Origin of the sequence: Streptomyces sp. NPDC088157 (assembly GCF_044741545.1) — a bacterium.
Taxonomy (GTDB): domain Bacteria; phylum Actinomycetota; class Actinomycetes; order Streptomycetales; family Streptomycetaceae; genus Streptomyces.
This window is the reverse complement of sequence record NZ_JBIUSU010000008.1, coordinates 265,983-323,653: the sequence shown is the minus strand read 5'-3', so window position 1 is coordinate 323,653 and position 57,671 is coordinate 265,983. Positions and strand designations below refer to the sequence as shown.

Annotated in this window: 49 protein-coding genes and 1 pseudogene (2 of these 50 cut by a window edge); 35 read left to right on the top strand and 15 right to left on the bottom strand. The window is 70.6% G+C overall.

Annotated elements, in window-relative coordinates; translation table 11 throughout:
- The 3 genes in view from ACIPFH_RS31145 to mtnK are tightly spaced (at most 37 nt apart) and all read left to right on the top strand, a layout consistent with a single transcriptional unit that may run on beyond the window.
- Nucleotides 1-845 carry the 3' portion of a sugar ABC transporter ATP-binding protein gene (locus tag ACIPFH_RS31145; protein ID WP_401831615.1) on the top strand. Its footprint begins 706 nt before the window's first position, so 845 of the gene's 1,551 nt are visible here — the last part of the coding sequence; its start codon lies off the left edge, out of view; the stop codon is at nucleotides 843-845.
- A gap of 37 nt (nucleotides 846-882) precedes the next feature.
- Entirely contained in the window at nucleotides 883-1,929 is a 1,047-nt protein-coding gene (locus ACIPFH_RS31140) for an ABC transporter permease (RefSeq protein WP_401831613.1), read from the top strand.
- A 15-nt stretch (nucleotides 1,930-1,944) separates the two neighbouring features.
- A complete protein-coding gene (mtnK, locus tag ACIPFH_RS31135; protein WP_401831611.1) occupies nucleotides 1,945-3,117 on the top strand; it encodes an S-methyl-5-thioribose kinase in 1,173 nt (390 codons plus the stop codon).
- Nucleotides 3,118-3,182: 65 nt separating this feature from the next.
- Here mtnK and ACIPFH_RS31130 read toward each other — a convergent pair.
- The 5 genes and pseudogenes from ACIPFH_RS31130 to ACIPFH_RS31110 all read right to left on the bottom strand — a co-directional run.
- A pseudogene (locus tag ACIPFH_RS31130) lies at nucleotides 3,183-3,422 on the bottom strand (hypothetical protein); the annotation flags it as partial.
- Nucleotides 3,423-3,546: 124 nt separating this feature from the next.
- Nucleotides 3,547-5,163: an FAD-dependent oxidoreductase gene (locus ACIPFH_RS31125; RefSeq protein ID WP_401831608.1), complete on the bottom strand. Its 1,617-nt coding sequence runs from the start codon at nucleotides 5,161-5,163 to the stop codon at nucleotides 3,547-3,549.
- 9 nt (nucleotides 5,164-5,172) lie between these two features.
- Nucleotides 5,173-6,711, bottom strand: a complete 1,539-nt coding sequence (glpK, locus tag ACIPFH_RS31120) for a glycerol kinase GlpK (RefSeq protein WP_356252822.1) — start codon at nucleotides 6,709-6,711, stop codon at nucleotides 5,173-5,175.
- Nucleotides 6,712-6,784: 73 nt separating this feature from the next.
- The gene (locus ACIPFH_RS31115) at nucleotides 6,785-7,579 is read right to left on the bottom strand and encodes an MIP/aquaporin family protein (protein ID WP_356252819.1); all 795 of its coding nucleotides are present in this window, start codon (nucleotides 7,577-7,579) and stop codon (nucleotides 6,785-6,787) included.
- Nucleotides 7,580-7,990: 411 nt separating this feature from the next.
- On the bottom strand, nucleotides 7,991-8,755 hold the full coding sequence (locus tag ACIPFH_RS31110) for an IclR family transcriptional regulator (RefSeq protein ID WP_356252816.1): 765 nt from the start codon (nucleotides 8,753-8,755) through the stop codon (nucleotides 7,991-7,993).
- Nucleotides 8,756-9,119: 364 nt separating this feature from the next.
- Between ACIPFH_RS31110 and metH the strand changes: the two genes are divergently transcribed.
- The 4 genes from metH to ACIPFH_RS31090 all read left to right on the top strand — a co-directional run bounded on the left by metH (nucleotide 9,120) and on the right by ACIPFH_RS31090 (nucleotide 17,188).
- On the top strand, nucleotides 9,120-12,638 hold the full coding sequence (metH, locus tag ACIPFH_RS31105) for a methionine synthase (RefSeq protein WP_401831605.1): 3,519 nt from the start codon (nucleotides 9,120-9,122) through the stop codon (nucleotides 12,636-12,638).
- Nucleotides 12,639-12,752: 114 nt separating this feature from the next.
- Nucleotides 12,753-13,451, top strand: a complete 699-nt coding sequence (locus ACIPFH_RS31100) for an HAD family hydrolase (RefSeq protein WP_401831603.1) — start codon at nucleotides 12,753-12,755, stop codon at nucleotides 13,449-13,451.
- A 479-nt stretch (nucleotides 13,452-13,930) separates the two neighbouring features.
- Nucleotides 13,931-15,538, top strand: a complete 1,608-nt coding sequence (locus tag ACIPFH_RS31095; RefSeq protein ID WP_401831602.1) for an ABC transporter substrate-binding protein — start codon at nucleotides 13,931-13,933, stop codon at nucleotides 15,536-15,538.
- A 66-nt stretch (nucleotides 15,539-15,604) separates the two neighbouring features.
- Nucleotides 15,605-17,188 (top strand): ABC transporter substrate-binding protein, encoded by a 1,584-nt coding sequence (locus ACIPFH_RS31090; protein ID WP_401831599.1) that lies wholly within the window; start codon nucleotides 15,605-15,607, stop codon nucleotides 17,186-17,188.
- A gap of 88 nt (nucleotides 17,189-17,276) precedes the next feature.
- Here ACIPFH_RS31090 and ACIPFH_RS31085 read toward each other — a convergent pair whose 3' ends face one another.
- Both ACIPFH_RS31085 and ACIPFH_RS31080 read right to left on the bottom strand, forming a co-directional pair.
- Nucleotides 17,277-17,948, bottom strand: coding sequence for a response regulator (locus ACIPFH_RS31085; RefSeq protein ID WP_401831596.1), 672 nt, complete (start codon nucleotides 17,946-17,948; stop codon nucleotides 17,277-17,279).
- 14 nt (nucleotides 17,949-17,962) lie between these two features.
- Nucleotides 17,963-18,979, bottom strand: coding sequence for a RecB family exonuclease (locus ACIPFH_RS31080; RefSeq protein ID WP_401831593.1), 1,017 nt, complete (start codon nucleotides 18,977-18,979; stop codon nucleotides 17,963-17,965).
- A gap of 187 nt (nucleotides 18,980-19,166) precedes the next feature.
- Between ACIPFH_RS31080 and ACIPFH_RS31075 the strand changes: the two genes are divergently transcribed.
- The 3 genes from ACIPFH_RS31075 to ACIPFH_RS31065 all read left to right on the top strand — a co-directional run bounded on the left by ACIPFH_RS31075 (nucleotide 19,167) and on the right by ACIPFH_RS31065 (nucleotide 22,679).
- A complete protein-coding gene (locus tag ACIPFH_RS31075; protein WP_401831591.1) occupies nucleotides 19,167-20,879 on the top strand; it encodes a site-2 protease family protein in 1,713 nt (570 codons plus the stop codon).
- A 52-nt stretch (nucleotides 20,880-20,931) separates the two neighbouring features.
- Nucleotides 20,932-21,834: a tRNA (adenine-N1)-methyltransferase gene (locus ACIPFH_RS31070; RefSeq protein WP_046261810.1), complete on the top strand. Its 903-nt coding sequence runs from the start codon at nucleotides 20,932-20,934 to the stop codon at nucleotides 21,832-21,834.
- A 272-nt stretch (nucleotides 21,835-22,106) separates the two neighbouring features.
- Nucleotides 22,107-22,679 carry a hypothetical protein gene (locus tag ACIPFH_RS31065; protein WP_401831589.1) on the top strand — a complete coding sequence of 191 codons (573 nt, stop codon included), beginning with the start codon at nucleotides 22,107-22,109 and terminating at the stop codon, nucleotides 22,677-22,679.
- 56 nt (nucleotides 22,680-22,735) lie between these two features.
- Here the strand turns inward: ACIPFH_RS31065 and ACIPFH_RS31060 are convergent, their stop codons facing one another.
- Nucleotides 22,736-23,041 (bottom strand): ferredoxin, encoded by a 306-nt coding sequence (locus ACIPFH_RS31060; RefSeq protein WP_401831587.1) that lies wholly within the window; start codon nucleotides 23,039-23,041, stop codon nucleotides 22,736-22,738.
- A 243-nt stretch (nucleotides 23,042-23,284) separates the two neighbouring features.
- On the opposite strand from ACIPFH_RS31060, the gene arc reads away from it, so the two are divergent.
- The 6 genes from arc to prcA all read left to right on the top strand — a co-directional run bounded on the left by arc (nucleotide 23,285) and on the right by prcA (nucleotide 29,423).
- On the top strand, nucleotides 23,285-25,051 hold the full coding sequence (arc, locus tag ACIPFH_RS31055) for a proteasome ATPase (RefSeq protein ID WP_062646946.1): 1,767 nt from the start codon (nucleotides 23,285-23,287) through the stop codon (nucleotides 25,049-25,051).
- Nucleotides 25,052-25,284: 233 nt separating this feature from the next.
- Entirely contained in the window at nucleotides 25,285-26,796 is a 1,512-nt protein-coding gene (gene dop, locus ACIPFH_RS31050; protein WP_356252787.1) for a depupylase/deamidase Dop, read from the top strand.
- 187 nt (nucleotides 26,797-26,983) lie between these two features.
- Nucleotides 26,984-27,202: a ubiquitin-like protein Pup gene (locus ACIPFH_RS31045; RefSeq protein WP_328482900.1), complete on the top strand. Its 219-nt coding sequence runs from the start codon at nucleotides 26,984-26,986 to the stop codon at nucleotides 27,200-27,202.
- Between the two features lie 24 nt (nucleotides 27,203-27,226).
- Entirely contained in the window at nucleotides 27,227-27,826 is a 600-nt protein-coding gene (locus tag ACIPFH_RS31040) for an endonuclease VII domain-containing protein (protein ID WP_401831583.1), read from the top strand.
- Nucleotides 27,778-28,623, top strand: a complete 846-nt coding sequence (prcB, locus tag ACIPFH_RS31035; RefSeq protein ID WP_401831580.1) for a proteasome subunit beta — start codon at nucleotides 27,778-27,780, stop codon at nucleotides 28,621-28,623. The genes ACIPFH_RS31040 and prcB overlap by 49 nt, the downstream gene beginning before the upstream one ends.
- Nucleotides 28,624-28,685: 62 nt before the next feature.
- Entirely contained in the window at nucleotides 28,686-29,423 is a 738-nt protein-coding gene (prcA, locus tag ACIPFH_RS31030) for a proteasome subunit alpha (protein ID WP_401831577.1), read from the top strand.
- Nucleotides 29,424-29,486: 63 nt separating this feature from the next.
- Here prcA and ACIPFH_RS31025 read toward each other — a convergent pair whose 3' ends face one another.
- Complete coding sequence (locus ACIPFH_RS31025; protein ID WP_401831574.1) at nucleotides 29,487-30,503, bottom strand: LacI family DNA-binding transcriptional regulator; 1,017 nt, start codon at nucleotides 30,501-30,503, stop codon at nucleotides 29,487-29,489.
- A gap of 120 nt (nucleotides 30,504-30,623) precedes the next feature.
- On the opposite strand from ACIPFH_RS31025, the gene ACIPFH_RS31020 reads away from it, so the two are divergent.
- From ACIPFH_RS31020 to ACIPFH_RS30965, 12 genes are all read left to right on the top strand, one after another.
- A complete protein-coding gene (locus ACIPFH_RS31020; RefSeq protein ID WP_401831572.1) occupies nucleotides 30,624-31,883 on the top strand; it encodes an MFS transporter in 1,260 nt (419 codons plus the stop codon).
- 9 nt (nucleotides 31,884-31,892) lie between these two features.
- Nucleotides 31,893-33,254, top strand: coding sequence for a Pup--protein ligase (pafA, locus tag ACIPFH_RS31015; protein WP_057607036.1), 1,362 nt, complete (start codon nucleotides 31,893-31,895; stop codon nucleotides 33,252-33,254).
- Between the two features lie 137 nt (nucleotides 33,255-33,391).
- Nucleotides 33,392-34,396, top strand: coding sequence for an FKBP-type peptidyl-prolyl cis-trans isomerase (locus ACIPFH_RS31010; protein WP_401831568.1), 1,005 nt, complete (start codon nucleotides 33,392-33,394; stop codon nucleotides 34,394-34,396).
- A gap of 65 nt (nucleotides 34,397-34,461) precedes the next feature.
- On the top strand, nucleotides 34,462-34,833 hold the full coding sequence (locus ACIPFH_RS31005; protein WP_356252764.1) for an FKBP-type peptidyl-prolyl cis-trans isomerase: 372 nt from the start codon (nucleotides 34,462-34,464) through the stop codon (nucleotides 34,831-34,833).
- Between the two features lie 130 nt (nucleotides 34,834-34,963).
- Nucleotides 34,964-35,941 (top strand): WYL domain-containing protein, encoded by a 978-nt coding sequence (locus ACIPFH_RS31000; protein WP_356252761.1) that lies wholly within the window; start codon nucleotides 34,964-34,966, stop codon nucleotides 35,939-35,941.
- An 18-nt stretch (nucleotides 35,942-35,959) separates the two neighbouring features.
- Nucleotides 35,960-37,033, top strand: coding sequence for a helix-turn-helix transcriptional regulator (locus ACIPFH_RS30995; RefSeq protein ID WP_401831566.1), 1,074 nt, complete (start codon nucleotides 35,960-35,962; stop codon nucleotides 37,031-37,033).
- Nucleotides 37,030-37,320, top strand: coding sequence for a hypothetical protein (locus tag ACIPFH_RS30990; RefSeq protein WP_401831563.1), 291 nt, complete (start codon nucleotides 37,030-37,032; stop codon nucleotides 37,318-37,320). Before ACIPFH_RS30995 ends, ACIPFH_RS30990 begins: the two co-directional genes overlap by 4 nt.
- Before the next feature lie 20 nt (nucleotides 37,321-37,340).
- Entirely contained in the window at nucleotides 37,341-37,535 is a 195-nt protein-coding gene (locus tag ACIPFH_RS30985; RefSeq protein WP_356252752.1) for a hypothetical protein, read from the top strand.
- Between the two features lie 283 nt (nucleotides 37,536-37,818).
- Nucleotides 37,819-38,106, top strand: coding sequence for a Sec-independent protein translocase subunit TatA (tatA, locus tag ACIPFH_RS30980; RefSeq protein ID WP_401831560.1), 288 nt, complete (start codon nucleotides 37,819-37,821; stop codon nucleotides 38,104-38,106).
- Nucleotides 38,107-38,153: 47 nt separating this feature from the next.
- Nucleotides 38,154-39,113, top strand: coding sequence for a twin-arginine translocase subunit TatC (gene tatC, locus ACIPFH_RS30975; protein WP_356252746.1), 960 nt, complete (start codon nucleotides 38,154-38,156; stop codon nucleotides 39,111-39,113).
- A gap of 31 nt (nucleotides 39,114-39,144) precedes the next feature.
- The gene (locus ACIPFH_RS30970; RefSeq protein ID WP_401831558.1) at nucleotides 39,145-40,035 is read left to right on the top strand and encodes a diacylglycerol kinase; all 891 of its coding nucleotides are present in this window, start codon (nucleotides 39,145-39,147) and stop codon (nucleotides 40,033-40,035) included.
- A gap of 63 nt (nucleotides 40,036-40,098) precedes the next feature.
- Nucleotides 40,099-42,957 carry a DEAD/DEAH box helicase gene (locus tag ACIPFH_RS30965; RefSeq protein ID WP_401831556.1) on the top strand — a complete coding sequence of 953 codons (2,859 nt, stop codon included), beginning with the start codon at nucleotides 40,099-40,101 and terminating at the stop codon, nucleotides 42,955-42,957.
- A 109-nt stretch (nucleotides 42,958-43,066) separates the two neighbouring features.
- Here the strand turns inward: ACIPFH_RS30965 and atzF are convergent, their stop codons facing one another.
- The 4 genes from atzF to ACIPFH_RS30945 are packed head-to-tail and all read right to left on the bottom strand — an operon-like array spanning nucleotide 43,067 to nucleotide 49,704.
- The gene (atzF, locus tag ACIPFH_RS30960) at nucleotides 43,067-44,722 is read right to left on the bottom strand and encodes an allophanate hydrolase (protein WP_401831553.1); all 1,656 of its coding nucleotides are present in this window, start codon (nucleotides 44,720-44,722) and stop codon (nucleotides 43,067-43,069) included.
- A 28-nt stretch (nucleotides 44,723-44,750) separates the two neighbouring features.
- The gene (locus tag ACIPFH_RS30955) at nucleotides 44,751-48,263 is read right to left on the bottom strand and encodes a 5-oxoprolinase/urea amidolyase family protein (RefSeq protein WP_401831552.1); all 3,513 of its coding nucleotides are present in this window, start codon (nucleotides 48,261-48,263) and stop codon (nucleotides 44,751-44,753) included.
- Nucleotides 48,260-48,880, bottom strand: coding sequence for an urea amidolyase associated protein UAAP2 (locus ACIPFH_RS30950; protein ID WP_356261427.1), 621 nt, complete (start codon nucleotides 48,878-48,880; stop codon nucleotides 48,260-48,262). Before ACIPFH_RS30950 ends, ACIPFH_RS30955 begins: the two co-directional genes overlap by 4 nt.
- Entirely contained in the window at nucleotides 48,877-49,704 is an 828-nt protein-coding gene (locus ACIPFH_RS30945; protein WP_401831550.1) for an urea amidolyase associated protein UAAP1, read from the bottom strand. Before ACIPFH_RS30945 ends, ACIPFH_RS30950 begins: the two co-directional genes overlap by 4 nt.
- 170 nt (nucleotides 49,705-49,874) lie before the next feature.
- On the opposite strand from ACIPFH_RS30945, the gene ACIPFH_RS30940 reads away from it, so the two are divergent.
- The 6 genes from ACIPFH_RS30940 to ACIPFH_RS30915 all read left to right on the top strand — a co-directional run bounded on the left by ACIPFH_RS30940 (nucleotide 49,875) and on the right by ACIPFH_RS30915 (nucleotide 55,404).
- Nucleotides 49,875-50,501 carry a TetR/AcrR family transcriptional regulator gene (locus ACIPFH_RS30940; protein WP_356261433.1) on the top strand — a complete coding sequence of 209 codons (627 nt, stop codon included), beginning with the start codon at nucleotides 49,875-49,877 and terminating at the stop codon, nucleotides 50,499-50,501.
- A 301-nt stretch (nucleotides 50,502-50,802) separates the two neighbouring features.
- Entirely contained in the window at nucleotides 50,803-52,431 is a 1,629-nt protein-coding gene (locus tag ACIPFH_RS30935; protein WP_401831547.1) for a sensor histidine kinase, read from the top strand.
- On the top strand, nucleotides 52,428-52,835 hold the full coding sequence (locus ACIPFH_RS30930) for a roadblock/LC7 domain-containing protein (protein ID WP_062646899.1): 408 nt from the start codon (nucleotides 52,428-52,430) through the stop codon (nucleotides 52,833-52,835). Before ACIPFH_RS30935 ends, ACIPFH_RS30930 begins: the two co-directional genes overlap by 4 nt.
- Nucleotides 52,832-53,254 carry a DUF742 domain-containing protein gene (locus ACIPFH_RS30925; protein ID WP_356261440.1) on the top strand — a complete coding sequence of 141 codons (423 nt, stop codon included), beginning with the start codon at nucleotides 52,832-52,834 and terminating at the stop codon, nucleotides 53,252-53,254. Before ACIPFH_RS30930 ends, ACIPFH_RS30925 begins: the two co-directional genes overlap by 4 nt.
- Nucleotides 53,235-53,855: an ATP/GTP-binding protein gene (locus ACIPFH_RS30920; protein ID WP_020128348.1), complete on the top strand. Its 621-nt coding sequence runs from the start codon at nucleotides 53,235-53,237 to the stop codon at nucleotides 53,853-53,855. The genes ACIPFH_RS30925 and ACIPFH_RS30920 overlap by 20 nt, the downstream gene beginning before the upstream one ends.
- Before the next feature lie 55 nt (nucleotides 53,856-53,910).
- On the top strand, nucleotides 53,911-55,404 hold the full coding sequence (locus ACIPFH_RS30915) for a cytochrome P450 (protein ID WP_401831544.1): 1,494 nt from the start codon (nucleotides 53,911-53,913) through the stop codon (nucleotides 55,402-55,404).
- A gap of 31 nt (nucleotides 55,405-55,435) precedes the next feature.
- Here ACIPFH_RS30915 and ACIPFH_RS30910 read toward each other — a convergent pair whose 3' ends face one another.
- On the bottom strand, nucleotides 55,436-56,410 hold the full coding sequence (locus tag ACIPFH_RS30910; RefSeq protein ID WP_401831541.1) for an RluA family pseudouridine synthase: 975 nt from the start codon (nucleotides 56,408-56,410) through the stop codon (nucleotides 55,436-55,438).
- 68 nt (nucleotides 56,411-56,478) lie between these two features.
- On the opposite strand from ACIPFH_RS30910, the gene ACIPFH_RS30905 reads away from it, so the two are divergent.
- Complete coding sequence (locus ACIPFH_RS30905; RefSeq protein WP_401831538.1) at nucleotides 56,479-57,060, top strand: GNAT family N-acetyltransferase; 582 nt, start codon at nucleotides 56,479-56,481, stop codon at nucleotides 57,058-57,060.
- Between the two features lie 204 nt (nucleotides 57,061-57,264).
- Here the strand turns inward: ACIPFH_RS30905 and ACIPFH_RS30900 are convergent, their stop codons facing one another.
- A protein-coding gene (locus ACIPFH_RS30900; RefSeq protein WP_356254811.1) for an amino acid permease crosses the window boundary here: on the bottom strand, nucleotides 57,265-57,671 show its 3' end. The gene runs 1,150 nt beyond the window's last position; the window shows 407 of its 1,557 coding nt (coding positions 1,151-1,557); its start codon lies off the right edge, out of view; it ends in the stop codon at nucleotides 57,265-57,267.

The window sequence follows — 57,671 nt, the reverse complement described above, 5'->3', positions numbered from 1 at the left end:
ACGGCCTCCTCACCGACGACCAGGCCAAACCCTTCGACTGGGACGCGGCCCTGCGCGCGATGCTCGCCCAGGCCCAGGAGACGACGACCGCCCGGCCCGTCAGGGAGGGCGCCGAAGGAGAGGTCGCCCTCTCGCTGCGCGGTGTCCGCCTCTTCGAAGGCCGCTCCCCCCTCGACCTCGACCTGCGCGCCGGCGAGGTCACCGGTGTCGTGGGCCTGCTGGGGGCGGGCAAGACCGAGCTGGCCCGCGGCCTGTTCGGCGCGGAGCCCTTCGCCGCCGGCTCCGTCGAACTGGACGGCAGGACCTACGCGCCCCGCCGCCCCTCAGACGCCATCCGCGCGGGCGTCCATCTCGTCCCCGAGGACCGGCACGCCGACGCCCTGGTGCCCGGCTGGTCGGTCGCGCGGAACATCTCGCTGCCGTTCCTGAAGTCCTTCTCGCGGGCCGGGCTCATGAACGGGCCGAAGGAGGACGCACTCGGCCGCGAGACGATCGACGCCCTCGGTGTCGTCACCCGCGACGAGCACAGCACCGTCGAGGAGCTGTCCGGCGGCAACCAGCAGAAGGTCGTCGTCGGCCGCTGGCTCGCCCACACCCCCCGCGTCCTCATCCTGGACGAGCCGTTCCGAGGTGTGGACATCGGCGCCCGGCGCGACATCGGCCGCCGGGCCCGCGCCCTCGCCTCCGAGGGCGCGGCCGTCCTCGTCCTGTCCGCCGACGTCGACGAGGTCCTGGAGGTCGCCGACCGGGTCGTCGTCCTCGCGGCCGGTGAGGTCCACCTCGACGCGTACGGCGAAGACGCGGAGCGCGACCGCGTGATCCAGACCATCTCGGCGTCCGTCTGACGCCGGCCCGCTCCCACGAAGGCCCAGGAAGCACCCCATGACCACCACCCAGAGCACCGAGGTTCCCACCAAGGCGGCGATCCTGCCGGCGACCTCCACCGCGGTGCGCGTCCAGAACGCCGTCATCAAGTACGGCTTCATCTTCGTGACGGTCGCGCTGTTCCTGTACTTCGCCCTGAGCGAGGGCTCCTTCCGGGAGTCGGCGACCCTGCTCGACACCCTGCGGTACGTCTCCGTCGCCGCGATCCTCGGCCTCGGCGTCACCCTCACCATGGCCGCCGGCGGCATGGACATGTCCGTCGGCGCCGTCGCCGGACTCGGCGTCTCCGTCGCCGCGCAGACCATGGTCGTCCTCAACCAGGTCGGCACGGTCGCGATCCTCGCGGTCCTGCTGGCGGGCGCGCTCGCGGGCCTGCTCAACGCCCTGCTGATCGTCGTACTGAAGATCCCCGACATGCTCGCCACCCTGGGCACGATGTTCGTCATCCAAGGCAGCAAACTGATCCTCGTCGACGGCCAGTCGATCACTCCGGGCATGACGATGTCCGACGGCAGCACCGCCCCGGGCAGGTTCACCGCCGGATTCCTGCGCATCGACCGCGGTACCGTCCTCGGCGTCCCGATCTCCGTGCTGATCTTCGGCGGTCTGACCATCGTCGCCTGGGTCTTCCTCGCCCGCACCCGCTGGGGCCGCGTCCTCCACGCCATCGGCGCCAACCCCGAGGCGGCCCGGCTGGCCGGCATCCGGGTCGGCGCACACCGCGCCCTGGCCTACGTCATCTCCGGCGTCCTCGCCTCGGTGGGCGGCCTCATCCTGGCGTCCAGGATCGGCCAGGGCGATGTGTCGGCCGGCACCTCCCAGCTGCTGGAGGCGGTGGCGGTGGCACTCGTCGGCACCTCCGTCCTGGGCCGCGGCCGCCCCAACGTCTGGGGCACGGCCCTCGGCGCGGTGCTCATCGGCATCATCACCACCGGCCTCACCATCAAGGGTCTGCCGTACTACACGCAGGACGTCGTCGAGGGCGCGGTGCTGATCCTCGCCCTGGTCTTCAGCTTCACCCTGTCCAAGCGCCGCACCGCATAAGGGAGTTCACCGACCATGGGCTACCGCATCCTGGAGACCGACGACATCCCCGCCTACCTGGCCGAGCGGGGCCACTGGCCGGACCCGGCCGACATCGAGGTCCGGGAGGTGTCGGACGGCAACATGAACCGGGTGTTCCTGGCCTCCTCCGCCGACGGCACCCGCAGCCTCGCCGTCAAGCAGGCCCTGCCCTGGGTCCGCGTCGCCGGCCCCTCCTGGCCGATGAACCCCGACCGCGCCGACGCCGAGGCCCGCGCCTACGAGCAGGTCGCCAAGGTCGCCCCGGACAAGATCCCGGTCGTCCACGGCTACGACCCCGAGAACTACGCCCTCGTCATGGAGGACATGTCCGACCTCGAGGTCCTGCGCACGCTGCTCAACGAGGGCACGGCGTACGGCCCGCACACGTCGGCGAGGATCGGCGAGTTCGTCGCCCAGTTCTCCTTCGCCACCAGCGACTTCGGCATGCCGTCCGCCGAGCGCAAGGCACTGATCGCGGCCTCCGTCAGCCCGGAGCTCTGCAAGATCACCGAGGACGTCGTGCTGTCCGAGCCCTACGTCGAGCACGAACACAACCACTGGCACCCCGGCCTCGACGACCTGGCCGCCGCCTTCCGTGCCGACACCCGCCTGCGCACCGAGGTCGCCGACCTGCGCCACACGTTCATGACCGGCGCGCAGGCCCTCCTGCACGGTGACCTGCACACCGGCAGTGTCATGGTCGGCGCCCGTGAAGGCGCGCCCGTGGTGCGGGTCTTCGACCCCGAGTTCTCCTTCGTCGGCCCCATCGGCTACGACCTCGGCCTCTACTGGGCCAACGCGCTGGTCTCGGAGGAGCGGGCCCGCGCCCTCGGCACCCTCTCCGACCACGCCGATCAGCTCCGCCTGTCCTGGGAGGCGTTCGAGACCGAGTTCCGCGGTCTGTGGCCGGCCCGCGTCGACACCTTCTTCGACGACGCCTATCTCGAGCGGTTCCTGCGCCGCGTGTGGACCGACTCCGTCGGCTACGCCGGCACGGAGATCGTCCGCCGCGTCATCGGCTTCGCCCACCTGACCGACCTGACGACCCTGCCGGACCCGGTTCCTGCCTCCCGGCGCGCACTGCTGCTGGGACGCGAACTGATCCTTCGCCGCGAGGAGTTGACGGACGTCGAGGCCGTGCGGGCGGTCGTGGAGCAGCACCGCTGAACGGCCCGCAGGGGCGGCCGCCCACTCGGCGTCGAACCACTCGTGGCCCTCGGACCGGTGCTTCACCCAGCCGACGAAACCCGGGAGATCTCCGCGACGAAGTGGCGGTACGGCTCCGGCGGCACCACCCCGTGCTCCGCCTCGAAGGCGCGCACCGCCTCCCAGCCGAGTGCCGGCTCCTCGCCGTCGTCCACGGCGAAGGCCTCCCGCGGGGCCGCCAGTTCGGCGGGGTCCGCGTGATCGATGCTCCCGCCCCATGGAAACACCCGGCACCGACAACCGGGCCCAGAGGGCGAAACGGGCATGCGGAAGGGGCGGCTCCATAGGGGTGGAGCCGCCCCCTCCCGGTTCCGGCCCCGGTACGGAGGGGCCGTTCCCCGACGCCGGCCCAGGTCAGGGGAGTGGACCGGCGGAGGGTCTGCTGTGGACCTACTTCTTGTCGAGGAGGTCCTGCACCTTGCTGCGGACCTCGTCGGTGGCGAGACCGCGGATCGTCAGCGTCGTACGGCGACGCAGCACGTCGTCCGCCGTCTCCGCCCACTCGTTGTCCCGAGCGTAGACGACCTGCGCCCAGATCTCGGGGGCGTCCGGGTGGACGCGCTCGCGCAGCTCGGGGTTGTCGTTGGCCAGCCGCGCGATGTCGAAGGCGAGCGAGCCGTAGTGGGTGGCCAGGTGCTTGGCGGTGTCGGCCGCGATGCGGGGGCCGGGCGCCGGGTTGTCGACCAGCAGGCGGTGGGCGACCGCGCGCGGGTTGGCGACGCCGGGCAGCGGCAGCTTCTTCGGCAGCGAGGAGATCGGCTCGAAGTCGTCGCCCAGCGGGTGGCCCGGCAGCGCCTCCAGCTTCTGCATGACCGTACGGCCGATGTGCCGGAAGGTCGTCCACTTGCCGCCGGCGACGGACAGCATGCCGCCCCTGCCCTCGGTCACCACGGTCTCGCGCTTGGCCTTCGCCGTGCTGCCGGGCCCGCCCGGCAGCACGCGCAGCCCCGCGAAGGCGTACGTGATCAGGTCACGGTCGAGCTGCTGGTCGCGGATGGAGAACGCGGCCTCGTCGAGTATCTGGGCCGTGTCCTTCTCGGTGACAGCGACGTCCGCCGGGTCGCCCTCGAACTCCTCGTCGGTGGTGCCCAGCAGCAGCATGTCCTCCCAGGGGAGGGCGAAGGTGATGCGGTACTTGTCGATGGGGGTCGCCAGCGCGGCCCGCCAGGGCGCCGTGCGCTTCAGGACCAGGTGCGCGCCCTTGGAGAGGCGGATGGACGGAGCCGCGTTCGGGTCCTCCATCTTGCGCAGGTGGTCGACCCACGGGCCGGTCGCGTTCAGCACCAGCCGGGCGTTGACGCCGAACTCGTCGCCGGAGAGCCGGTCGCGCAGCTCCGCGCCCGTGACCCGGCCCTTGGTGAAGCGCAGGCCGGAGACCTCGGCGTGGTTGAGGACGACCGCGCCCGCCTCGACGGCCGCCCGGACCGTCATCAGCGCCATGCGTGCGTCGTTCATCTGGTCGTCGCCGTACACGGCCACGGCCTTGAGGTTGTCGGTGCGCAGCTCGGGCACGTCCTGCGCGGCCTTGGCCGGGGACAGGAGGTGGCCGACGCCGTCACCGAAGGCCGACAGCGCGGAGTAGGCGAAGACGCCCGCCCCGAGCTTCGCCGCGCCGTGCGGCCCGCCCTTGTACACGGGGAGGTAGAACGTGAGCGGGTTCGCCAGGTGGGGGGCCACCTGACGGGAGACCGCACGGCGCTCGAAGTGGTTCTCCGCCACCAGCTTCACCGCGCCGGTCTGCAGGTAGCGCAGACCGCCGTGGAGAAGCTTGGAGGAGGCGGAGGAGGTGGCGCCGGCGAAGTCGCCGGCGTCGACCAGGGCCACCCTGAGGCCGGACTGCGCGGCGTGCCAGGCGGTGGAGATGCCCAGGATGCCGCCGCCGATGACGAGAAGGTCGTACGACGCCTTGGAGAGCTGCTCCCGGGTCTCGGCGCGGCTCGGGTTGGAGCCGGAGGCCGGGTGCGTCCCCAGGGCAGGCACGGACTTCAGGGTGGTCTGACTGGTCATGTGGGGTTCTTACTCCTCGTCCTCGAGCCAGCCCATGGTCCGCTCGACGGCCTTGAGCCAGCTCTTGTACTCACGGTCGCGGGTGTCCGCGTCCATGCGGGGGGTCCACTCGGCGGCCCGGCGCCAGTTGGCGCGCAGATCGTCGGTGTTGGTCCAGAAGCCGACGGCGAGACCGGCGGCGTAGGCGGCGCCGAGGCAGGTGGTCTCGGCGACCATCGGACGCACCACGGGGGCGTCCACGAAGTCCGAGAGCGTCTGCATCAGCAGGTTGTTGGAGGTCATGCCGCCGTCGACCTTGATCGCCGCGAGCTCGACGCCGGAGTCCTTCGTCATGGCGTCGGTGATCTCACGGGTCTGCCAGGCCGTGGCCTCCAGGACGGCGCGCGCGAGGTGCGCCTTGGTGACGTACCGGGTGAGGCCGGCGATCACACCGCGGGCGTCGGAGCGCCAGTACGGGGCGAACAGACCGGAGAAGGCCGGCACGAAGTAGGCGCCGCCGTTGTCCTCGACCGAGAGCGCGAGGGTCTCGATCTCGGCGGCGGTGGAGATCAGGCCCATCTGGTCGCGCATCCACTGCACCAGCGAACCGGTGACGGCGATCGATCCTTCGAGGGCGTAGACCGCCTTCTGGTCGCCGATCCGGTAACCGACCGTGGTCAGCAGGCCGTTGTAGGAATTGACCGGCTTCTCACCGGTGTTCATCAGCAGGAAGGTGCCGGTGCCGTACGTGGACTTGGCCTCGCCCTCCGCGAAGCAGGTCTGGCCGAACAGGGCCGCCTGCTGGTCGCCGAGCGCGGAGGCGACGGGGATGCCGCCGAGCAGGTCGCCCAGCTTGCCGCCGGTGATCTCGCCGTACACCTCGGCGGAGGAGCGGATCTCCGGGAGCATCGCGAGCGGGACGCCGATGGACTCGGCGATCTTCTCGTCCCACTCCATGGTGTGCAGGTTCATCAGCATGGTGCGGGAGGCGTTGGTGACGTCGGTGACGTGCCTGCCGCCGTTCACACCGCCCGTCAGGTTCCAGATGACCCAGCTGTCCATGGTGCCGAAGAGGATGTCGCCCGCCTCGGCGCGCTCACGCAGACCCTCGACGTTGTCGAGCAGCCAGCGGGCCTTGGGACCGGCGAAGTACGAGGCCAGCGGCAGGCCCGTCTCGCGGCGGAAGCGGTCCTGGCCGACGTTGCGGCCCAGCTCCTTGCAGAGCGCGTCGGTGCGGGTGTCCTGCCAGACGATGGCGTTGTGGACGGGCTCACCGGTGTTCTTGTCCCACAGCAGCGTCGTCTCACGCTGGTTGGTGATGCCGATGGCCTTGATGTCGTCGCGGGTGATGCCGGCCTTCGCGATGGCGGAGGCGACGACCTCCTCGACGTTGGTCCAGATCTCGGTGGCGTTGTGCTCGACCCAGCCCGGCTTCGGGAAGATCTGCTCGTGCTCCTTCTGGTCGACGGAGACGATACGGCCGTCCCGGTCGAAGACGATGCAGCGCGAGGAGGTGGTGCCCTGGTCGATGGCGGCGATGAACGGGCCGGCGGTGTGCGCGTCGGTCACGGTGTGCTCCTGGGTTCCGTGGAGGGGCGGCTGTCTGTGCGGTGCTGATGACTACGCGGTGCGGCTGGTGCCCTTAAGCAAAAGCGACGTTGTAGATACCCGCAGCGATCGCGCCGCCGATCAGCGGACCGACCACCGGGATCCAGGCGTAGCTCCAGTCGGAGCCGCCCTTGTTGGGCAGGGGCAGGAGGGCGTGCACGATGCGCGGACCGAGGTCACGGGCCGGGTTGATCGCGTAGCCGGTCGGGCCACCGAGGGACAGACCGATCGAGACGACCACCAGCGCGGTGATCAGCGCGCCCAGGTTGCCGAGGCCGTTGCCCTTGTCGTTCAGGCCCTGCGTGAGGACGGCGAGGACCAGCACGATGGTGCCGATGATCTCCGTGGCGAGGTTCTGCCAGACGACCCGGATCTCCGGACCGGTGGAGAAGATGCCCAGGACCGGTCCGGCACCCTTCTCCCGCGCCTCGACGGACTTGGCGGCCGCGGCCTTCGCGTCCGGCTCGCCGACGATCTCCTTGTCGGTGAGGTGCGCGTGGAACTGACCGTAGTAGGCGACCCAGACCAGGGTGGCGCCGATGGCGGCGCCGAGCAGCTGCCCGGCCCAGTAGACCGGAACGTTGCTCCAGTCGTCGTCCTTGATCGCGAGTGCGAGGGTGACCGCCGGGTTGAGGTGGGCGCCCGAGAGCGGCGCCGAGGTGTAGACAGCCGTCAGAACGGCGAAACCCCACCCGAAGGTGATGGCGAGCCAGCCGGCGTTGCGGGCCTTGGAGGCCTTCAGCGTGACGGCGGCGCAGACGCCACCGCCCAGCAGGATGAGTATGGCGGTACCGATGGTCTCGCCGATGAAGATGTCGGAGCTGGACACCCGCGACTCCTTTGTCCTTCGTCCAGGGAAGCCGAACCCCGGGTCCCACCGGGGGTTCGAGCGCCCTCGGGGGTGAGAGCGATGCCGGCCTTTGACGTTGTCACACTCTAGCGCGTATTGCCGTCAGGTGTTCGACAATGTCGACCGATGGACGGGAGTCTTGCCCCGGCGTTACGTGTGCGTCAAGAGTGTGGGTATTGAAAACGCGATCGTTATTGATCGCCACGAGTTATCGATCTTCGCGTCGGTGCGCGCGCTCTCGCCGCTTCTGTCCATTTCGAGCGGTTATCGGCAGCTGCATGGCAAGGGCCGGGACGTCGTACGACGTCCCGGCCTGCTCATACGTACTTCTCGGGAGCGGGGCTTCCCGGTGCTCCGCGGGGCGGTGCTCCCCCGGAAGCGGCGGGCCGCTCAGAAGCGTCCGGCGCCCAGATCCCGCGACACCGCGCGGGCGCAGTCCCGTACCGCGGCGATCAGCTCGGGGCGCACCTCGCCGTCCCGGCCCAGCCGCTCCACCGCGCCGGTGATGCCGACCGCGCCCACGGGCATGCGCCGCCGGTCGTGGATGGGCGCGGCGATCGAGGCGACGCCCTCCCAGGTCTCCTCCAGGTCGGCCGCGTACCCACGCGCGCGTGTGAGGTCGAGGATGCGCTCGAAGGCGTCCGCCTCGCACACCGTGCGGTCCGTGAACGGCTTGCGTTCGGCCTCCAGGGCCTCGCTGTGCGCGACCGGGTCGTAGGCGGACAGCACCTTGCCCAGGGCCGTGGAGTGCAGCGGCTGCATGGCCCCGATCTCCAGGACCTGCCGGCTGTCGTCGGGCCGGAAGACGTGGTGCACGATCAGCACGCCCTGCTGGTGCAGCACTCCCAGGTGAACGCTCTCCCCGCTGGACCGGGCCAGGTCGTCGGTCCACACCAGGGCACGCGCGCGCAGCTCGTGCACGTCCAGGTACGTGGTGCCCAGGCGCAGCAGCTCCGCGCCCAGCTGATACCGCCCGGAGGCGTCGTCCTGCTCGACGAAGCCCTCCTGCTGGAGGGTGCGCAGGATGCCGTGGGCGGTGGCCTTGGCCAGACCCGTGGACGAGGCGATGTCCGACAGGCCCAGTCGCCGTTCGCCGCCCGCGAGCAGCCGCAGCATCGCGGCCGCGCGTTCGACCGACTGGATGTTCCGTGCCATCGCCGTCCCGCCTCCGTCCCCTTCGGCCGTCCGCGCGCGGCATCCGCCGCCGTCGTTCGGCAATGTCGAACACTACCGGTCCATGTCGACCTTCCGCTAACGTTCGGTCGATTCGTGTTACGTCACCCGTCTCCCCGGAGTGACGCGTGCGTCGCACGCTCGTGGACGGCCCCGGCGCGGCTCCGGCCCCGCTCGTGATCCGCCCGCGCGGAACCGCCACGCCCGTCCGTCCCGTGGACGCCCCCGACCATAAGGCCTCGGTCCCGGCTACCCTGACGGCGTGCGCTCTCCCCGGGAAGGCTTCCTGCCCGCATCCCGGGGGTGACGCAAAGCCGACAGCCGTCGCACCTGAGGGAGCCCTTTCATGGCCTCTGTGCCGCCGACCCCTTCCGCCGACAGCCGGACCCGCGTGTCCGAGCTCCGAGAGGCCCTGGCCACCCGTGTGGTGGTGGCCGACGGAGCCATGGGCACCATGCTCCAGGCCCAGGAGCCCACTCTCGAGGACTTCGAGAACCTCGAGGGCTGCAACGAGATCCTGAACATCACCCGTCCGGACGTCGTCCGCTCCGTGCACGAGGAGTACTTCGACGCCGGCGTGGACTGCGTCGAGACCAACACGTTCGGCGCAAACCACTCGGCCATGGCCGAGTACGACATCCCCGACCGGGTGTACGAGCTGTCCGAGGCGGGAGCCCGGATCGCCCGTGAGACCGCCGACGCCTTCGCCGGACGCGACGGACGCACGCGCTGGGTACTGGGCTCGATCGGCCCCGGCACCAAGCTGCCCACCCTCGGCCACATCGGCTACGGCACCCTGCGCGACGGCTTCCAGGCCAACGCGGAGGGTCTGCTCGCCGGTGGCGCGGACGCGCTGATCGTCGAGACCACCCAGGACCTCCTCCAGACGAAGTCGTCGGTCCTGGGCGCCAAGCGCGCGATGGAGGCGACCGGCGTCGACGTGCCGCTGCTGGTCTCGATGGCGTTCGAGACGACCGGCACCATGCTGCTCGGCTCGGAGATCGGTGCCGCGCTGACCGCGCTGGAGCCGCTCGGCATCGACATGATCGGCCTGAACTGCTCGACGGGCCCGGCCGAGATGAGCGAGCACCTGCGCTATCTGGCCCGCCACTCCCGCACCCCGCTGCTGTGCATGCCCAACGCCGGTCTGCCGATCCTCACCAAGGACGGCGCCCACTTCCCGCTCGACGCCGAGGGCCTGGCCGACGCCCAGGACACCTTCGTACGCGACTACGGGCTGAACCTGGTCGGCGGCTGCTGCGGTACGACGCCCGAACACCTGCGCCGGCTCGTGGAGCGGGTCCGGGACGCCTCGCCCGCCGAGCGCAGCCCGCGGCCCGAGCCGGGCGCCGCCTCGCTCTACCAGACCGTGTCGTTCCGGCAGGACACCGCGTACATGGCGATCGGTGAGCGCACCAACGCCAACGGCTCGAAGAAGTTCCGCGAGGCCATGCTGGAGGGCCGCTGGGACGACTGCGTGGAGATGGCCCGGGACCAGATCCGCGAGGGCGCGCACATGCTCGACCTGTGCGTCGACTACGTGGGCCGCGACGGCGTCGCCGACATGGACGAACTGGCCGGCCGCTTCGCCACCGCCTCCACCCTGCCGATCGTCCTGGACTCCACCGAGGTGCCGGTCATCCGGGCAGGCCTGGAGCGGCTCGGCGGCCGCGCGGTCATCAACTCCGTCAACTACGAGGACGGCGACGGCCCCGACTCCCGCTTCGCCAAGGTCACCGCGCTGGCCCGGGAGCACGGCGCCGCGCTGATCGCGCTGACCATCGACGAGGAGGGCCAGGCCCGTACCGTCGAGACGAAGGTCGCCATCGCCGAGCGGCTCATCGAGGACCTGACGACGAACTGGGGCATCCAGGAGTCGGACATCCTCATCGACACCCTGACCTTCACCATCTGCACCGGCCAGGAGGAGTCCCGGGGCGACGGCGTCGCCACGATCGGGGCGATCCGCGAGCTCAAGCGCCGCCGTCCCGACGTGCAGACCACGCTGGGCCTGTCGAACATCTCCTTCGGCCTCAACCCGGCCGCGCGCATCCTGCTCAACTCGGTCTTCCTCGACGAGTGTGTGAAGGCGGGCCTGGACTCGGCGATCGTCCACGCGTCGAAGATCCTGCCCATCGCCCGCTTCAGCGAGGAGGAGGTCACCACCGCCCTCGACCTGATCCACGATCGTCGCCGCGAGGGCTACGACCCCCTGCAGAAGCTGATGGCGCTGTTCGAGGGTGCCACCACCAAGTCCCTCAAGGCCGGCAAGGCCGAGGAACTGGCCGCGCTGCCGCTGGACGAGCGCCTCAAGCGCCGGATCATCGACGGCGAGAAGAACGGCCTGGAAACCGACCTCGCCGAGGCTCTCCGGACCCGCCCCGCCCTGGACATCGTCAACGAGACGCTCCTGGACGGCATGAAGGTGGTCGGCGAGCTGTTCGGCTCCGGCCAGATGCAGCTGCCGTTCGTGCTCCAGTCCGCCGAGGTCATGAAGACCGCGGTCGCCTATCTCGAACCGCACATGGAGAAGTCGGACGCCGAGGGCAAGGGCACCATCGTGCTGGCCACCGTGCGCGGCGACGTCCATGACATCGGCAAGAACCTCGTCGACATCATCCTGTCCAACAACGGCTACAACGTCGTCAACCTCGGCATCAAGCAGCCGGTCTCCGCGATCCTGGACGCCGCGCAGGAGCACCGGGCCGACGTCATCGGCATGTCGGGCCTGCTGGTCAAGTCCACGGTGATCATGAAGGAGAACCTGGAGGAACTCAACCAGCGCAAGATGGCCGCCGACTACCCGGTCATCCTCGGCGGCGCCGCTCTGACCAGGGCCTACGTCGAGCAGGACCTGCACGAGATCTACCAGGGCGAGGTCCGCTACGCCCGCGACGCCTTCGAGGGCCTGCGTCTGATGGACGCCCTGATCGGCGTCAAGCGCGGGGTGCCCGGAGCCAAGCTGCCGGAGCTGAAGCAGCGCCGGGTCCGCCCGAGCGCCGCCGCCGTCGAGACGGAGGAGCGCCCGGAGGAGGGCCACGTCCGTTCCGACGTGGCCACCGACAACCCCGTCCCGAAGCCGCCGTTCCAGGGCACCCGCGTCATCAAGGGCATCCAGCTCAAGGAGTACGCCTCCTGGCTGGACGAGGGCGCCCTGTTCAAGGGGCAGTGGGGCCTGAAGCAGGCCCGCACCGGCGACGGACCGGGCTACGAGGAACTCGTCGAGACCGAGGGCCGCCCCCGGCTGCGCGGTCTGCTGGACAGGCTCCAGACCGACAACCTCCTGGAAGCGGCCGTCGTCTACGGCTACTTCCCCTGTGTGTCCAAGGACGACGACCTGATCGTCCTGGACGAGCAGGGCAACGAGCGCACCCGCTTCACCTTCCCCCGCCAGCGCCGCGGCCGCCGCCTGTGCCTGGCCGACTTCTTCCGCCCGGAGGAGTCGGGGGAGACCGACGTCGTCGGCTTCCAGGTCGTCACCGTCGGCTCCCGCATCGGCGAGGAGACCGCACGGCTCTTCGAGTCGAACTCCTACCGCGACTACCTCGAACTGCACGGCCTGTCGGTGCAGCTCGCCGAAGCCCTCGCCGAGTACTGGCACGCGCGCGTGCGCGGCGAACTCGGCTTCGCCGGCGAGGACCCGGCCGACGTCGAGGACATGTTCGCCCTCAAGTACCGCGGCGCCCGTTTCTCCCTGGGCTACGGCGCCTGCCCCGACCTGGAGGACCGCGCGAAGATCGCCGAGCTGCTCCGGCCCGAGCGGATCGGGGTCCACCTGTCGGAGGAGTTCCAGCTCCACCCCGAGCAGTCCACCGACGCCATCGTGATCCACCACCCCGAGGCGAAGTACTTCAACGCACGGTGACGCACGCGTGGCCACCGAGCACACTGATCGGATAAGTCGTACACTGGTCGGTCCACCGAAGGCCGGTTCCCCGCAGCGGGAACCGGCCTGCTCGTCCCTCAAGGAGGTACGTGGATGACCAGCACGGTTCCCGCGCCACTCACCCGCACGGCCGAAGGCTCCGCCCTGGAGGCCGTGCTGCTCGACATGGACGGCACCCTGGTGGACACCGAGGGCTTCTGGTGGGACGTCGAGGCCGAGGTCTTCGCCGGGCTCGGCCACACCCTCGACGACTCATGGCGGCATGTCGTGGTCGGCGGACCGATGACCCGCAGCGCCGGGTTCCTGATCGAGGCAACCGGGGCCGACATCGACCTCGCCGAACTCACCGTCCTGCTCAACCAGGGATTCGAGGACCGCATCACCCACGCCCTCCCCCTGATGCCGGGAGCCGCCCGGCTGCTCGCCGAGCTGGCCGAGCACGAGGTGCCCACGGCCCTCGTCTCCGCCTCCCACCGGCGCATCATCGACCGCGTCCTCGCCTCGCTCGGCGCCGAGAACTTCCGCCTGAGCGTGGCAGGCGACGAGGTCGCGCGGACCAAGCCGTACCCCGACCCCTACCTCTTCGCGGCCGCCGGGCTCGGCGTGGACCCGGTCAGATGCGCCGTCATCGAGGACACCGCGACGGGGGTCGCCTCGGCGGAGGCGGCGGGCTGTCACGTGGTCGCGGTGCCCTCGGTGGCCCCGATCGCGCCCTCCCGCCGACGCACCGTCGTCCCCTCACTGGAACAGGTCGACCTGGCATTCCTGCGGGACCTGATGCCGCTCCGATGATCGGCGCCACGATCATTGGTGATCGGCCGACGGCCGAAATGCGGGAGAGCGTTCACCCAGCGTGCACCGCCGACAACAAGGAATTCGGCGGGTGTGCGCGCGGTGGAATTCCGATCTTCGCCGACGCCCCGACGGCGGCCGAATTCCACCCTGTCCGAAGCCTCATTGGCGTGTGACGTTCCCCACCCGTTCGGGGCTCGACAGTTGACTCTCCGTGTGCATTCCGCCTGCGCGCGGCGGCTTCGGGTGTGTCTTTGTGTCCCGATTGGTGATTCGCTGTACGAATCCTTCCACTGACGGTTGTTCAGTGCGTCCGCGGCCGGTTTCGCTGCGTGATGGGGTTTCAACTCCGGTGACCGCGAACCCTCGTGCTGGTGCGGACTAATCTCGTCGCGAGAACCTCGCCCTAACCCCGTGATCCGCCGCGACACCCCTGCATGCCGGATACACGGACTCGACAGCTCTGGAGAAACTCGAGCATGAACCGCAAGACTTTGGTGCTGCCGGCCGTGGTCAGTCTGCTCGCGCCCGTACTCGCCGCCTGCGGCGCGTCCGACGGCGGTAGCGGCAGTGGGGACGCCATCGTCTTGGGCACTACCGACCGGTTCACCGCCACCAAGGACGCCCCGGCACCCCTCGACCCGGCGTACTCCTACGACGTCGGCACCTGGAACATCCTTCGCCAGACCGTGCAGACCCTGATGATCCAGCCCAAGGGCGAGGGCGAACCCGTCCCGGAGGCGGCCCAGAGCTGCGGCTTCACCGACACCGGCAACGAGCGGTACGCCTGCAAGCTGCGCAGCGGCCTGAAGTTCGCGAACGGCGACGCCGTGACCGCCAAGGACGTCAAGTTCTCCATCGAGCGTGCCCGCACCATCAAGGCCGACTCCGGCGTGTTCGCCCTGCTGTCGACGATCGACACCATCGAGACGCAGGGTGACAACGAAGTCATCTTCCACCTCAAGACCGCCGACGCCACTTTCCCCTTCAAGTTGTCGACTCCGGTCGCCGGCATCGTCAACCCCGACGACTACGAGAAGGACAAGCTGCGCGACGGCTTCGAGGTCGACGGATCCGGCCCCTACACCCTCAAGGCCGACACCGACGGCGACGAGATGACCAAGGCGGTGTTCACCAAGAACCCCAACTACAAGGGGACCCTGGACGTGAACAACGACCAGGTCGACATGGTCTCCTACGAGGACGCCGACGCCATGGACGCCGCCCTCGAGAAGGGCGACATCGACCTCATGACCCGCACCATGTCGCCGGAGCAGATCCAGAAGCTCTCCGAGGCCTCCGCGACCGCGGACATCGGCCTCGTCGAGCTGAACGGCCTCGAGATCCGCTACCTGGCCTTCGACACCACCGACCCGTCGGTCAAGTCCAAGGCCGTGCGCCAGGCGATGGCCCAGATCATCAACCGCGCCGCGCTCGTCTCCGAGGTGTACGGCTCCCAGGCCGAGCCCCTCTACTCGCTCGTCCCGGCCACCCTCACCGGTCACTCCAACTCGTTCTTCAACACCTACGGCGACCCGAACGTCACCAAGGCCAAGGCCCTGCTGGCCGACGCGGACATCACCGCCCCGGTGAAGCTGACCCTGAACTACACGACCGACCACTACGGCCCTGCCACCAAGCAGGAGTTCGAGGTGCTGCGGAAGCAGCTCAACGACAGCGGTCTGTTCGACGTCACCATCAAGGGGACCCCCTGGGACGCGTTCGTCCCGGCCGAGCGCAAGGGCGAGTACGCCGTCTACGGCATGGGCTGGTTCCCCGACTTCCCGGACGCCGACAACTTCGTCGCCCCGTTCCTCGACAAGGACAACTTCCTCAAGTCGCCGTACTCCAACCAGGACATCATCGACAACCTGATCCCGGCCTCCCGCCGCGAGGCCGACCGCCTCAGCGCCGCCAAGGACCTGACGGAGATCCAGGACATCGTCGCCCGGGACGTTCCGATCCTGCCGCTGTGGCAGGGCAAGCAGTACGTCGCCGCGAACAACAACGTCACCGGCACGGCCTACGTGCTGAACTCCTCCGCCACCCTTCAGCTGTGGGAGCTCGGCCGCGGTGTGAGCAACTGACCCACCCCCCTGCCGGGGCCCGGGACGGCGGCCCCGGTGTGCAGAGAACCGAAGACAAGGCATTTTGTGAACCTGCGTAACCAGTGGCCGGTCCTGCCGATCGTGGCGGGACTGGCCTCCGGCCTGTTGACCGGCTGCGGAACCCAGAGCGGGGGAGCCGGGGGTGACACCTCATCCCTGGTGCTGGGGATGTCCGACGACGTCCTCGCCACGGACCCCGCCTCCGGCTACGACCCGGGCTCATGGCTGTTGTTCAACAACGTTTTCCAGTCACTGCTGAGCTTCCCCAAGGGCGGCACGGAACCCGAGCCCGACGCGGCCCGGGAGTGCTCCTTCACCGACACGCGGACCCAGGTCTACACGTGCACCCTGAAGGACGGCCTGAAGTTCAGCAACGGTGACGCGCTCACCTCCGAGGACGTCAAGTTCTCCTTCGACCGCATGCTGAAGATCGACGACGACGCCGGCCCGGCCATCATGTTCCCCATGCTCGACAAGGTCGAGACGCCCGACGCCAAGACCGTCGTCTTCAAGCTCAAGGTCCCCGACGCCACCTTCCCGAGCAAGATCGCCTCGGGTGCCGGCTCCATCGTCGACCACCAGGAGTACGACGCCGACGGCCTGCGCGAGGACGGCGGCGCCGTCGGCTCCGGCCCCTACAAGCTGGACTCCTTCGACGACGACGAGGCCGTCTTCTCCGTCAACGACACCTACCGGGGCAGCGCCGACGACGCCAGGAACAACGGCGTCACCCTGAAGTTCTTCGGCGGCGACCAGAAGGCCCTCAAGCAGGCCCTGCTCGCGAACGAGATCGACATCGCCTACCGGGGTCTCACCGCCGCCGACGTCGCCGACATCCAGCGGAGCACCGGCGACACGACCGCCGAGGTCGTCGAGGGCAGCAGCGCCGAGGTCCAGCACCTGGTCTTCAACATGGACGACCCGGTCGCCGGAAAGCTCGGCGTCCGCCGGGCCATCGCCCACCTGATCGACCGCGAAGCCCTGATCAAGGACGTCTACCAGGGCACCGCCGATCCCCTGTACTCGATCATCCCGGCCGGTATCGCCGGCCACAACACCGCCTTCTTCGACCGCTACGGCGCCCGCCCCTCCCGGGCCGAGGCCGCCGCCGCGCTCGCCGACGAGGGCATCACCGGCAAGGTGAAGCTCACCCTCTGGTCCACCCCGACCCGCTACGGCCCGGCCACCGACAAGGAACTCCACGCTGTCGCGGCCCAGCTCAACGCCAGCGGCCTGTTCGACGCCGATGTCAGGTCCGTCGCCTACGGCCAGTACGAGAAGGACGTCGCCGCGGGCAAGTACGGCGTCTACGTCAAGGGCTGGGTGCCCGACTACCCGGACGCCGACAACTTCACCTCGCCCTTCTTCGGCAAGGGCAACGTGCTGAGCAACAACTACGCCAACACCGCCATCACCGGCACGCTCATCCCGCGCACCGCCGCCCAGAGCGACCGCACCGCCACCGACGCGGACTTCGCCGAGCTCCAGGACATCGTCGCCGCGCAACTGCCGGTCCTGCCCCTCTGGCAGGCCAAGCAGTACGCCGTCGTCGGCGAGCACGTCTACGGCCTGGAGAACTGCCTGGACGCCTCCACGGTGTTCCGCTTCTGGGAACTCAGCAAGAGCTGACGGTCACCACGCCGCGAAGCCCGGCCGCACGGAAGAAGGCGCCCCCTCTCATCGAGGAGGCGCCTTCTTCCGTCTGTCAGCACCGTGCCTACTGCGCGCCGGGACGCACCAGACCGCTCTCGTACGCGTACACCGCCGCCTGCACCCGGTCACGCAGGCCCAGCTTGGTCAGCACATGACCCACATGGGTCTTCACCGTGGTCTCGCTGACGAACAGATCGGCGGCGATCTCGGCGTTCGACAGCCCTCGCGCCACCAGCTTCAGCACCTCCACCTCACGGTCCGTCAGCGTGTGCAGCGTGTCCGGCACCGGGTCGTCGCCGGACGGCAGATGCGTCGCGTACTTGTCGAGCAGCCGACGCGTGATGCTCGGCGCCAGCATGGCCTCACCCGCGGCCACCACCCGGATCGCCTGGACCAGTTCATCGGCGGGCGCGTCCTTCAACAGGAACCCGCTCGCCCCGGCCCGCAGCGCCTCCACCACGTACTCGTCGAGGTCGAAGGTGGTCAGCACCAGCACCTTGGCCGGTCCGTCCCGCCCCGGTCCGGTGATCTGCCGGGTCGCCTCCACCCCGTCCATCCGCGGCATGCGGATGTCCATCAACACCACATCGGGCTGCAACGCCCGCACCTGGTCGAGAGCCTGAAGGCCGTCTCCGGCCTCGCCGACGACCGCGAGATCCTGCTCGGCCTCCAGGATCATCCGGAAGCCGGTGCGCAGCAGCGGCTGGTCGTCGACCAGTAGGACGCGGATGGCCACGTATGTCTCCTTCTCTAGCCCGGCCCCATTCTGCCCTGCGCGCCGCCCTCGGAGTCGGCCGCCCTCACCGACAGCGTCACCGGGAGCGGATACGGCGGGGGAGTGCCGCCGAACTCCGGGCAGTGGGCCTGGTGATCGCACCAGCCGCACAGCTTGGTCGGCCGGGGCCGCCACTCACCCGTCTCCGTCGCCAGCCGGATCGCCTCCCACAGCGCGAGCAACTTGCGCTCCACCCGCTCCAGATCGGCCAGGACCGGGTCGTAGGTGAGCACATCGCCACTGCCCAGGTACACGAGCTGAAGCCGCCGGGGGATGACGTTCTTCAGCCGCCACACGACCAGGGCGTAGAACTTCATCTGGAACAGCGCGCCTTCGGCGTACTCCGCGCGGGGCGCCTTGCCCGTCTTGTAGTCGACGATCCGCACCTCGCCGGTGGGCGCCACATCGACCCGGTCGATGATCCCGCGCAGTCGCAGCCCCGACTCCAGCTCCGCCTCGACGAACAGCTCCCGCTCGGCGGGCTCCAGCCGCGTCGGATCCTCCAGCGTGAACCAGCGCTCGACCAGCCGCTCCGCCTCCACCAACCAGCCGGCCAGCCGCTCGCCCTCCGGGTCGTCGGCGAACAGTTCCACGACCTCCGGCCGCGTCTCCCGCAGCCGGTCCCACTGGCCCGGGATCAGCGACTTGGCCCGCGGCGCGGTCCGCTCGGCCGCCGGGGCGTCGAACAGCCGCTCGAGGACGGCGTGCACCAGCGTGCCCTTCGTGGCCGCCGGGCTCGGCTTCTCCGGAAGCCGGTCGATCACCCGGAACCGGTACAGCAACGGGCACTGCATGAAATCACCGGCGCGCGAGGGCGAGAGCGAGGCAGGCGCCCTGGCGGCCACCGCCGTCACCACCGCCTCCGGCGCGACCGGCTCCGGGACGACCGGCTCCGGGACGACCGCCTTCGGCACGACCGCCTCCGTGGGTGACGGATCCCCCACGACACCGCCGTCGCCCACCCGGGCGACGTCCTCGCTGCTGCTCTCCATGACCCCAGACCATACGGCCCACCACTGACAGTCACCCAGCCGCGCACCTCACCTCACCCCGAACACCGGGCACGAGCGGGGAAACACGGGGGGTGCCGGGGCGGAACACCTCACGACCGCCGCATACCATCGGTGCGAGACCCTTCCGCCCGGCACGAGCGGGAGACGCTTCGATCGAGGGGACACCGTGGTGGAAAGCGGCGGGACCGGGCGGCCGCGGCCGGACAACGAGCAGTCGGCCGAGCACCCCGCGACACCTGCGTCTCCGGCCACCCACCTCGCGCAGACCCCGGACCCCGGCACTCCCGGCCCGGCCACGCCCGACGCGGCACCCCAGCCCCCCGTGTCCGAGGCCCCGGAACCGAGCGAAGCCGGACGCGCCGAAGGGGCCCCCGCCGAGACGTCGCCCGCCGACGGTGAGGACCCTCCACGGACACCCTCCGCGTCCGACGACGACAGCGGCGCGGCCGCTGCGGACGGCAACAACGAGGGCGAACCCGAGACCCGACCCGAGACCCGACCCGGGGCCGGACCCGGGGCCGGACAACCGGCGACCCCCGCCGCGGACACGGACATCCGACCCGGTACCGGTGATTCAGCCGGGGTCGAACCCGAGACCCGACCCGAGGCCGGACCCGGGGCCGGACAACCGGCGGCCCCCGCCCCCGTCCCGACCCCGGACCCCGCCCCGACCCCGGCCCCCGTGTCGTCCCTCCCCAAGGGCCCTCCGCCCCAGCGTCCCCCGGAGCAGCCTCGCGGTGGCCTGCTCATGGGCCGCCCCTTCGGCGTACCCGTCTACGTCGCCCCCAGCTGGTTCCTCGTCGCCGCCCTCATCACCTGGGTCTTCGGCAACCAGCTCGACCGCGTACTCCCCGAACTCGGCGCCCTCCGCTACCTCGTCTCCCTCTTCTTCGCGGTCGCCTTCTACGCCTCCGTACTCATCCACGAACTCGCCCACACCATCGCCGCCCTGCGCTTCAAACTCCCGGTCCGCCGCATCCAGCTCCAGTTCTTCGGCGGCGTCTCCGAGATCGAGAAGGAGGCCGAGACCCCGGGCCGCGAGTTCTGGCTCGCCTTCGTCGGCCCCCTGCTCTCCCTGGCGCTCGCCGGCGTCTTCTACCTCGCCATGCAGCCCGTGGAGCGCGGCACCGTACCCGGCGTCCTGCTGGCCGGCCTGATGATCTCCAACCTCATCGTGGCGATCTTCAACCTTCTCCCCGGCCTCCCGCTCGACGGCGGCCGTATGCTCCGCGCCGTCGTCTGGAAGATCACCGGCAGGCCCATGAGCGGCACCGTCGCCGCCGCCTGGGTCGGCCGCCTCCTCGCCGTTTCCGTCCTCATCGGCCTGCCCCTGCTCACCCAGTCGGGTGCCCTCGGGTCCGGCGCCGAGGACAGCGTCGGCATGGACACCGTCACCGACGCCCTGCTCGCCGCCATCCTCGCCGCGATCATCTGGACCGGCGCAGGCAACAGCCTGCGCATGGCCCGGCTGCGCGAACACCTCCCCGAACTGCGCGCCCGCACCCTCACCCGGCGCGCCGTCCCGGTCGAGACCCACACCCCCCTGTCCGAGGCGCTGCGCCGCGCCAACGACGCCGGCGCCCGCGCCCTCGTCGTCGTCGACGCCAACGGGGAGCCGCTCTCCCTCGTCCGGGAGGCCGCCATCGTCGGCGTACCCGAACACCGCCGCCCCTGGGTCGCCGTCAGCGGCCTCGCCCAGGACCTCAGCGACGGCATGCGCGTCTCCGCCGAGCTCGCCGGCGAGGATCTCCTCGACGTCCTGCGCGCCACCCCCGCCACCGAGTACCTCGTGGTCGAGGAGACCGGCGAGATCTTCGGCGTGCTGTCCGCCGCCGACGTCGAGCGCGCCTTCGTCAAGGCCATGGCCAGACCGTCCTAGCCGGGCCCTCCCCGTGGTCGGCGGCCCCGGCAAACCCCGGTAGGCTGTTCACATGTCCGAACCGACCGGTGCCGCCCGCAGGCGCGGGCCCTTCAAGGTCGGGGACCAGGTTCAGCTGACCGATCCCAAGGGCCGCCACTACACGTTCACGCTCGAAGCCGGGAAGAACTTCCACACCCACAAGGGTTCCTTCCCGCACGACGAACTGATCGGCGCTCCCGAGGGCAGCGTTGTCCGCACCACCGGGAACGTCGCCTACCTCGCGCTGCGCCCCCTGCTCCCCGACTACGTCCTGTCCATGCCCCGCGGGGCAGCCGTCGTCTACCCGAAGGACGCGGGACAGATCCTCGCCTTCGCCGACATCTTCCCCGGCGCCCGCGTCGTCGAGGCCGGCGTCGGCTCCGGCTCGCTGAGCAGCTTCCTGCTGCGCGCCATCGGCGACCAGGGCATGCTGCACAGCTACGAGCGCCGCGAGGACTTCGCCGAGATCGCCCAGCAGAACGTGGAGCGGTACTTCGGCGGCCCGCACCCCGCCTGGCAGCTCACCGTCGGCGACCTCCAGGACAACCTGTCCGACACCGACGTGGACCGCGTCATCCTCGACATGCTCGCCCCCTGGGAGTGCCTGGAGGCCGTCTCCAAGGCGCTCGTGCCCGGCGGCATCCTGTGCTGCTACGTCGCCACCACCACCCAGCTCGCCCGGACCGTCGAGTCCATCCGCGAGATCGGCTCCTTCAACGAGCCCACCTCCTGGGAGTCGATGATCCGCAACTGGCACGTGGAGGGACTGGCCGTCCGCCCGGACCACCGGATGATCGGCCACACCGGCTTCCTGCTCACGGCCCGCCGCCTCGCCGACGGCGTCGAGCCGCCCATGCGCCGCCGCCGCCCCGCCAAGGGCGCCTACGGCGAGGACTACACCGGCCCCAACGCCGACGGAGGCAGCGGCCGCTGACGCGACCCCAACACAGCGCTCAACGACAAGGCGTCGTGACAGAGTTCCCGGACCCGCCCGGAACTCGGCCACGGCGCCTTTCCGTTGACACCGCCGTGCACCGACCGGACACCCGGCCGGACGCCCGATCCGCAGCGGGCGGCATAGCCCGGCACCGAACGCCGACGCGTCCGATATCCCGTACCCCGCCGTTCCCCCGCCCTGTGACGTGTGGCACGATGCTGGCCAATCCCCCACCCCCACCGGCACAGCCACCACAGGAGACACTGCCAGTGCAGCAATCCGCCGTCCCGGAACTGGCACACACCCACACCCGGCCGATCCACTGGGTCGCGACCGCCACCGCCCTGGCCGCAGTCGTCGCCCTCTCCTCGCTCCTGCAGCCCAAACCCGCGACCGCCGCCCAGGCGACCGGCCCGGCCGCCAAGCCCGTTCCCGTGGCGGCCCCCGCCACCACCGGCATCGACTTCCCCGTCGAATGCGGCCCCGTACAGGCTCTCGTGGTCAAGAAGGCCTCCGGCGACCTGGACGGCGACGGAATCCCGGAAACGGTCGCCGTCGTCCACTGCGACGCCCCCATGGGCACCCCGCCCGACGGCGTCTACGTCCTCACCCACGGCGCGGACAGCACCCACGCGCGCGTGGTCGCCACCCTGATCAACCCGAAGGCCCGCAAAACCGTCACAAGCCTCGCCGTCACCGAGGGAGCCGTCCTCGCCACCCTGCTCGGCTACTCCACGGCCGACATACCCAGTTGCTGCCCCGACACGAAGGACAGCGCCAAGTGGCAGTGGAAGGACGACGCGTTCGTCCGCTCGACACCCGCGGGCGCCCACAGCGTCTGATCGGGCTGACGGCTTTGTGAGAAATCAGACACCCGTCACAGTCCGCGCCCGGACCCTCACTCCGCGTCCGGACCGTAGACCTCGACGCTGTCCGAAACCCGTCGCACATGAATACAGTCGCCCGGGCACTCCCGCGCCGAGTCCACCACGTCCGTCAACAGCGGCAACGGCACCGGCGTAGTGGCCCCCTTGGCCTGGAGGAGCTCGTCGCCCGCGCCCTTGACATAGGCCAGGCCGTCGATGTCCAGCTCGAACACCTCCGGGGCGTACTGGGCGCAGATCCCGTCGCCGGTACAGAGATCCTGGTCGATCCAGACCTCCAGAGCCTCGTCGCCGACACCGGCCTCCTGCTGCACGCCCATAGCTCCTGCCGTTTACTGTCGAGCCGCAAGGGAACCATGCAGGCTCTGACGGGTGTTGAACACTTCGACCCTACCCTCGGCGGCTTCCGAACCGTGTTCGGTGGGTATTCCCCTGGCGTGAGGGAGAGCGCAAGGGTGAAGATCGGACACACCCCGACAGTCTTTGTGATCTAGGGGTTTCAATCGACACCCACCCAGGTAGGGTCTGGAAGCGTCCAGCTCCCCTTGGAGGAGGTGAGGACCGTGGCAGCCCACGACGACGACATGAACCGCGGCATCCGCCCGGGACGAGGGTCCGACGACCCGTCCGGGCAGATTGCCTACCTTGAGCAGGAGATCGCCGTCCTGCGACGCAAGCTCGCCGACTCTCCGCGACACACGAGGATTCTCGAAGAGCGGATCGTCGAGCTACAGACAAACCTGGCCGGCGTGTCCGCCCAGAACGAGCGACTCGCGAACACACTCCGTGAGGCCCGCGACCAGATCGTGGCCCTCAAGGAAGAAGTCGACCGGCTCGCCCAGCCGCCGGCCGGCTTCGGCGTCTTCCTCACGGCGAACGAGGACGGCACGGCCGACATCTTCACCGGGGGCCGCAAACTCCGGGTGAACGTCAGCCCCAGCGTCGAGCTCGAAGAGCTCCGGCGCGGCCAGGAAGTGATGCTCAACGAAGCGCTCAACGTGGTCGAGGCCATGGAGTACGAGAGCGTCGGCGACATCGTCACCCTCAAGGAGATCCTCGAGGACGGCGTGCGCGCCCTGGTGCAGGGGCACACCGACGAGGAACGGGTGGTCCGGCTCGCCGAACCGCTCCTGGACGTCGTCATCCGTCCCGGCGACGCCCTGCTGCTCGAACCCCGCTCCGGTTACGTCTACGAGGTCGTCCCCAAGAGCGAGGTCGAGGAACTCGTCCTCGAAGAGGTCCCCGACATCGGCTACGAGCAGATCGGTGGCCTCGGCGGACAGATCGAGATGATCCGCGACGCGGTCGAGCTCCCGTACCTGTACCCCGACCTCTTCAAGGAGCACGAGCTGCGGCCGCCCAAGGGCGTCCTGCTCTACGGACCGCCCGGATGCGGCAAGACGCTCATCGCCAAGGCCGTCGCCAACTCGCTGGCCAAGAAGGTCGCCGAAGTCACCGGCCAGGCCACCGGCAAGAGCTTCTTCCTCAACATCAAGGGCCCCGAGCTCCTCAACAAGTACGTCGGCGAGACCGAGCGGCAGATCCGCCTCGTCTTCCAGCGTGCGAGGGAGAAGGCCTCCGAGGGCACCCCCGTCATCGTCTTCTTCGACGAGATGGAATCCCTCTTCCGCACCCGCGGCTCCGGGGTCAGCTCGGACGTGGAGAACACCATCGTCCCGCAGCTCCTCGCCGAGATCGACGGCGTCGAAGGCCTGCAGAACGTGGTCGTCATCGGTGCCTCCAACCGCGAGGACATGATCGACCCCGCCATCCTGCGTCCCGGCCGCCTCGACGTGAAGATCAAGATCGAGCGTCCGGACGCCGAAGCGGCCAAGGACATCTTCCAGAAGTACCTCACCGAACGCCTCCCCCTGCACTCCGAGGACGTGGGCGAACACGGCGGCGACAGGACCACCACCGTCCAGAGCATGATCCAGACGGCCGTGGAACACATGTACGCCGAATCCGAGGAGAACCGCTTCCTGGAAGTCACCTACGCCAACGGCGACAAGGAAGTCCTGTACTTCAAGGACTTCAACTCGGGCGCGATGATCGAGAACATCGTCGGCCGTGCCAAGAAGATGGCGATCAAGGACTTCCTCGACCACAACCAGAAGGGCCTTCGCGTCTCCCATCTCCTCCAGGCCTGTGTGGACGAGTTCAAGGAGAACGAGGACCTGCCCAACACCACCAACCCCGACGACTGGGCCCGGATCTCCGGAAAGAAGGGCGAACGGATCGTCTACATCCGTACCCTCATCACCGGAAAGCAGGGCGCGGACACCGGACGCTCCATCGACACGGTGGCGAACACCGGACAGTACCTGTAAGAACAGGGCGGCTGCGGGTGCCCACCACGGGTACCCGCAGCCGACTGTTTTCCAGGCCACGGCTGGAGCAAGGCAATGACGCAAATGATCTCCCCACCAGCGCGGAGGCGTTCTAGGCTCTTCCGTACCGCCGGGTCGCGCAGTGCGGGGACGGGCACCGCACACGCACCGGAGCACCACCGGTATCTGAGCGGCGCCCACGACCGAGGGTGCCGCCGGGCAAGGAGGGCCGCATGACCGTACGGCGAGTAATGGGCATCGAGACGGAGTACGGCATCTCCGTCCCCGGCCACCCCAACGCCAATGCCATGCTCACCTCGTCCCAGATCGTCAACGCCTACGCGGCGGCGATGCACCGGGCCCGCCGGGCCCGCTGGGACTTCGAGGAGGAGAACCCGCTGCGGGACGCGCGTGGCTTCGACCTCGCTCGCGAGGTCGCCGACTCCAGCCAGCTCACCGACGAGGACATCGGCCTCGCCAACGTCATCCTCACCAACGGCGCGCGTCTCTACGTCGACCACGCACACCCCGAATACAGCGCCCCCGAGGTCACCAATCCCCGCGACGCCGTCCTCTGGGACAAGGCCGGCGAGCGGATCATGGCCGAGGCCGCGGAGCGTGCCGCCGCGCTGCCCGGGGCCCAGCCCATCCACCTCTACAAGAACAACACCGACAACAAGGGCGCCTCCTACGGCACGCACGAGAACTACCTGATGAAGCGGGAGACCGCCTTCTCCGACATCGTGCGGCACCTCACGCCCTTCTTCGTCTCCCGTCAGGTGGTCACCGGCGCCGGCCGCGTCGGCATCGGCCAGGACGGCCACGAACACGGGTTCCAGCTCAGCCAGCGCGCCGACTACTTCGAGGTCGAGGTGGGCCTGGAGACGACGCTGAAGCGCCCGATCATCAACACGCGCGACGAGCCGCACTCCGACGCGGAGAAGTACCGCCGTCTGCATGTGATCATCGGCGACGCGAACCTCTCCGAGATCTCGACCTACCTGAAGCTGGGCACGACGGCCCTGGTCCTGTCGATGATCGAGGACGGCTTCATCGCGGTGGACCTGGCGGTCGACCAGCCGGTCCGCACCCTCCACCAGGTCTCCCACGACCCGACCCTGAAGCGACTGGTCACCCTGCGCAGCGGCCGCACACTCACCGCGGTCCAGTTGCAGATGGAGTACTTCGAGCTGGCGCGCAAGTACGTGGAGGAGCGGTTCGGCTCCGACGCCGACGACCAGACGAAGGACGTCCTCGCACGATGGGAGGACACCCTGAACCGCTTGGAGAACGACCCCATGAGTCTCGCGGGCGAGCTGGACTGGGTCGCCAAGCGGGAGCTCATGGAGGGCTACCGGCGCCGTGACAGCCTCGACTGGGACGCCGCGCGTCTGCACCTCGTCGACCTCCAGTACGCCGACGTACGGGCCGACAAGGGCCTCTACAACCGTCTCGTGGCCCGCGGCCGCATCAAGCGCCTGCTGGACGAGAACGAGGTCGAGCGGGCGATCACGAAGCCCCCGGAGGACACGCGCGCGTACTTCCGCGGCCGCTGCCTGGAGCAGTACGCCGACGACGTCGCCGCCGCCTCCTGGGACTCGGTGATCTTCGATCTGCCGGGCCGGGATTCGCTCCAGCGCGTCCCAACCCTCGAACCTCTTCGCGGAACGCGAAATCATGTCAAAGAGCTCCTGGACCGCTGCCGCACGGCAGAAGACCTGGTCAGGGTCCTCTCGGGCGGCTGACCGGCCGCCGGGGCGGATCCCGCCGGACGGGTGGGAACTCCTCCGTCCGGGAATCATCGAGGTGGCCCCCGTACGTTGTGGCAACTGCGGGGCCGATGTCGGACCCGGCTTGTAGGGTCTGATCATCACCGATCGGCAGGAATGCCGACCTGTCGACCATGTCGGGCGAAAGAGCGGGGTGAGGGTTATGGCGACCAAGGACACCGGCGGCGGCCAGCAGAAGGCGACGCGCTCCACGGAGGAGACCGAGGAGCAGGCGCCCGAGGCGCAGGCTTCGGAGGACCTCAAGGAGCGTCAGGAGAAGCTGAGCGACGACGTGGACTCGGTTCTTGACGAGATTGACGATGTCCTCGAGGAGAACGCCGAGGACTTCGTTCGAAGTTTCGTTCAGAAGGGTGGCCAGTAGCCTTGGAATCCAAGGCTTCGGGGGATGGAGTTGGCAACTGAAGAGGGTGTGAAGCGTTGCTCGCGGTGCGAGGAGTCAAAGCCGCGAGCAGCCTTTGCCAGTAACAGGGCAACCCGGGACGGGTTGCAGGCCTACTGCCGGAAGTGCTGGGCGGCCTATCACCAGGCCCGGCAACTGGCAAAGGGCAAGAACGTGCGGCCGCGCGTGGAGACGCCCGAGGGCCACAAGTTCTGCCGCAGCTGCGAGGAGATCAAGCCGCACGGTGAGTGGCACCGCAACGCCACAGCGTCCGACGGTCTTGCGACTTGTTGCAAGGCGTGCAAAGCCGTCACGGGGCGGCGTGGGCATCTGAAGCGCCAGTACGGCATGACAGAAGCCGAGCGTGATGCGATGGTCGCCTCGCAAATGGGACTCTGCGTGATCTGCCTGAAAGCTCCTGCCGCGCATGTGGATCACTGCCACAAGACGGGTAGGGTCCGTGGCGTACTGTGCTTCAACTGCAATTCGGCCATCGGCAAGTTGGGAGATGACCCCGACATCGGTCGTCGCGCCGTCGCCTACCTGGAGGGAAACGCGTGGAAGCCAACACTCGTAGCACCGGGCGTCTACCGGCTGCCTTCCTGACGCCTGGGTCCTCGTCCTTCATGGACTTCCTGTCCGAGCACCAGCCGGAGATGCTGCCGGGCAAGCGGCAGCTGCCTCCGACGCAGGGTGTGATCGAGGCGCCGCACGGCACGACGATCGTCGCCGTGACGTTCCCCGGTGGTGTCGTGCTCGCGGGTGACCGTCGCGCCACGATGGGCAACGTCATCGCGCAGCGGGACATCGAGAAGGTCTTCCCGGCCGACGAGTACTCGGCCGTCGGTATCGCCGGCACCGCCGGTCTGGCCGTCGAGATGGTGAAGCTGTTCCAGCTGGAGCTGGAGCACTTCGAGAAGGTCGAGGGGGCGCAGCTCTCGCTCGAGGGCAAGGCGAACCGGCTGTCGACCATGATCCGGTCCAACCTGGCCATGGCGATGCAGGGGCTGGCGGTCGTGCCCCTCTTCGCCGGGTTCGACGTGGACCGGGACAGGGGCCGGATCTTCTCCTACGACGTGACGGGCGGCCGCTCCGAGGAGCACCACTACGCCGCCACCGGTTCCGGCTCGATCTTCGCGCGCGGGGCCATGAAGAAGCTCTTCCGCAACGACCTGTCCGAGGAGGAGGCCACGACTCTCGTGGTCCAGGCCCTCTACGACGCGGCGGACGACGACTCGGCGACCGGTGGTCCCGATGTCGCGCGCCGGATCTACCCCATCGTCACCGTGATCACCGAGGACGGCTTCCGCCGGCTCACCGACGAGGAGTCGTCGGAGATCGCCCGCTCCATCCTGGCGCGTCGCCTGGAGCAGCCGGACGGCCCGCGCGCCGCCCTGCTGTAGCCGGCGGCCCCGTTCTTCTCCCAGGTGATCCAGTGACTTCGACAGAAAGGGACGGATAACCGGTGTCGACTCCGTTCTACGTCTCACCCCAGCAGGCGATGGCCGACCGTGCCGAGTACGCCCGCAAGGGCATCGCGCGCGGGCGCAGCCTTGTCGTGATCCAGTACGCCGACGGCATCGTGTTCGTCGGTGAGAATCCGTCCCGTGCGTTGCACAAGTTCAGCGAGATCTACGACCGGATCGGTTTCGCCGCCGCCGGTAAGTACAACGAGTACGAGAACCTGCGGATCGGTGGCGTCCGGTACGCGGATCTTCGTGGTTACACCTATGACCGTGATGACGTGACCGCCCGTGGCCTGGCCAACGTGTACGCCCAGACGCTGGGCACGATCTTCTCCTCGGCGGGGGAGAAGCCGTACGAGGTGGAGCTGGTGGTGGCCGAGGTCGGGGCCACGCCGGACGGGGACCAGATCTACCGGTTGCCGCACGACGGTTCGATCGTGGACGAGCACGGTTCGGTCGCGGTCGGTGGCAACGCCGAGCAGATCAGCACGTACCTGGACCAGCGTCACCAGGACGGCATGAGTCTGGCCGAGGCGCTGAAGCTGGCGGTTCAGGCGCTGTCGCGTGACACCAACGGCACGGAGCGGGAGATTCCCGCGGAGCGCCTGGAGGTTGCGGTGCTGGACCGCACGCGGCCGCAGTCGCGCAAGTTCAAGCGGATCGTCGGCCGTCAGCTGGGCCGGCTGCTGGAGATCGACGGTGCGGCCACGGAGGCGGAGAGCTCCGAGGAGGAGTAGACGCCGTCCGCGATTCACCCCTGCTGCGCCCCGGTCGTTGATTCGGCCGGGGCGCAGGGCGTCTCAGGAGGCCTTGGGAGGTGCCGTGGAGGCCCGTACGACGAGTTCGACGGGGATGTCCCCGCCGTCCGGTGTGCGGCCCTCCAGGACGGCAAGGAGGGCTCGCATGCCTCGTTCGCCGAACAGTTCGGCGTCGAGTCGGACGGTCGTGAGCTCGGGGTCGAGGGCGGTGGCCAGGGCGAGGTCGTCCAGGCCGGTGACGGACACGTCGTCGGGGACCCGCAGGCCGAGTCGGCGCAGGGCCTTGTAGACGCCGGCCGCGAGTTTGTCGTCGTCGCAGACGATGGCTGTGGGGCGTGGTCCCGTGGTGCTCAGGGCCTTCTCCGCGGCGGCCAGGGCGCCGTCGATGGAGATCGGGGCGGGGGCGGTGCGCAGCGATGTCCCGGGTGCCGCGGAGACGCGCGCGGCGAGTTCCCGCGCGCGTACCTCGAAGGTCCAGGAGGGGATGTCGGCCGCCAGGTGCAGGAACCGGCGGTGGCCCAGGTCCAGCAGGTGGTCGGCGATTTGTCGGACGCCGTCGGCGATGTCGAGGTTGACGGTGGCGGCGCCGAGGCTCCCGGAGGGGTCGCTGTCCAGCATCACCAGGGGGAGCTGGTCGCCTCGGATGGCTGTGAGGGCGTCGGCGGCCATCGAGGAGGCGAGGACGCCGTCGAGGGCCGCCTGGGCGGAGGCGAAGGGGTCGCGCGCGGGGCCGACGCCTTCGGGGGAGGGGTAGAGGACCACGCCGAAGCCGTGCTCGGCGGCCACCCGCGCCGCCCCCGTGTAGACGCCGGCGAAGAACTCCGTCGTCAGCGCCGGGACGACGAGCAGGACCGTTCGAGTGCGGCCGAGACGGAGGTTGCGGGCGGCGAGGTTGGGCCGGTAGCCGAGTTCGCGGGCCGCCGCCCGTACGCGTTCGGCGGTGGGCTCGGAGACACGGCCGCGCCACTTGTCGCCGAGGACGAGGGAGACGGCGGCCTGGGAGACCCCCGCGGCCTGGGCGACGTCACGGCTCGTCGGGCGGGTGCTACCTCGTGCCACCGTGGGCCTGCTCCTTCGTCTGGACTGGCGAACAGCGCACATGGTACGTATGACAAGAGGCGTTATACGTAAAACCTCGGGGTGGCTCATCGCCTCGGGCGAGCCGACGGAGGCGGGACATTGGCCGCGGGATACCTGGAGATCCTCAGGGCGAGGCATGCCGCCCGGCTGCTGACCGGCACGCTCGTCGGCCGGTTGCCCAACGCCACGGCCGCCATCGCGATCGTCCTGTTCGTGCGCGCGGAGGGCGGCACATACAGCCTCGCGGGCGCGCTGGCGGCCGTGTACGGCGTCGCCAACGCCGTCGGTCAGCCGCTGCTGGGGCGGTTGGTCGACGTGCACGGGCAGCCGCGGGTCCAGTTGCCCGCGGCGCTGGCGTCGGCCCTCGCCATGGCGGCCTTCGCGTTCGCGGGTACGGACCCGCTGCCGGTGGCGTACGCCGCGGTGGCGGCCGCGGGGCTCTTCACACCGCCCCTGGAGGGTGGTCTGCGGGCGCTCTGGCCGGCGGTGCTGCGGCGCGAGGACCAGGTGCACACGGCGTACGCGATGGACGCGGTGGCGCAGGAGGTGATGTTCACCGTAGGGCCCCTGCTGGTGACGCTGTGCGTGTCGGTGTGGTCGGAGCAGGGGGCCCTGCTGGTGCTGAACGTGATCGGGGTGCTGGGCGCGCTGTCGGTGGTCGTGTCGCCGCCCTCGCGCGCGTGGCGCTCGGCCCCACGGGCGGCGCACTGGCTGGGCGCGCTGCGCTCGCCCGGTCTGCTCGCGCTCCTCGGCGCCTTCCTGTTCGTCGGCGTCGCACTGGGTTCCATCACCGTGGCGTCCGTGCCGTACGCGGACGACCACGGCGGTGACGCGGTGTACGGCTGGCTGATGGCGGCGCTCGGGCTCGGCGCGCTGGTCGGTGGTATGGCGTACGGGGCGCGGCAGTGGGCGGGGACGCCGGAGCGGCGACTGCGCGGCCTGGTGGCGCTGCTGGCGGTGTGTTACCTGCCGCTGATGCTGATGCCGGGTGCGGTCGCCATGGTGGCGCTGACGGCGCTCGCGGGCGTGTTCCTGGCGCCCGCCCTCGCGTGCGCGTTCCTCATCGTGGACCGGCACGCGCCACGCGGGACGGTCACGGAGGCGTTCTCCTGGCTGGTGACGACGTTCACGGTCGGGGCGTCGGTGGGAACGGGTCTGGCGGGTCCGGTCGTGGAGGCCGGCGGTGCGCTGTGGGGGTTCGTGGTGCCGGGTGCCGCGGGCGCCGTGTCGTTGGTGGTTTTGCTGGCCACGGGGCGGGTAATGGCTGTTCCCGCCGAAAGCGGAGTGGTTGCGGCTTCATCGGAAAATGATCCAAACCGTGCTGCCGAACCCCGTTTCAGTTCAGGGGATCGGGCGTAATGTTCACTCATGGACCGCCGCATTTTCGGGCTGGAGAACGAGTACGGCGTCACATGTACGTTCAGGGGACAGCGTCGGCTGTCTCCCGACGAGGTGGCGCGGTACCTCTTCCGCCGTGTCGTGTCATGGGGCCGAAGCAGCAATGTCTTTCTGCGAAACGGCGCCCGCCTCTATCTCGACGTGGGATCGCATCCGGAATACGCGACACCGGAATGTGACAACGTGACCGAGTTGGTCACCCACGACAAGGCCGGCGAGCGCATTCTCGAAGGACTCCTGGTGGACGCGGAACGACGCCTGCACGAGGAAGGAATCGCGGGCGACGTCTACCTCTTCAAGAACAACACGGACTCGGCGGGCAACTCCTACGGTTGCCACGAGAACTACCTGGTGGCCCGGCACGGGGAGTTCTCCCGGCTCGCGGACATCCTGATCCCGTTCCTGGTGACCCGGCAGCTGCTCTGCGGCGCGGGCAAGGTGCTCCAGACGCCCCGTGGGGCGGTCTACTGCGTCAGCCAGCGGGCCGAGCACATCTGGGAGGGCGTCTCTTCCGCGACGACCCGCTCGCGGCCCATCATCAACACGCGCGACGAGCCGCACGCGGACGCCGAGCGTTACCGCCGTCTGCATGTCATCGTCGGCGACTCGAACATGTCCGAGACGACCATGCTGCTGAAGGTCGGCGCGACCGACCTGGTGCTGCGCATGATCGAGGCGGGCACGGTGATGCGGGACCTGACGCTGGAGAACCCGATCCGGGCGATCCGCGAGGTCAGCCACGACATCACGGGCCGGCGCAAGGTGCGTCTGGCCAGCGGCCGTGAGGCCTCCGCGCTGGAGGTGCAGCGGGAGTACTACGAGAAGGCCGTGGACTTCGTCGAGCGCCGGGGTGTCCGGACCGGCACCGTCGACCAGGTCCTGGAGCTGTGGGGCCGCACGCTGGACGCGATCGAGGCCGAGGACCTCGACCGGATCGGCACCGAGATCGACTGGGTGATGAAGTACAAGCTCATCGAGCGGTACCGGGCCAAGCACAACATGACGATGTCCCACCCGCGGGTCGCGCAGATAGACCTCGCGTACCACGACATCCACCGTCGGCGTGGCCTGTACTACCTGCTGGAGCGCAAGGGCCAAGCGGCGCGGATCTGCAACGACTTGAAGATCTTCGAGGGCAAGTCGGTGCCGCCGCAGACGACTCGGGCGCGGCTGCGCGGCGACTTCATCCGCCGTGCGCAGGAGCAGCGCCGGGACTTCACGGTGGACTGGGTGCACCTGAAGCTCAACGACCAGGCACAGCGCACCGTGTTGTGCAAGGACCCGTTCCGGTCGGTCGACGACCGGGTGGAGAAGCTGATCGCAGGCATGTGAGCGAGGCGTTCCGCGCGTGCCCCGCGCGCGGTACGGAACGCAACACGGGCACCGTACGTTTCCCGTACGGTGCCCGTCTCACGTCGTAGAGTTGCGCGCACGCCATCAGAAGATCGACCGATTACGAGGCTTTCATCGTGCGCCGACGCTCACTCATCCTTGCCGCCGTACCCGCGGGACTGGTCACTCTCTCCGCGTGCGGCGACGACAAGTCCGACACGAGCAAGGCGAGCGACGGAGCGTCGCCCTCCGCGGGGGCCTCGTCCGCGGCTCCTCCACCGAAGATCGTCGACGGTCCGCTCCCGGCCATCACGGCGGGGGTGAAGTTCAATGAGAAGCCGACGATCGCCAAGGGCAGTGGTGAGCCCTCGGACCAGCTGGCGGTGAAGACGGTGATCGCGGGCAGCGGAAGGACCGTCGCCGAGAGCGACTACATCCAGTCCAACTGTCTGGGCCAGATCTGGGACAGCGGGAAGGTGCTCCTCGACACCTACGAGACCAAGAAGACGCTGTTCACCCAGCTCGCACAGGGCGCCACCATCGATGGCTGGCGCTATGCGCTGACGGGTAAGAAGGTCGGCAGCCGGGTGCTGTTCTCCGTGCCGCCGACCTGGGGTTTCGGCAAGGACGGGGACGCGGAGACGGGCATCAAGGGCACCGACACGCTGGTGTTCGTCTTCGACATCCAGGACACGTTCAACGCGAAGAGTTCGGCCAAGGGCAAGGATGCCGCGCAGGACGACGCCGCTGTGCCGAAGGTCGGCACGAACACCGACGGCAAGGCGCCCTCGATCGAGATCCCCAAGACGAAGGCGCCGACCAAGCTGGTGTCGGACTACGTGATCGAGGGCGACGGCGCCGCGCTCGCGGCGGACGACACCGTGTTGGTGCAGTACAAGGGCGTCATCTGGGACACGGGCAAGGAGTTCGACTCGACGTACAACCGCGGCGCGCTGACGTCGTTCTCGCTCCAGCAGGTGGTGAAGGGCTGGGCGCAGGGTCTGACCGGCAAGAAGGTGGGCAGCCGGGTCGTCATCGTCGTTCCGCCGTCGCTGGGTTACGGCGACAGCCCGCCGAGCGGCAGTGGTATCGAGAAGGACTCCACGATGGTCTTCTCGGTGGACATCCTGGCAAAGGCGTGAGGCCGTCCAAGGTGTAAGACTGTCCGTGTTGTTGCCTTTCCGTGAGACATGCAGGAGCCAGTGACGTGAGCATTGACAAGCCCGAGATCGACTTCCCCGAGGGCGAGCCCCCGGCAGACCTCGAGATCAAGGACATCTGGGAGGGCGACGGCGAGGTTGCGCAGGCCGGTCACACCGTCAGCGTCCACTACGTCGGTGTCGCCTTCAGCACCGGTGAGGAGTTCGACGCCAGCTGGAACCGCGGGACGCCGTTCCGCTTCCCGCTCGGCGGCGGACGGGTCATCAAGGGCTGGGACCAGGGCGTGCAGGGCATGAAGGTCGGCGGCCGTCGCCAGCTGACCATCCCGGCCCACCTCGCCTACGGCAACCAGAGCCCGACCCCGGCGATCAAGCCCGGCGAGACGCTGATCTTCGTGGTGGACCTGCTCGGGGTCTGACCGTCGTACGACCAGTGTTGATCATCTGGGGTCCATGCCTGCCCGGGCATGGGCCCTCGGCTTTTGTCCGGGGACCACGGAGCGGTACGGTCGTCGATCGTAAGCACCATAGGGGAGGCGAAGGGCGTCGATGGCCATTGCCAAGGCCGAGCGACTGATGAACCTGGCGCTGTGTCTGCTCGGGACGCGGCGGCCGCTCAGCAAGCGCGAGCTGCGCGACTCCATCGAGGCGTACGTCGAGACCTTCCGTTCCGGGAGCGGGGCGGCGGCCTCGGACGACTCCTTCAACCGGATGTTCGAGCGGGACAAGGACGACCTGCGGGAGCTCGGCCTGGTCATCGAGACCGTGGAGAGCCTGGACGGCGAGATCGGCTACCTGGCCCGCCGGGACAGCAACCGGCTGCCGCCCATCACCCTCGACGCCGAGGAGGCCGCGGCGCTGGGCCTGGCCGCCAAGGTGTGGCAGCAGGCGCGGCTGGCGGGCGCCGCGAGCGGCGCCCTGCAGAAGCTGCGCGCGGCGGGCATCCCCGAGGACGTCGACCCGTACGAGGCACACGGCGCCCTGGAGCCCCGGATCCCGGTGCACGAGGCCGCGTTCGAGCCGCTGATGCTGGCCTGCCGCGACCGCCGGCCCGTCATGTTCGACTACCGCAAGGCCACCGCCGCGCACCCGGAGCCCCGGCATGTCGAGCCGTGGGCGCTGGAGTGCTGGCGGGGCCACTGGTACCTGGCCGGCTTCGACCGCGACCGGGGCGCCGAGCGGGTCTTCCGGCTGTCGCGGATCACCGGCAGGGTGCGCTCGCGCGGGGCGAGCTTCACCGTGCCGGTTCCCGATGTCGTCACCGTCCGTGAGACCGTCGCCAGCTGGGCGGGGGAGACCGCTGACCGCAGCGCGCTGATCAGGCTGCGGACGGATGCCGGGTACCCCTTGCGGTCGAAGGCCACCGCGGTGCGGGAACTCGGGGACGGATGGGACGAGTTGGAGATTCCGTACGGGCACGGACTGGACGCCTGGCTGGTGGAGTTCGGACCGGACGTGGTGGTCCTCGACCCCGCCGAGCTGCGCGCGGACGTCGTGGACCGGCTACGCGCCGTGGCCAAGGGCTGAGGGGGAGCGAGCAACAAAGTGGCAGGCAAACCGGTCAGGCCGACGAACGCCATCGACCAGACGCGGCGGATGCTCTCCCTGGTGACGTATCTCAGGGAGCGCCCCGGCGCGCGGATCGAGGACGTGGCGCGCGCCTTCGGCATCACCGAGGACGAACTGGTCTCGGACCTCGACGTGCTGCCCATGTGCGGCACCAGCTTCCGTGGTGGCGATCTCCTCGACATCGACACGGACGGGGAGCGCATCTGGTGGCACAACCCGGCCGCGCTCGGCGCGGAGGCCGCCGAGCCGCTGAGGCTGGCCGCCGACGAGGCGACCGCGCTGCTGGTCGCGGCCCGGGCGGTGTCCACGCTGCCCGGCCTGCGCGAGGGCGACCGGCAGGCGCTGCTGCGGGCGACGGCCAAGGTGGAGGCCGCGGCGGGTGAGGCGGCGGGCGCGAGCGCGCGGCTGTCGGTGACGTTCGAGTCGGAGGGCGGGGTCTTCGCCGACGTCGACCGGGCGATCTCCGAGCGGCGCCGGCTGTGGATCCGCTACTACTCGCCCGCTCGCGACGAGGTCACCGAGCGCGAGATCGACCCCATCCGGCTGGTGAGCGTCGGGCACACGTACGTGGAGGCCTGGTGCCGCCGCTCGGAGGCGCGCCGTACGTTCCGGCTGGACCGGGTCGCCGAGATCAGGATCCTCGACGAGCCGTCCGCACCGCCCGAGATCGAGCTGCGGGACCTGTCGGAGGGGCTGGTGCAGCCGGCCGCCGAGGACCCGGAGGTCGTCGTCGAGGTCGGCCCGGGAGGCCGCTGGGTCGCCGAGTACTACCCGCACGACAGCGCGGATGAGCTTCCCGACGGCGGACTGCGTATCACTCTGCGCACGCCCGAACCCGCCTCGCTCAGGCGGCTGGCGCTGAGGCTCGGACGCGACGGCCGGATCGTCTCGCCACCGGAGCTCGCCGACAGCGCGCGCCTGGCCGCCCGAGAGGCGCTGGCCGCGTACGACGGGATCGAGGCGGTGGCCGACGGGCCGCACGCGGTTCACGGCGAGCGGCCGGGACAGCGGGGCGAGGGTCGGTTCGACGGGCGGGAGCAGGGGCTTTGAGCGAGTCGACGGCGGCGGGTGTGCGGGGCGTCTCGGTGGCTTCCGCGTTCGCGGGCATGCGGAGCGTGGGCCCGGTGCGGTTCAGGGCCGGCTGCCCCGACTGCAGGGGCGCCTTCGAGCTGGCCGCGAGTGCCCTGCGCCTGGCGATCGGCGCGTCCAGCCGGACCACCTTCTACTCCTTCACCTGCCCCGGCTGCGGTGCGGCCGTGCGCAAGCCGGCCGGCGAGCGGGTCGTCGAACTGCTCACCGGCGGCGGGGTCAGGACCCTGCGGCTGCACACCCCCTAGGACGGTCTAGGCTCACCCCCATGTTCTGGCCGATGTTCGCGGTTGCCATGGGTTTTGCGGGTCTCGCCGTTCTCGCGGTGTTCGCCGTACGGGTCTTCACCGAGGCGCGGCGTCTGGGACGGCAGGTCACGGAGTCCGCGCGCCGGATCGACCGGGCCGCCCAGGATCTGGAACGGGCGGCAGCGAGCGCGGCCCGGGCCGTGGACACCCTGTGACGGCCGCTGTGGCGCTCCCCGGGCAGCGCTGTGGGCGTGCTGTGAGTCCTGCGGCGAATGCGTTTTGGGCCACTTCGCCCTCCCGCCGCGGTGGGAGGGGCAGGTACGCTGCTGGTCGCGGCTCGGATAACGAGGCCCGGACCGCTGACCGGGAGTACGCACGGGGATTGCCTCACGTTTACCCCTGAGCGTTACGATCGCTGTCAACACGATCGTTCGGACAGTTGTCCGACCGGTCGGACGGCATCCCGCCCCCGCAGCCTCGGTGAGAAGGTAAAGACTTATGTTCGGAAGGCTCGGCGCCCCCGAGATCATTCTCATCCTCGTCGTCGTCATCCTGCTGTTCGGCGCCAAGAAGCTTCCCGACATGGCGCGCTCGCTCGGCAAGTCCGCTCGCATCCTCAAGAGCGAGGCCAAGGCGATGAAGGAAGACGGCGGCAGCACCACCGCCCCGGCCGGCCCGCCGAACGACGGCGAGCAGTCCCCGGCTCAGCGCACCATCCAGGCCGCCCCCGGCGACGTGACCAGTTCCCGTCCGGTCACCGAGCCGACGGACACGACCAAGCGCTGACGCAGGGCCGGTGACCTCCGGCCCGCCGCACGAGATGGGAACGTGGGTTGCTGAAGCCTGCCCGCAAACAGGAGAAGGACCCCGAGGGGCGGATGCCCCTCGCGGATCACCTTCGTGAGCTCCGCAACCGGCTCGCGAAGGCGATGCTGGCCATCGTCGTCGTGACGGTCGTAGCCGCCTTCTTCTACAACGACATCATCAACTTCCTCACCAAGCCGATCCTCGACTCGGTCGGCTGCGGGAAGACTTTCGAAGAGATCGCGGGCCAGCTCAACTCCGGCGACTCGACCAACAAGTGCGCGAGCATCACGATCAACGGCCTGCTCGCGCCCTTCACGCTGGCCCTCCAGGTCTCCCTGATGGCCGGCGTCGTCTTCGCCTCGCCGGTCTGGCTCTACCAGCTGTGGGCCTTCATCGCCCCCGGTCTGCACAATCACGAGCGCAAGTACGCCTACGCGTTCGTCGGCATGGGCGCCCCGCTCTTCCTGGGCGGCGGCTACTTCGCCTACCGGGTGCTGCCGACCACCGCGAAGGTGCTGATCGACTTCACCCCGGGCGGGGTCAGCAACCTGCTGCCGCTGGACGACCTGCTCCAGCTCGTCACGCGCATGGTCGTGGTCTTCGGCCTCTCCTTCGAGCTGCCGCTGCTGCTGGTCTTCCTCAACCTGACCGGGATGGTCACCGGCAAGCGCATGCTCGGCTGGTGGCGAGCCATGATCATCGGCATCACGGTGTTCGCCGCCGTCGCCACGCCCAGCACCGACCCCATCTCGATGCTGGCCCTCGCCGGACCGATCTGGATCCTGTACTTCGGCGCGACCGCCTTCTCCCTGCTGAACGACCGCCGCAGGCGCCGTCGCGACGCCCTGGGCCCCGCCGACGACGAGGCCTCCGAGCTGGACCTCAGCCCCGAGGACATCGGCGAGGTCGAGTCGGTGACCGCCAGCCGAGCGCTGCCGGAGCAGGCGAGCACCGAACGCGTCAACGGTTATGACGACGTGACCTGAGAGGCGTCGCAGAGCTCTTAAGGTCATCCCCGTGACCAGCGAGATCACCCTCTTCGTCAACCCCGCGGCGGGCCGCGGCCGGGGCGCTCACGCAGCGCGGCCGGCCGCTTCCGCGTTGCGGGCGGCCGGCTACACGGTGCACACGGTCCTCGGCGTGAACGCCGAGGACGCCCTCGCCCGCGCGCGCGGCGCCGTCGCCGACGGCACCGGCGCCCTGATCGCCGTGGGCGGCGACGGACTGGCCCACCTCGCGCTCCAGGCCGTCGCCGGCACCCGCACCCCGCTCGGCCTCGTCGCCGCCGGTACCGGCAACGACTTCGCCCGCGCGCTCGGCCTGCCCGTCCGCGATCCGGCCGGCGCGGCGCGGCTGGTCGCCGACGCCCTCAAGGGCGCCCGGATCCGCGACATCGACCTCGGCCGGGTGGGCGACCGCTGGTTCGGCACGGTCCTCGCCTCCGGCTTCGACTCCCGCGTCAACGACCGCGGCAACCGCATGCGATGGCCCACCGGACGCGTCAGGTACGACCTGGCGATGCTCGCCGAACTGGCCGCGTTCCGTCCGTTCCCGTACCGGATCACGCTCGACGACGGAGCCGTCCGGGAGGTCGAGGCCACCCTCGTCGCCGTCGGCAACGGGTCCTCCTACGGGGGCGGCATGCGGATCTGCCCCGGCGCCGACCTCGCCGACGGACGGTTCGACGTCACGGTCGTCGGGGACTGCCGCCGCACGACGCTGCTGCGGGTGTTCCCGAAGGTGTACCGGGGGACGCACATCGACCATCCGAAGGTCACCTTGCTCAGGGCGGCGAAGGTCGAGATCGCCGCCGAGGGCGTCTCGGGATACGCGGACGGGGAGCGGCTCGGGACACTGCCGCTCACCGCGCGGTGCGTGCCGGGCGCGGTGCGGGTCATCGGCCCCTGAAACGGGCCGCCCGTGCGCCCGTGAGCTGGGCGTACCGAGGTTTGCCGGCACCGGATCCGGATAATGATCGTCCTGTTGTCAGTGCGGCCCGGTACGCTCGAAAGCACGATGACAGAGGATCTCTCACCGGCCGAGCGGTACGCGGCAGCACGTAAGCGCGCTGTCGAGCAGGCCACCTCGCTCGCGTCCTTCCGCGAGATGTACGACTTCGGTCTCGACCCCTTCCAGATCGAGGCCTGCCAGGCACTCGAGGCGGGCAAGGGCGTCCTGGTGGCCGCCCCCACGGGCTCGGGCAAGACGATCGTGGGCGAGTTCGCCGTCCACCTCGCCCTCCAGCAGGGCAAGAAGTGCTTCTACACGACCCCCATCAAGGCGCTGTCGAACCAGAAGTACTCCGACCTGAGCCGACGCTACGGCAGCGACAAGGTCGGCCTGCTCACCGGCGACAACAGCGTCAACTCGGACGCCCCGGTGGTCGTGATGACCACCGAGGTGCTGCGGAACATGCTGTACGCCGGCTCCCAGACCCTCCTCGGCCTCGGGTACGTGGTGATGGACGAGGTGCACTACCTCTCCGACCGCTTCCGCGGCGCCGTGTGGGAGGAGGTGATCATCCACCTCCCCGAGTCGGTCACCCTGGTCTCGCTGTCGGCGACCGTGTCCAACGCCGAGGAGTTCGGCGACTGGCTCGACACCGTGCGCGGCGACACCGAGGTGATCGTCTCCGAGCACCGGCCCGTGCCGCTGTTCCAGCACGTGCTCGCCGGGCGGCGGATGTACGACCTGTTCGAGGAGGGCGAGGGTCAGCGCAGGGCCGTCAACCCCGACCTCGCGCGGCTGGCCCGCATGGAGGCGAGCAGGCCCTCCTACCAGGACCGCAGACGTGGCCGCAACGTGCGCGACGCCGACCGTGAGCGGGAGCGCAGGCAGCGGTCGCGGGTGTGGACGCCGGGGCGGCCCGAGGTCATCGAGCGACTCGACGCGGCGGGGCTGCTGCCCGCCATCACGTTCATCTTCAGCCGTGCCGCCTGCGAGGCCGCCGTCCAGCAGTGCCTGTACGCCGGGCTGCGGCTGAACGACGAGGACGCGCGCGCCGAGGTCCGCGCCCTGGTCGAGGAGCGCACCGCCGCCATTCCCCACGAGGACCTGCACGTCCTCGGCTACTACGAGTGGCTCGAGGGCCTGGAGCGCGGCATCGCCGCCCACCACGCGGGCATGCTGCCGACCTTCAAGGAGGTCGTCGAGGAGCTGTTCGTGCGCGGCCTGGTCAAGGCCGTCTTCGCCACCGAGACGCTCGCCCTCGGCATCAACATGCCCGCCCGCTCGGTGGTGCTGGAGAAGCTCGTCAAGTGGAACGGCGAGCAGCACGCCGACATCACACCCGGCGAGTACACACAGCTCACCGGGCGCGCCGGTCGACGGGGCATCGACGTCGAGGGGCACGCCGTCGTGCTGTGGCAGCGCGCGATGAGCCCCGAGCACCTGGCCGGGCTCGCGGGCACCCGCACCTACCCGCTGCGCTCCAGTTTCAAGCCGTCGTACAACATGGCGGTCAACCTGGTCGAGCAGTTCGGGCGGCACCGCTCGCGCGAGCTGCTGGAGACGTCGTTCGCGCAGTTCCAGGCCGACCGGTCGGTGGTCGGGATCTCCCGGCAGGTGCAGCGCAACGAGGAGGGGCTCGAGGGCTACAAGGCCTCCATGACCTGCCACCTCGGCGACTTCGACGAGTACGCGCGGCTGCGCCGCGACCTCAAGGACCGTGAGACCGAACTGGCCAAGCAGGGCGCGAGCCAGCGGCGCGTCGAGGCCGCCGTGGCGCTGGAGAAGCTCAAGCCGGGCGACGTCATCCACGTGCCCACCGGCAAGTACGCCGGCCTGGCGCTGGTGCTCGATCCGGGCCTGCCCGCCGGCCGGGCCAACGGGCACCGGGGCTTCGAGCAGCACGACGGGCCGCGTCCGCTGGTCCTCACCGCCGAGCGGCAGGTCAAGCGGCTGGCCTCGATGGACTTCCCGGTGCCGGTCGAGGCGCTGGACCGGATGCGGATCCCGAAGACCTTCAACCCGCGCTCGCCGCAGTCCCGTCGCGACCTCGCCTCCGCGCTGCGCACCAAGGCCGGGCACATCCCGCCGGAGCGGGCCCGCAAGCAGCGATCACAGGCCGCCGACGACCGGGAGATCGCCCGGCTGCGCACCGCGATCCGCGCGCACCCCTGCCACGGCTGCTCCGACCGGGAGGACCACGCCCGCTGGGCTGAGCGCTACCACCGGCTGCTGCGGGACACCTCGCAGCTGGAGCGCCGTATCGAGGGACGCACCAACACCATCGCCCGCACCTTCGACCGGATCGTGGCGCTGCTGACCGAGCTCGACTATCTGCGGGGCAACGAGGTCACCGAGCACGGCAAGCGGCTCGCCCGGCTCTACGGCGAGCTCGACCTGCTCGCCAGCGAATGCCTGCGCGCGGGTGTGTGGGAAGGGCTGGCCCCGGCCGAACTGGCCGCCTGTGTCTCGGCGTTGGTCTACGAGTCGCGGGCGGGGGACGACGCCATGGCGCCGAAGCTGCCCTCGGGCAAGGCGAAGGCCGCGCTCGGCGAGACGGTGCGCATCTGGGGCCGGCTGGACGCCCTGGAGGAGGACTTCCGGATCAGCCAGACCGAGGGCGTGGGGCAGCGCGAACCCGATCTCGGATTCGCGTGGTCGGCCTATATGTGGGCCTCGGGCAAGGGCCTCGACGAGGTGCTGCGCGAGGCGGAGATGCCCGCCGGCGACTTCGTGCGCTGGTGCAAGCAGGTCATCGACGTGCTGGGGCAGATCGCGGCGGCGGCACCCGCGCCCAGCAGTGGCTCGACGGTGGCGAAGAACGCCCGCAAGGCGGTCGACGAACTGCTGCGGGGGGTTGTCGCCTACTCGTCGGTGGGGTGATGCCGTCGGGCGGGCGCGGGTTGTGCGTGGCTAGTCCCGCCCGCCCGCCCGCCCGCTCGCGCGGTGGGGCCGCGTGTCACCGCGGCCCCGCGCCCCTGGTCAGCTCAGCTCAGCCCTGGTCGAGATAGGCCCGCCAGCCCCCGTACGCCGTGATGTCCGCCGCGTCGCCGAGGGCGCCCGGTTCGCACAGGAAGCCAGGGACCTGGGTGCCGTCGGCGAGTTCGACGCTGCCCAGGACCATCGGGCGGGGGAGCGCGGCGAGCAGGTTGCCGAGGCCCTCCGCCGGGAGGCGCCAGACCTCCACCTCGATCGCGGCGCCGCCCCCGCCCACGTGAACGAGCCCCGGTTTGGGCGGTGTCGTGCGCAGGGCGTGCAGGCGGTAGACCGGGGACGTCCTGGTGGTACGGTCCAGCACCGCGCCCAGGGACAGCAGTTGGGGATTGAGGGGCTGGCCGGTCAGGTGGGCGCCGGCCACCGCCACGGACACCTCGGGTCGCAGCAGGCTCGCGATCCTCGCCAGCCGTTCGTCCGTGAAGGCCGGGCCGACCAGCATCACGCCGAAGGGCAGGCCGTTCACCTCGCCGGCCGGGACGGCCGCCGCCGCCAGGTCGAAGAGGTTGGTGGAGTTGGTGAAGCGGCCCAGACGGGCGTTGGCGCCCAGCGGGTCGGCGGCGACCTCGGCGAGGGTGGGGTGGCCGGGGGTGGTGGGCAGCAACAAGGCGTCCGAGTCGGCCAGTTCGGCCAGGGCGCGGCTGCGCAGGACCGCCAGGCGTTCGGTGTCCGTGTAGAGCCGGTGGGCCGGGATGTCCCGGGCCCGGGTGATGATGCCCGCGACCGTCGGGTCCAGGCCCTCGCCGCCCTCCGCGATCAACTTGTCGACAAAGGTGCCCACGGCGGTGTAGCGCTCGGCGACGAACGCACCCTCGTAGAGCATGGCGGCGGCTTCGGTGAAGGGCGTGAGGTCGATGCCACGGATCTCGGCCCCGGCCGCCTCGACCTGCCGCACCGCCGCCTCGTACGCCTCCGCCCAGCCCTGGTCCAGCTCGCCCAGCTGGTCGAGGGGCGGGACGGCGACGCGCCAGGGGCCGGGGCTCCGGACGGGCAGCGCGGGAAGAGCGCGGCCGGCCGGGGACGCCATGTGGGCCAGGGCCTGTTCGGCCTCGGGGAGCGTGCGGGCGAACACCGTCACACAGTCGATCGAGGCGCAGGCCGGGACGACCCCCTCGGTGGGGACCACTCCCCGGGTGGGCTTGAGGCCGACGATGCCGTTGAAGGCGGCCGGAACCCGCCCCGAACCGGCCGTGTCCGTGCCCAGCGCGAGATCGACGATGCCGAGGGCCACCGCGACGGCCGATCCGGAGCTCGAGCCGCCGCTCACCCGTGCCGGGTCGACGGCGCCCCGGACCGCGCCGTGCGGGGAGCGGGTGCCCACCAGGCCGGTCGCGAACTGGTCCAGGTTCGTGGTGCCCAGCACCAGCGCGCCGGCCGCGCGGAGGCGGGCGACGACCGGGGCGTCGTCGGCGGGCCGGTAGGCGTACGCCGGGCAGCCCGCGGTGGTGGGCAGTCCGGCCACGTCGATGTTGCCCTTGACGGCGAGCAGCCGGCCGGCGAGCGGGAGGCGCTCGCCCCGCGCCAGCCGCCCGTCGAGGGTGCGGGCCTCCGCCTCGACGTCCGCGCGCGGCCGCAGGTCGATCCAGATCTCCGGGCGGTCCGTGGCCTCGATGCGGGCGTAGGCGGCGCGGACGCGGGACACAGTCGTGGACATGGGTGCTCCTTGCAGGGTGTCGGCTCGGTCAGCTCGCGGCCGGGGCCAGGACGAGCAGCGCCGTACCCGCCTCGACCTGGTCGCCGGGTCGGGCCAGGACCTGGGCCACCACGCCGTCGACCGGCGCGTGCACCCTGGACTCCATCTTCATCGCCTCCAGGGCGAGCAGCGGCTGCCCCGCGGTCACCTCGTCGCCGAGAGACACGTTCAGCTGCCAGACGGACGCCGCGAACTCGGCCTCGACCAGACGGCCGCCCGGCGGTACCGCCACCTCGGCCGGAGGAGCGGGCGGCGCGGCGGCGGCCGCCGCCCGTGTGAACTCGCCCGCCGCCTCCCAGGCGTCCCGCTCCGCCCCGAACGCGGTCTGCTGGCGGGACCTGAACTCCGCTATGGGGTCGGCGTGTTCGGTGAGGAAGGTCTGATACTCGGCGAGCGAGAAGGTGCCCTCCTCGATGCGCGGCACGAAGCGGCCCGAGATGATGTCGGCCCGCAGGCCGAGGAGTTCGTCCGCGTCCACGGGATACCAGCGGATCCGGTCGAAGAAGCGCAGCAGCCAGGGTGAGCCCGGCTCGAACGCGCCGCGCTGCTGCCAGGGCGACCACACCTGGGTCGTGCGGCCCACGAACTGGTAGCCGCCCGGTCCCTCCATGCCGTAGACGCAGAGGTAGGCTCCGCCGATGCCCACCGAGTTCTCGGCCGTCCAGGTGCGCGCGGGGTTGTACTTCGTCGTCACCAGGCGGTGGCGCGGGTCGAGGGGGGTGGCGACCGGGGCGCCGAGGTACACGTCCCCCAGGCCCAGGACCAGGTACTCCGCCGCGAACACCGTGTCGTAGACCTCGGCCACCGTGTCCAGGCCGTTGACCCGGCGGATGAACTCGATGTTCCAGGGACACCAGGGGGCGTCGTCGCGGACGCCCGCCATGTAGCGGGCGATGGCCTCGCGGGTCGCGGGGTCGTCCCAGGACAGCGGGAGGTGCACGGTGCGGGAGGGGACGACCAGTTCGTCCGTGGGCGGCAGGGCCGCGGTCATCTCCCGCACGATCGCGAGGAGTTCGCGTTGCGGGAGGCGGCCGGGGTCCGTCTGGATCTGGAGGGAGCGGATGCCCGGGGTGAGATCGGTGACGCCCGACAGGTCCGCCTCGGCCACCGCCTCCATCAGCGCGTGGACCCGCATGCGCAGCGCCAGGTCCAGCTGGAGCGGCCCGAACTCGACCAGCAGGTTGTCGTCGCCGCTGCGCCGGTAGGTGACGTCGCCGTCCCGGGCCAGCACGCCCCCGTCGACGATCCCGGGACGCGGCGCGCCCTCCACGTCCACCGGCTCGAAGCGGACCGTGTCGCCCGGGCGCAGCTGGCCCAGCTTCCAGCGCTCGGAGCTGAGGACCGTCGCCGGGCACACGAATCCGCCGAGGGAGGGGCCGTCCGGGCCGAGCAGCACCGGCATGTCGCCCGTGTAGTCGACCGCGCCGACGGAGTAGGGCGTGTCGTGGATGTTGGACGGGTGCAGCCCGGCCTCGCCGCCGTCGGTGCGGGCCCAGCGCGGCTTGGGACCGACCAGGCGCACACCGGTGCGGGCCGAGTTGAAGTGGACCTTCCAGTCGGCGGCGTAGAAGTCGCGGATGTCGCCCTCGGTGAAGAACTCCGGTGCCGCGTGCGGGCCTTCGACCGCGCCGATGTGCCAGACGGGGACGAACTCCGGACGGTCGAGGGCGGGGGCGGCGGCGCCCTCGGCGACCGTCCCGCCGTGCAGGACGTCCCCCGTCCGCAGTGCCCGTCCGCCGTGGCCGCCGAACCGGCCCAGCGTGAACGTGCTCGCACTGCCCAGGAAGGCGGGGACGTCGAGGCCGCCCGCGATCAGGACGTACGTGCGCAGGCCGTGCTCGCTGGGCGCGCCGATCTCCAGCAGGGCCCCGGCCGGCACGGTCACCGGCTCCCACTGCGCCACCGCCGTGCCGTCCACGGCGACCGGTGCGGGCGCGCCCGTCACGCACACCGTCGTGGCGTGTGTGAAGCGCAGGGACGGGCCCTGCAGGGTGCACTCCAGCCCCGGGGTGCCCTCGGGGTTGCCGAGCGCCCGGTTGCCGAGGCGGAAGGAGCGGTCGTCCATCGGCCCGGACGGCGGGACCCCGACCTGCCAGTGGCCGGTACGACCGGGCCAGTCCTGCACGGTGGTGAGAGTGCCGCCGGAGACGACCTCGACGCGGGGGGTCGGGTCGGTGACGGTGGCGAGGGTCGCCGTCGAGTGGGTCGCCGTCACGAAGCGGGAGTCCGCCAGCGCGGCCCGGACCAGCCCGAGGTTCGTCTCGATGCCGTCGACGCGGGTCCGGGCCAGCGCCTCGTCCAGGCGTCGCAGCGCGTGCTCCCGGTCCGGGCCGTACGCGATCACCTTGGCGAGCATCGGGTCGTACGACGTCGTGACCTCGGTGCCCGTCTCCACCCAGCCGTCGACGCGCACCCCGTCGGGGAACTCGACCCGTGTCAACAGGCCCGCGCTCGGCCGGTGTTCGCGGCTCGGGTCCTCCGCGTAGAGACGGGCCTCGACGGCGTGGCCGCGCGGCTGTCCCGGGTCGCGTACGACGTCCCGCTCGCCGCGCGCCAGTCGCAGCATCCAGGCGACGAGGTCGACGCCGTAGGTCTCCTCGGTCACCGGATGCTCCACCTGGAGGCGGGTGTTGACCTCCAGGAAGTAGGCCTCCTCGCGGGCGGCGTCGTAGACGAACTCGACGGTACCGGCGGAGCGGTAGCCGACCGAGGCGCACAGATCACGGGCGTTGAGGGCGAGTCGCTCTCGGACGTGCGCGGGCAGTCCCGGGGCCGGGGCCTCCTCCACCACCTTCTGGTTGCGGCGCTGGAGGGAGCAGTCACGGTCGCCGAAGGTGACGACCCGGCCCGCGCCGTCGCCGAAGACCTGCACCTCGACATGGCGGGCGTGCTCCACGAGCCGTTCGAGGAAGACGCCGGCGGAGGAGAAGGAGGCGGCGGCGACGCGCTGGACGCGCTCCCAGGCGTCGGTCAGTTCGGCGGCCGAGCGGCAGGCCGACATGCCGATCCCGCCGCCTCCGCCGGTGGCCTTGAGCATGACCGGATAGCCGATGAGCCGGGCCCGTTCCAGCGCCTCGGGCAGGTCCGCCAGGAGTCCGGTGCCGGGGGCCAGCGGTACTCCCGCCGCCTCCGCCGCCGCCCGTGCCGTGTGCTTGGCGCCGAACAGCTCCAGTTGCTCGGGAGTCGGACCGACGAAGACGATTCCGGCGTCGGCGCAGCGGCGCGCGAAGTCCGCGTCCTCGGAGAGGAAGCCGTAGCCCGGGTGGATCCCGCCCGCGCCCGTGTCCTTGGCCGCCTTCAGGACCAGGTCGGCGTCGAGGTACGACTCCTTCGCGGGCGCCGGGCCGAGTCGTACGGCTTCGTCGGCGAGCCGGACGTGGGGTGCCTGGCGGTCGGGATCGGAGTACACCGCGACCGTGCGCAGGCCCAGCGCGCGAGCCGTGCGGATGACCCGGACGGCTATCTCGCCCCGGTTGGCGACCAGCAGCTTGTCGAAGGTCATGCCGTGTCCTCGCCGCCGACGGATCCGGTGATCGTCATCTCCACCGCCGTCGGCTCGAAGCCGTTGCAGGGATTGTTGATCTGGGGGCAGTTGGAGACCAGGACGAGGACGTCCCGTTCCGCGCGAAGCGTGAGCGAGAGCCCCGGGGCGGACAGGCCGTCGACGATGCCGAGGGTGCCGTCCTTCTCGACGGGCACGTTCATGTACCAGTTGATGTTGGAGACCAGGTCCCGCTTGCCGAGACCGTGCCGGGCGCCCTCGGCGAGGAAGTTGTCCACGCACGCGTGCTGCGAGAACGTGTGGTGGCCGTAGCGCAGGGTGTTGGACTCCTTGGAACAGGCGCCCCCGACGGTGTCGTGCCGGCCCACGTCGTCGGCGGTCACCGTCATCAGCGGTGTGTGCTCGTTGGACATGAGCACACTGCCCGTGGTGAGGAAGATCCCGCCCTGGGCATGGATCGTGTCCGGCGCGCTGTAGCGCACGGACGTGTCGTGGGCGTCGTAGACGAGGAAGTCGACGGCCTGGTTGCCGTGCAGGTCGGTGATGGTCAGCGTCTCGCCCTCGCGGACGACCGAGGACCAGGCGGCGCGGGCCTCGACCACTGTCTTCGTGCTCATGCGAGCCCCCTCGCGGTGAGGAATTCGGCGGTGTTGAGGAAGGCGCGGCGGCCCTCGGGCGTGGCGTCCCACAACGGATCGCCCGGCCGGGTGGGCGCCGCCCGCCAGGCGAGGACCTCAAGGGGGGTGCTGACGTACCGCGGCCGGTCGTCGGCCGGGTGGGGCACGTTGGCGATCAGCACGGTCACGTCCTGCTCGGCGCGCAGGGTGACGCTCGCGCCCGGGCCGGCCGAGCCGATGAAGTCGAGGGTGCCGTCGCCCCGCACCTCCACACCCTGGAAGAAGGAGAGCGAGGGCGGCAGGTCGCGGGGCTCCAGGCCGTTCTTGGCGGCGGCCAGTTTGAACAGCTCCCGGCCGGCCGGCGAGGGGGACTGCGGGCTGCCCTCGCCGTAGCGCCCGGTGTTGCGGACGAGGGTGGAGGTGCCGCACAGGGCGTCGTGCCGGCCGGAGGTGTCGGCGACGACGGACGCGAGGACGCGGCCCTGGTCGGACAGGAGCAGCACCCCCTCGCCCAGGTAGGCGTTCCACTGAACCTTGACCGTGTCGGCGACGTTCAGCCGCTCCCAGGGCCGGCCGTCCACGTGCAGGAGCAGATGGGCGCAGGCGTCTCCGTGCAGGTCGGTGAGGCGCAGCTCGGTGCCGCGCGCGAGGACCCGGTGGGTGTAGTTGCCGCCCGCGACCGTCTCGGCCCACACCAGGTGGCCCGCCTCGCAGGGCGGGTCCTGCCAGTCCCGGGCCGGGACGACCGGCATCGCCTCGGCCCGGGCGCCCTCCTGCGCCCGGGCGTGGGCGCGTGCTCCGTACGTGGTCGCTGTCGCCGCCATTGCGGACCTCCGCAGCTCGGTTCCGTCGCTGTCGCGGTATTTCTGTCGCCCGACAGAAATTAGGTCCGGGTCGGGTCGCCGCCGTTGCCCTCGGGTTGCGGGCCGGTTACCGACTCCTCACCGGACTGTCGAAAGATCGTCGCCGGGGACCGTGTGCGAGGATCGAACGCATGGGGACGAGCAGCGGACGTCGAGTGGGCCGCCCGCGCGCCGCGCAGCGCCCGGACAGCGGGCTCGCGCCGCGCGCCGAACTGCTCGTGGCAGCGGCGGAGTTGTTCACCACGCAGGGCTACGCCGCCACTACCACCCGGGCCGTCGCCGAACGTGCGGGGATGCGCCAGGCCTCCATGTACCACTACGTCTCCGGCAAGGAGGAGCTGCTCGCCGCGCTGCTGGAGTCGACGGTCACGCCCTCGCTGGCGTACGCCCGTGAGCTGCTCGCGGACGACACCCGGACCGCCGAGGACCGCCTCTGGGAGCTGTGCCGCACCGACGTCGAGCTGCTGTGCGGCGGCTCGCACAACCTCGGCGGCCTCTACCTGCTGCCCGAGGTGCGCACCGAGCGGTTCGCCGGCTTCCATGCCGTGCGCGCCGAACTCAAGGACGCCTACCGCCAGTTGATCGCCGCCACGGCAGTGGGCGGTGCGCTCGCGAAGAGCGGGCTGGATCTGCGCACCGACCTCGTCTTCGGGCTCATCGAGGGCGTCATCCTCGTGCACCGTTCCGATCCCGACCGCTCCGTCTCGGAGTTCGCCCGCGCCACCGCCGACGCGGCACTGCGCATCGCGGGGAACTGAGCACCGCCCGAGGCCACTTGCGGGGACTCGTCGCCCCGTCCGGGTGCTCGTCTCATCCGTCCCGGTGAACTGTTCCGCACACCTGTCCAAGGTTACGCGTTGTGTTCGAGTGAATGCCGAGCGTGCAAATGGGCTGAGGTTACTCCACGTACGGAAGTGGTTTCAGGCGGTTGCCGAATATGACACGGCGATGATCCGGTCGGACTAAGCTCGCCCGCGGCGCACCGAGTTGAGGCGTATTCGTGCGCTTGTTCCCCAAATTTCCCGAAGTTGCCGACAGATCCCTACAGAGGGTGCCCACATGGTGAGTGTTCAGTCCCCACCCGGTCGCCGAGAACTTCCCTACGCGCGCGTGCTGTTGCTGCCGGCCATACTGATGGCCGCGGCGACCGGAGCCGCCGTCGCCCTGGTGGCGACGCAGGCCCGGCTCGCCGTCGGCGTCTGCGGAGCCGTCGCCACCCTTCTGGTGACCGCGGCGGGGGCCGAGTCGGTGCGCCGTGGGCGACGCCTGCGGGAGCTGCGCGCGGAGAAGGACCAGCGGATCACGTACCTGGAACGGCGGGTGGCCGGCCACGCGGAGGAGAACCGCCGCCTCGCCGCGGAGTTCGTGCCCGACGCGGTGGCGTGGCTGCGCGCCGGAAATTCCCCCAGGGAGGTGATGCGCGACCTCAGCGAGGGTGATCCCGACTTCCGCGGACTCGACGACGCGCAGCGCGCCGTGGTCAGGAAGATCCTCGACATCGTCGACCACGAGGAATCCCTGCGCGACTCCGCCCAGCGCTCCTTCGTCAGCATCGCCCGCCGGATGCAGGCCATCGTCCACCAGCAGGCCGCGGAGCTGCGGGAGATGGAGGAGGACCACGGCCGCAACCCCGAGGTCTTCGACGACCTGCTGCGCATCGACCACGGCACCGCGCTGATCGGCCGCCTCGCCGACTCCATCGGCGTGCTCGGCGGCGGCCGGCCCAGCCGCAACTGGCCCCAGCCGGTCCCGCTCTACAGCGTGCTGCGCGGAGCCATGTCCCGGATCCTGGAGTACCGCCGTATCCAGCTGGACTCCATCGCCAAGGTGAACATCCGCGGCCTCTCCGTCGAGCCGCTCATCCACGCGCTCGCCGAGCTCCTCGACAACGCCACCCGCTACTCGCCCCCGCAGAGCAAGGTGCACGTCAACGCCGTCGAGGTGCAGACCGGCATCGCCATCGAGATCGAGGACGCCGGCGTCAGCCTCAGCGAGGAGGCGCGTGCCAAGGCCGAACGCATGCTGGAGCAGGCCAAGGCGGGCGTCGACATCCAGGATGTCGGCGGCACCCCGCGCCTGGGCCTCGCGGTCGTCGGCCGGCTGTGCACGTCGTTCAACCTCCAGGTCTCGATGCGCACCTCGGCCTACGGCGGCGTCCGGGCCGTCCTGATCGTGCCGAGCGAGATGCAGACCTCCGATCCCGCGCCCGGCTTCGCGCACGGCATCGGCGCCACCGCCGTACCGCAGATCGACCTGAGCACGATCGGTGAGGGCCCCAAGCGCCCGCCCAAGAAGCGCCGGCCCACCAACGCGCGCATCCCGGCCGGGATCTCCCTGACCGACGACGAGGTGCCCGAGGTCACCGAGTGGACCGACCAGGGCCTTCCGCAGCGCCGCAGCAAGACCACGATCCCGATCACCCAGCGCTACGCCGAGGCGTACGCCGCTCAGGAGGCCGAGCGTCTGGGCAAGCCCGACCCGTTCGCCCGGCGTCGGCCGGAGCCCGAACCGGAGCCCCAGAAGAAGCGGGAGCCCGGCCTGGCGTTCGAGGCCTTCTGGGAGGGCCTGGTCAAGGCGGCCCCGCCCGGCGTGCACCCCACCGACTTCACCCGCAATCCCACCGCATATCTGCACCTGCTCGAGGACAAGGCCCAGCCCGAGGCCGACGATGAAGGGGACCTCACGTGATCCAGCAGCGCCAAAACTTCGACTGGCTGCTCAAGGAGCTCTACGACGGGGTTCCGGGCATCGAGATGATCGTGGTCCTCTCGGCCGACGGGCTGCGCATCGCCCGCTACGCCGGCGACCCCGACGCCGCCGACCGGGTCGCCGCCGCCTGCGCGGGTCTCCAGAGCCTGGCCGCCGCGGTCGGCCAGGAGATCCACTCCAGCACCGGCGAGATGGACATGGTCGTCATCGATCTGAGCGGCGGCTACTTCTACATGATGTCGGCCGGCGCCAACGCCTACCTCGCCGTCCTCGCCGACGTGCGCTGCGAGGCCAGTCGGATGAGCGGCATGATGCGCGACCTCGTGGTCCGCATCGGCGCCCATCTGACCAGTCCGCCCCGGCGCAACGGGCAGAGCGTATGACGCCTCCGCAACGCCGTCGGCGACAACCGCTGCCGCAGCCGCCCCCACCGGCCCCGCCGCCCCCGAAGGAGGGCCAGGAGGGGAAGGAGGGGGAGGGCAAGAACCCCGAGCGGCTGTACATCATCACGGGCGCGGACGGCGAGCGCGCGCCCGTCGACCTCGTCACGTTGGTCGTGGCGCGTGCCGAACCGCCCTCGTCGGCCACCCCGGAACAGACGGCGGTGCTGCGGATGTGCGCCGCCCCGCTGTCGGTGGCCGAGATCTCGGCCTATCTGAGCCTGCCGTTCAGCGTGGTGACGGTGCTGCTCACCGAGATGCTGGCAGCCGAACTCGTCCAGGCACGCGCCCCCATCGTCCGGCAGCAGCTCCCCGACCGTTCCCTTCTCGAAGCGGTGATGCATGGACTTCAACGGCTCTGACACGATCCCCGGCCCACGGGCCGAGGACCATCTGCCGCACACCACCACGGCCGCGGCGAAGATCGTCATCGTGGGCGGCTTCGGCGTCGGCAAGACCACCATGGTCGGCTCCGTCAGCGAGATCAGGCCGCTGACCACCGAAGAGACCATGACTCAGGCGGGCATCGGAGTCGACGACAACTACGGCTCCGAGACCAAGACCGCCACCACCGTGGCCATGGACTTCGGCCGGATCCGCATCACCGAGCAGGTCGTGCTCTACCTCTTCGGCACGCCCGGCCAGGAGCGCTTCTGGTTCCTGTGGAACGGCCTGTTCGAGGGCGCGCTCGGCGCGGTCGTCCTGGTCGACACCCGCCGCCTCGAGGTCAGCTTCGAGGTCATGGGCCGGCTCGAGGAGGGCGGCGTGCCCTTCGTCGTCGCCGTCAACACCTTCCCCGACGGGCCGCGTTACCCCATCGACGACCTGCGGGCCGCCCTCGATCTGCCGCCCGAGATCCCGATCGTGGAGTGCGACGTCCGGCGCCGCGCCTCCAGCCGTGACGTCCTGATGACCCTCATGCGCTTCCTGCACTCCCTGGCCCTGACCCGCAGCCTCACCTGACCCGCACGGCACCACATTCCCCACCGGACCCAGCACAGTTTCGGAGCGACCCCCTGTGACTCCCGAACACCCCACCCCGACCGGCCCGCGCGACCTCGCCCTGGATCCGCCGCCCGGCTGCCCCGCGCACGTCCGGGGCCCCGGCGGACTGGCCCGCCTCTACGGCCCCGGCGCGGACGACCTGAACGAACTGTACGAGCGCCTGCGCGAGGAACACGGCCCCGTGGCACCGGTCCTGATCCATGACGACCTGCCGATGTGGATGGTCCTCGGACACGCCGAGAACCTGCGCATGGTGCGCACGGCCTCGCAGTTCACCAAGGACAGCCGCGTCTGGTCGCAACTGCTGGACGGCAAGGTCAGGCCCGACCACCCCCTCATGCCGCACATCGCCTGGCAGCCCATCTGCGCCCACGCCGAGGGCGACGAGCACAAGCGGCTGCGGGGCGCGGTCACCGCGGCCATGGCGACCATCGACGACCGCAGCGTGCGCCGCTACATCAACCGCTCCAGCCAGCGCCTGGTCAACCGCTTCTGCGAGGAGGGCCGGGCCGACCTGGTCGGCGACTTCGCCGAGCACCTGCCGATGGCCGTGATGTGCCACGTCCTCGGCATGCCCGACGAGTACAACGACAAGATGGTGCACTCCGCCCGCGACGCGCTCAAGGGCAGCGAGACCGCGCTCGCCAGCCACGAGTACGTCGTGCAGGCGCTCGCCCGGCTCACCACCCGCCGCCGCGCCAACCCCGAGGACGACTTCACCAGCCACCTCATCACCCACCCGGCCGGACTCACCGACGACGAGGTCCGGGAGCATCTGCGCCTGGTGCTCTTCGCCGCGTACGAGGCCACCGTCAACCTGCTCTCCAACGCGCTGCGCATGGTCCTCACCGACCCGCGTTTCCTCGCCCAGCTCAACGGCGGCCAGATGACGGTGGCGGAGGCGGTCGAGCAGTCCCTGTGGGACGAGCCCCCGTTCAGCACGATCTTCGGCTACTTCGCCAAGCAGGACACGGAGCTGGGCGGCCAGCGCATCCGCCGGGGCGACGGTCTCTTCTTCGCGCCCGCGCCCGGCAACGTCGACCCCCGGGTGCGTCCCGACCTGTCCGCCCACATGCAGGGCAACCGCTCCCACCTCGCGTTCGGCAGCGGCCCGCACGAATGCCCCGGCCAGGACATCGGCCGCGCCATCGCCGACGTCGGCGTCGACGCGCTGCTGATGCGGCTGCCGGACGTGCAACTCGACTGCGCCGAGGACGAGTTGCGGTGGACGATGTCGATCGCCTCGCGGCACCTGATGGAGCTGCCGGTCCGGTTCGAGCCCAAGGACCAGCAGGACGTCAAGCACAAGCCGAGCCATGCACCGATCCCGCCGCAGCGCCTCACCCGGCCGGTGACCACGCCACCGCAGTCCGCGCCGGCGCCCGCCCCCGAGCCGGTGGCCGTGCCCGCGCCCTCGCCCGTACCGACGCCTGCCCCGCCCGCCCCGCAGCCGGCCCGCAGGCCGAACGCCTGGCGGCGCTTCCTGGCCTGGTGGCGCGGCTACTGAGCGGTGACCGCCGACGCGGTGGCGGCGGGCACTACGGAACGGTGTCCGCCGACGCGGCGGCGGCCCAGCCGTCGTACGACGTCCAGGCCTCGAGCACCCGGCCGCTGCGCAGCCGGTGCTCCGTCCCCGTGACCGGATCGGTGAACTCAAGTTCCCGCGCCAGCAGTTGCAGCGGGTGCCGGAAGTCGCCGGCCGGTACGGGGGCGGTCACCTCGGGGTAGAGCGGATCGCCGAGGATGGGCACACCGAGCGTGTTCATATGGACGCGCAGCTGATGGGTCTGGCCGGTGGCGGGCAGCAGTCGGTACCGGCCGAGCCCCCGCGCCGCGCCGTGCTCGACGAGTTCGACGCGGCTCACGGCGTTCGGCTCGCCCGCCACCTCGTACGCGGCGAGGACCCCGCGTTCCTTGACGATCCGGCTGCGCACGGTCCGAGGCAGGGCGAGTTCCGGATCGTACGGCGCCACGGCCTCGTACACCTTGCGCACCCGGCGGTCGCGGAACAGCGACTGGTACGCGCCGCGTTCCTGCGGGCGCACGGTGAACAGCACGAGCCCGGCGGTGAGCCGGTCCAGCCGGTGCGCGGCGCCGAGCGCGGGGATGTCCAGCTCCCGCCGCAGCCGGGCCAGCGCGCTCTCCGTGACATGGCTGCCGCGCGGGGTGGTGGCCAGGAAGTGCGGCTTGTCGACGACGACGATGTGCTCGTCGCGGTGGACGATCTCCAGCGGGAACGGCACGGGCACCTCGGGCGGCAGCTCGCGGTGGTACCAGACGAACATCCCCGGCACGTAGGCCGCGTCCGGCGCCACCGCCCGCCCGTCGGCGCCGACGACCAGCCCGGCCTCCAGCATCCCGTCCACGATCCCGGCGCGCGCCGGTCCGAGCCGCTCCACCAGGTGCTCCCGCACGGTGGCCCAGGCGCCCTCGCCGGGCAACCGCACCCGCACCGGGTCGATCCCGTCGCGCTGCGGCAGCGGGGAGGGCGGGGGAGGCGTACGGCGTCTCATCGGGGTCAAGCCTACGGGGACCGGAAAACCCGTTGGCCGGGTCCCGGTCCGTTGGCAGGATGTGGATCATGCCCTTCACCGCCAGCGTCGTCCTGCCCGCCGGAACCCTCTCGGGCATCGCCCAGCCCGTGCTCGACACCGGCGACGGACTGCTCCTGCGCCCCTGGCGGGCCGAGGACGTCCCCGCCGTGTACACCGCCTTCCAGGACCCGGTCATGCACCAGTGGCACATCAGGGCCGCCGACTCCGAGGAGGAGGTCACCGGCTGGATCGAGGAGTGGCGCAAGAGCTGGGCGGAGGAGCGGAACGCCCAGTGGGCCGTCGTCGACGAGGACACCGGCGAACTGCTGGGGCGGGTGGCGCTGCGCGGCATCCTGCTGGCCGAGGGCGTGGCCGAGGTCGCGTACTGGACGACCAGGGCGGCCCGTGGCCGGGGGGTCGCCCCCCGGGCCACCGCCGCCCTGACCCGCTGGGCCCTCGACGAGATCGGCTTCCATCGCCTGGAGCTGATGCACGCCATCGCCAACGAGGCTTCCTGCCGTGTCGCCGCCAAGGCCGGTTTCATCCTGGAGGGCACCAAGCGCAGCGCCGCCCTCCACCAGGACGGCTGGCACGACATGCATCTCCACGCGCGCGTGCGGGGCGACTGACCGAGGCCCGCCCGTCGGTGCGTGCCGCGCGGGCCCTGCGCGCCGACCGGGCAGGGCGGGGCGGGCCTGCCGGTGCGCCGCGTTCGTCGGGTCGGCAGCCGCGGGGCCCTGTGCGCCGGCCCGGCCCGGTCAGCCGCGGCTGTAGGCTCGACGCGCCCGTCCGGTCTGCGTGTCCGCCGGCCGGGCTCGTCGCGGCTGCCGGGTCTACGCGGTCGCCGTCTCCGGTACGGCCGTGGTCGGGGCCGGTGTCCGGCTGCGGTAGGCGCGGAAGGCCACGCCGGTCGCGAGGGTCGCGGCGAGGAAGAGCACGGTGAACCACTGGAAGTACCAGTGGCCGCCCGCCGGGTCGTACACCGCCGCGCGCGGCCAGGCCAGGTTGACGGTCATCAGCAGGCCGTAGAGGAGGGCGAGGACGTTCACCGGGACGCCCCAGCGGCCCAGGGAGAACAGGCGGGCGCCCGTCTCGTCGGTGCCGGCCGAGGAGAACTGTCCGCGCAGCCGACGCACCAGCAGCGGGCCGGTGACCATCGCGTACGCCAGGTACAGCATCACGATGCAGGTCGTGCCGATGGCCAGGAAGGCGTCCGGTGAGGCGAAGTTGAGCAGCAGCA

Bases quoted from the DNA above. Each gene is read 5' to 3' on its own strand.
- ACIPFH_RS31040 (WP_401831583.1), top strand. From the start codon at position 27,227: ATGGAGTTGGCAACTGAAGAGGGTGTGAAGCGTTGCTCGCGGTGCGAG.
- ACIPFH_RS30945 (WP_401831550.1), bottom strand. From the start codon at position 49,704: ATGGCGGCGACAGCGACCACGTACGGAGCACGCGCCCACGCCCGGGCG.
- pafA (WP_057607036.1), top strand. From the start codon at position 31,893: ATGGACCGCCGCATTTTCGGGCTGGAGAACGAGTACGGCGTCACATGT.
- metH (WP_401831605.1), top strand. From the start codon at position 9,120: ATGGCCTCTGTGCCGCCGACCCCTTCCGCCGACAGCCGGACCCGCGTG.
- ACIPFH_RS30965 (WP_401831556.1), top strand. From the start codon at position 40,099: ATGATCGTCCTGTTGTCAGTGCGGCCCGGTACGCTCGAAAGCACGATG.
- dop (WP_356252787.1), top strand. From the start codon at position 25,285: ATGACCGTACGGCGAGTAATGGGCATCGAGACGGAGTACGGCATCTCC.
- ACIPFH_RS30955 (WP_401831552.1), bottom strand. From the start codon at position 48,263: ATGACCTTCGACAAGCTGCTGGTCGCCAACCGGGGCGAGATAGCCGTC.
- ACIPFH_RS31060 (WP_401831587.1), bottom strand. From the start codon at position 23,041: ATGGGCGTGCAGCAGGAGGCCGGTGTCGGCGACGAGGCTCTGGAGGTC.
- ACIPFH_RS31125 (WP_401831608.1), bottom strand. From the start codon at position 5,163: ATGACCAGTCAGACCACCCTGAAGTCCGTGCCTGCCCTGGGGACGCAC.
- tatA (WP_401831560.1), top strand. From the start codon at position 37,819: ATGTTCGGAAGGCTCGGCGCCCCCGAGATCATTCTCATCCTCGTCGTC.
- ACIPFH_RS30985 (WP_356252752.1), top strand. From the start codon at position 37,341: ATGTTCTGGCCGATGTTCGCGGTTGCCATGGGTTTTGCGGGTCTCGCC.
- mtnK (WP_401831611.1), top strand. From the start codon at position 1,945: ATGGGCTACCGCATCCTGGAGACCGACGACATCCCCGCCTACCTGGCC.
- ACIPFH_RS30920 (WP_020128348.1), top strand. From the start codon at position 53,235: ATGGACTTCAACGGCTCTGACACGATCCCCGGCCCACGGGCCGAGGAC.
- ACIPFH_RS30925 (WP_356261440.1), top strand. From the start codon at position 52,832: ATGACGCCTCCGCAACGCCGTCGGCGACAACCGCTGCCGCAGCCGCCC.
- ACIPFH_RS31110 (WP_356252816.1), bottom strand. From the start codon at position 8,755: ATGGCACGGAACATCCAGTCGGTCGAACGCGCGGCCGCGATGCTGCGG.
- ACIPFH_RS31000 (WP_356252761.1), top strand. From the start codon at position 34,964: ATGGCCATTGCCAAGGCCGAGCGACTGATGAACCTGGCGCTGTGTCTG.
- ACIPFH_RS30935 (WP_401831547.1), top strand. From the start codon at position 50,803: ATGGTGAGTGTTCAGTCCCCACCCGGTCGCCGAGAACTTCCCTACGCG.
- ACIPFH_RS31080 (WP_401831593.1), bottom strand. From the start codon at position 18,979: ATGGAGAGCAGCAGCGAGGACGTCGCCCGGGTGGGCGACGGCGGTGTC.
- ACIPFH_RS31100 (WP_401831603.1), top strand. From the start codon at position 12,753: ATGACCAGCACGGTTCCCGCGCCACTCACCCGCACGGCCGAAGGCTCC.
- ACIPFH_RS31140 (WP_401831613.1), top strand. From the start codon at position 883: ATGACCACCACCCAGAGCACCGAGGTTCCCACCAAGGCGGCGATCCTG.
- ACIPFH_RS31095 (WP_401831602.1), top strand. From the start codon at position 13,931: ATGAACCGCAAGACTTTGGTGCTGCCGGCCGTGGTCAGTCTGCTCGCG.
- ACIPFH_RS30940 (WP_356261433.1), top strand. From the start codon at position 49,875: ATGGGGACGAGCAGCGGACGTCGAGTGGGCCGCCCGCGCGCCGCGCAG.
- ACIPFH_RS30910 (WP_401831541.1), bottom strand. From the start codon at position 56,410: ATGAGACGCCGTACGCCTCCCCCGCCCTCCCCGCTGCCGCAGCGCGAC.
- ACIPFH_RS31070 (WP_046261810.1), top strand. From the start codon at position 20,932: ATGTCCGAACCGACCGGTGCCGCCCGCAGGCGCGGGCCCTTCAAGGTC.
- atzF (WP_401831553.1), bottom strand. From the start codon at position 44,722: ATGTCCACGACTGTGTCCCGCGTCCGCGCCGCCTACGCCCGCATCGAG.
- ACIPFH_RS31045 (WP_328482900.1), top strand. From the start codon at position 26,984: ATGGCGACCAAGGACACCGGCGGCGGCCAGCAGAAGGCGACGCGCTCC.
- ACIPFH_RS30905 (WP_401831538.1), top strand. From the start codon at position 56,479: ATGCCCTTCACCGCCAGCGTCGTCCTGCCCGCCGGAACCCTCTCGGGC.
- ACIPFH_RS30950 (WP_356261427.1), bottom strand. From the start codon at position 48,880: ATGAGCACGAAGACAGTGGTCGAGGCCCGCGCCGCCTGGTCCTCGGTC.